General features: G+C 61.5%; 53 protein-coding genes (2 of these 53 running past the window's edge). 20 read left to right on the forward strand and 33 right to left on the reverse strand.

The features are described from left to right. From P3T24_RS19135 to kdsD, 11 genes are all read right to left on the reverse strand, one after another. Positions 1 to 563, reverse strand: the 5' portion of a protein-coding gene (locus tag P3T24_RS19135; protein WP_429407064.1) for an LON peptidase substrate-binding domain-containing protein. Its footprint begins 70 nt before the window's first position; the window shows 563 of its 633 coding nt (coding positions 1-563); its start codon is at positions 561 to 563; the stop codon falls past the left edge of the window. Between the two features lie 41 nt (positions 564 to 604). After that, positions 605 to 1498, reverse strand: a complete 894-nt coding sequence (gene rapZ, locus P3T24_RS19140) for an RNase adapter RapZ (RefSeq protein WP_074263298.1) — start codon at positions 1496 to 1498, stop codon at positions 605 to 607. A gap of 82 nt (positions 1499 to 1580) precedes the next feature. Beyond that, a complete protein-coding gene (gene hprK / locus P3T24_RS19145; protein WP_074263299.1) occupies positions 1581 to 2549 on the reverse strand; it encodes an HPr(Ser) kinase/phosphatase in 969 nt (322 codons plus the stop codon). A 143-nt stretch (positions 2550 to 2692) separates the two neighbouring features. Then, a complete protein-coding gene (locus tag P3T24_RS19150) occupies positions 2693 to 3208 on the reverse strand; it encodes a PTS sugar transporter subunit IIA (RefSeq protein ID WP_429407067.1) in 516 nt (171 codons plus the stop codon). Positions 3209 to 3442: 234 nt separating this feature from the next. Further along, on the reverse strand, positions 3443 to 3802 hold the full coding sequence (gene hpf, locus P3T24_RS19155) for a ribosome hibernation-promoting factor, HPF/YfiA family (RefSeq protein WP_074263301.1): 360 nt from the start codon (positions 3800 to 3802) through the stop codon (positions 3443 to 3445). Between the two features lie 171 nt (positions 3803 to 3973). Further along, on the reverse strand, positions 3974 to 5497 hold the full coding sequence (locus P3T24_RS19160; RefSeq protein WP_429407069.1) for an RNA polymerase factor sigma-54: 1524 nt from the start codon (positions 5495 to 5497) through the stop codon (positions 3974 to 3976). 184 nt (positions 5498 to 5681) lie between these two features. After that, positions 5682 to 6482, reverse strand: a complete 801-nt coding sequence (lptB, locus tag P3T24_RS19165) for an LPS export ABC transporter ATP-binding protein (protein ID WP_074263303.1) — start codon at positions 6480 to 6482, stop codon at positions 5682 to 5684. After that, the gene (lptA, locus tag P3T24_RS19170) at positions 6479 to 7150 is read right to left on the reverse strand and encodes a lipopolysaccharide transport periplasmic protein LptA (RefSeq protein WP_074263304.1); all 672 of its coding nucleotides are present in this window, start codon (positions 7148 to 7150) and stop codon (positions 6479 to 6481) included. The genes lptB and lptA overlap by 4 nt, the downstream gene beginning before the upstream one ends. 19 nt (positions 7151 to 7169) lie before the next feature. After that, positions 7170 to 7778: an LPS export ABC transporter periplasmic protein LptC gene (gene lptC, locus P3T24_RS19175; RefSeq protein ID WP_074263305.1), complete on the reverse strand. Its 609-nt coding sequence runs from the start codon at positions 7776 to 7778 to the stop codon at positions 7170 to 7172. Then, on the reverse strand, positions 7775 to 8338 hold the full coding sequence (locus P3T24_RS19180; protein WP_074263306.1) for a KdsC family phosphatase: 564 nt from the start codon (positions 8336 to 8338) through the stop codon (positions 7775 to 7777). The genes lptC and P3T24_RS19180 overlap by 4 nt, the downstream gene beginning before the upstream one ends. Further along, on the reverse strand, positions 8338 to 9321 hold the full coding sequence (kdsD, locus tag P3T24_RS19185) for an arabinose 5-phosphate isomerase KdsD (RefSeq protein WP_429436851.1): 984 nt from the start codon (positions 9319 to 9321) through the stop codon (positions 8338 to 8340). The genes P3T24_RS19180 and kdsD overlap by 1 nt, the downstream gene beginning before the upstream one ends. Positions 9322 to 9456: 135 nt before the next feature. Between kdsD and P3T24_RS19190 the strand changes: the two genes are divergently transcribed. The 5 genes from P3T24_RS19190 (at position 9457) to purU (ending at position 14592) form a co-directional block, all read left to right on the forward strand. After that, positions 9457 to 11448, forward strand: coding sequence for a monovalent cation:proton antiporter family protein (locus P3T24_RS19190; protein ID WP_074263308.1), 1992 nt, complete (start codon positions 9457 to 9459; stop codon positions 11446 to 11448). Positions 11449 to 11534: 86 nt separating this feature from the next. Next, positions 11535 to 12101 carry an adenine phosphoribosyltransferase gene (locus tag P3T24_RS19195; RefSeq protein WP_429436854.1) on the forward strand — a complete coding sequence of 189 codons (567 nt, stop codon included), beginning with the start codon at positions 11535 to 11537 and terminating at the stop codon, positions 12099 to 12101. A 20-nt stretch (positions 12102 to 12121) separates the two neighbouring features. Next, positions 12122 to 12736: a LysE family translocator gene (locus tag P3T24_RS19200; RefSeq protein WP_429436857.1), complete on the forward strand. Its 615-nt coding sequence runs from the start codon at positions 12122 to 12124 to the stop codon at positions 12734 to 12736. A gap of 68 nt (positions 12737 to 12804) precedes the next feature. Next, the gene (locus tag P3T24_RS19205; RefSeq protein WP_074263311.1) at positions 12805 to 13653 is read left to right on the forward strand and encodes an NUDIX hydrolase; all 849 of its coding nucleotides are present in this window, start codon (positions 12805 to 12807) and stop codon (positions 13651 to 13653) included. Between the two features lie 69 nt (positions 13654 to 13722). Further along, positions 13723 to 14592 (forward strand): formyltetrahydrofolate deformylase, encoded by an 870-nt coding sequence (gene purU, locus P3T24_RS19210; protein ID WP_429436964.1) that lies wholly within the window; start codon positions 13723 to 13725, stop codon positions 14590 to 14592. A 151-nt stretch (positions 14593 to 14743) separates the two neighbouring features. On the opposite strand, the gene P3T24_RS19215 is transcribed toward purU, so the two are convergent. Beyond that, positions 14744 to 15829 carry an AI-2E family transporter gene (locus P3T24_RS19215; protein WP_429286771.1) on the reverse strand — a complete coding sequence of 362 codons (1086 nt, stop codon included), beginning with the start codon at positions 15827 to 15829 and terminating at the stop codon, positions 14744 to 14746. Between the two features lie 35 nt (positions 15830 to 15864). After that, the gene (gene uvrA, locus P3T24_RS19220; protein ID WP_429436860.1) at positions 15865 to 18738 is read right to left on the reverse strand and encodes an excinuclease ABC subunit UvrA; all 2874 of its coding nucleotides are present in this window, start codon (positions 18736 to 18738) and stop codon (positions 15865 to 15867) included. Positions 18739 to 19044: 306 nt separating this feature from the next. Between uvrA and P3T24_RS19225 the strand changes: the two genes are divergently transcribed. Together P3T24_RS19225 and P3T24_RS19230 are read left to right on the forward strand one after the other, a co-directional pair. Continuing rightward, positions 19045 to 20238, forward strand: coding sequence for an MFS transporter (locus P3T24_RS19225; RefSeq protein ID WP_429436862.1), 1194 nt, complete (start codon positions 19045 to 19047; stop codon positions 20236 to 20238). A gap of 115 nt (positions 20239 to 20353) precedes the next feature. Further along, the gene (locus P3T24_RS19230; protein WP_074263315.1) at positions 20354 to 20887 is read left to right on the forward strand and encodes a single-stranded DNA-binding protein; all 534 of its coding nucleotides are present in this window, start codon (positions 20354 to 20356) and stop codon (positions 20885 to 20887) included. A gap of 60 nt (positions 20888 to 20947) precedes the next feature. Here P3T24_RS19230 and P3T24_RS19235 read toward each other — a convergent pair whose 3' ends face one another. Beyond that, positions 20948 to 22069: an NADH:flavin oxidoreductase gene (locus P3T24_RS19235; RefSeq protein WP_429436865.1), complete on the reverse strand. Its 1122-nt coding sequence runs from the start codon at positions 22067 to 22069 to the stop codon at positions 20948 to 20950. A gap of 97 nt (positions 22070 to 22166) precedes the next feature. Here P3T24_RS19235 and P3T24_RS19240 point away from each other — a divergent pair, with 97 nt between their 5' ends. Next, on the forward strand, positions 22167 to 22544 hold the full coding sequence (locus tag P3T24_RS19240; RefSeq protein WP_429286775.1) for a winged helix-turn-helix transcriptional regulator: 378 nt from the start codon (positions 22167 to 22169) through the stop codon (positions 22542 to 22544). 81 nt (positions 22545 to 22625) lie between these two features. On the opposite strand, the gene P3T24_RS19245 is transcribed toward P3T24_RS19240, so the two are convergent. Genes P3T24_RS19245 through P3T24_RS19260 form a run of 4 tightly spaced genes read right to left on the reverse strand, consistent with a single transcriptional unit; the run spans position 22626 to position 25740 of the window. Then, entirely contained in the window at positions 22626 to 23177 is a 552-nt protein-coding gene (locus P3T24_RS19245; RefSeq protein ID WP_429436868.1) for a hypothetical protein, read from the reverse strand. A gap of 2 nt (positions 23178 to 23179) precedes the next feature. Continuing rightward, positions 23180 to 24070 carry an SPFH domain-containing protein gene (locus tag P3T24_RS19250; protein WP_429436871.1) on the reverse strand — a complete coding sequence of 297 codons (891 nt, stop codon included), beginning with the start codon at positions 24068 to 24070 and terminating at the stop codon, positions 23180 to 23182. Positions 24071 to 24123: 53 nt separating this feature from the next. After that, complete coding sequence (locus P3T24_RS19255; protein ID WP_074263320.1) at positions 24124 to 25056, reverse strand: phosphatidate cytidylyltransferase; 933 nt, start codon at positions 25054 to 25056, stop codon at positions 24124 to 24126. 21 nt (positions 25057 to 25077) lie between these two features. Then, positions 25078 to 25740: a lysophospholipid acyltransferase family protein gene (locus tag P3T24_RS19260; protein ID WP_429436873.1), complete on the reverse strand. Its 663-nt coding sequence runs from the start codon at positions 25738 to 25740 to the stop codon at positions 25078 to 25080. A gap of 333 nt (positions 25741 to 26073) precedes the next feature. Here P3T24_RS19260 and P3T24_RS19265 point away from each other — a divergent pair, with 333 nt between their 5' ends. Next, positions 26074 to 26679 carry a CDP-alcohol phosphatidyltransferase family protein gene (locus P3T24_RS19265; RefSeq protein ID WP_429436876.1) on the forward strand — a complete coding sequence of 202 codons (606 nt, stop codon included), beginning with the start codon at positions 26074 to 26076 and terminating at the stop codon, positions 26677 to 26679. Positions 26680 to 26705: 26 nt separating this feature from the next. Here P3T24_RS19265 and P3T24_RS19270 read toward each other — a convergent pair whose 3' ends face one another. The 6 genes from P3T24_RS19270 to P3T24_RS19295 all read right to left on the reverse strand — a co-directional run bounded on the left by P3T24_RS19270 (position 26706) and on the right by P3T24_RS19295 (position 33525). Then, positions 26706 to 27791 (reverse strand): ABC transporter ATP-binding protein, encoded by a 1086-nt coding sequence (locus tag P3T24_RS19270; RefSeq protein WP_429436879.1) that lies wholly within the window; start codon positions 27789 to 27791, stop codon positions 26706 to 26708. A gap of 29 nt (positions 27792 to 27820) precedes the next feature. After that, positions 27821 to 28828 carry an ABC transporter ATP-binding protein gene (locus tag P3T24_RS19275; RefSeq protein WP_074263324.1) on the reverse strand — a complete coding sequence of 336 codons (1008 nt, stop codon included), beginning with the start codon at positions 28826 to 28828 and terminating at the stop codon, positions 27821 to 27823. A gap of 1 nt (position 28829) precedes the next feature. Continuing rightward, positions 28830 to 29729 (reverse strand): ABC transporter permease, encoded by a 900-nt coding sequence (locus tag P3T24_RS19280; RefSeq protein WP_074263325.1) that lies wholly within the window; start codon positions 29727 to 29729, stop codon positions 28830 to 28832. 59 nt (positions 29730 to 29788) lie between these two features. After that, positions 29789 to 30727, reverse strand: a complete 939-nt coding sequence (locus tag P3T24_RS19285) for an ABC transporter permease subunit (protein WP_429267655.1) — start codon at positions 30725 to 30727, stop codon at positions 29789 to 29791. Between the two features lie 44 nt (positions 30728 to 30771). Continuing rightward, positions 30772 to 32388 (reverse strand): peptide ABC transporter substrate-binding protein, encoded by a 1617-nt coding sequence (locus tag P3T24_RS19290; protein WP_074263327.1) that lies wholly within the window; start codon positions 32386 to 32388, stop codon positions 30772 to 30774. Positions 32389 to 33066: 678 nt separating this feature from the next. Then, positions 33067 to 33525: an Lrp/AsnC family transcriptional regulator gene (locus P3T24_RS19295; protein WP_074263328.1), complete on the reverse strand. Its 459-nt coding sequence runs from the start codon at positions 33523 to 33525 to the stop codon at positions 33067 to 33069. 290 nt (positions 33526 to 33815) lie between these two features. Here P3T24_RS19295 and P3T24_RS19300 point away from each other — a divergent pair, with 290 nt between their 5' ends. Beyond that, positions 33816 to 34889 carry a Leu/Phe/Val dehydrogenase gene (locus tag P3T24_RS19300; protein WP_429436882.1) on the forward strand — a complete coding sequence of 358 codons (1074 nt, stop codon included), beginning with the start codon at positions 33816 to 33818 and terminating at the stop codon, positions 34887 to 34889. 133 nt (positions 34890 to 35022) lie between these two features. Here the strand turns inward: P3T24_RS19300 and P3T24_RS19305 are convergent, their stop codons facing one another. Both P3T24_RS19305 and P3T24_RS19310 read right to left on the reverse strand, forming a co-directional pair. Further along, complete coding sequence (locus P3T24_RS19305; protein WP_074263330.1) at positions 35023 to 35763, reverse strand: LrgB family protein; 741 nt, start codon at positions 35761 to 35763, stop codon at positions 35023 to 35025. After that, the gene (locus P3T24_RS19310) at positions 35760 to 36131 is read right to left on the reverse strand and encodes a CidA/LrgA family protein (RefSeq protein ID WP_074265923.1); all 372 of its coding nucleotides are present in this window, start codon (positions 36129 to 36131) and stop codon (positions 35760 to 35762) included. The genes P3T24_RS19305 and P3T24_RS19310 overlap by 4 nt, the downstream gene beginning before the upstream one ends. 269 nt (positions 36132 to 36400) lie before the next feature. Between P3T24_RS19310 and P3T24_RS19315 the strand changes: the two genes are divergently transcribed. Next, a complete protein-coding gene (locus P3T24_RS19315; RefSeq protein WP_074263331.1) occupies positions 36401 to 38041 on the forward strand; it encodes a methyl-accepting chemotaxis protein in 1641 nt (546 codons plus the stop codon). A gap of 97 nt (positions 38042 to 38138) precedes the next feature. Here the strand turns inward: P3T24_RS19315 and P3T24_RS19320 are convergent, their stop codons facing one another. From P3T24_RS19320 to P3T24_RS19350, 7 genes are all read right to left on the reverse strand, one after another. Continuing rightward, entirely contained in the window at positions 38139 to 38951 is an 813-nt protein-coding gene (locus tag P3T24_RS19320) for a c-type cytochrome (protein ID WP_429436884.1), read from the reverse strand. Further along, entirely contained in the window at positions 38948 to 40573 is a 1626-nt protein-coding gene (locus tag P3T24_RS19325; protein WP_429436886.1) for a b(o/a)3-type cytochrome-c oxidase subunit 1, read from the reverse strand. Before P3T24_RS19325 ends, P3T24_RS19320 begins: the two co-directional genes overlap by 4 nt. Beyond that, a complete protein-coding gene (locus P3T24_RS19330) occupies positions 40560 to 41138 on the reverse strand; it encodes a cytochrome C oxidase subunit II (RefSeq protein WP_429436889.1) in 579 nt (192 codons plus the stop codon). The genes P3T24_RS19325 and P3T24_RS19330 overlap by 14 nt, the downstream gene beginning before the upstream one ends. A gap of 2 nt (positions 41139 to 41140) precedes the next feature. Continuing rightward, entirely contained in the window at positions 41141 to 41317 is a 177-nt protein-coding gene (locus P3T24_RS19335; RefSeq protein WP_429436892.1) for a hypothetical protein, read from the reverse strand. Between the two features lie 72 nt (positions 41318 to 41389). Next, positions 41390 to 42763, reverse strand: coding sequence for a c-type cytochrome (locus tag P3T24_RS19340; RefSeq protein ID WP_429436894.1), 1374 nt, complete (start codon positions 42761 to 42763; stop codon positions 41390 to 41392). Beyond that, positions 42760 to 43476: a c-type cytochrome gene (locus tag P3T24_RS19345; protein ID WP_429436896.1), complete on the reverse strand. Its 717-nt coding sequence runs from the start codon at positions 43474 to 43476 to the stop codon at positions 42760 to 42762. Before P3T24_RS19345 ends, P3T24_RS19340 begins: the two co-directional genes overlap by 4 nt. A 342-nt stretch (positions 43477 to 43818) precedes the next feature. Further along, positions 43819 to 44709 carry a LysR family transcriptional regulator gene (locus tag P3T24_RS19350; RefSeq protein ID WP_429436898.1) on the reverse strand — a complete coding sequence of 297 codons (891 nt, stop codon included), beginning with the start codon at positions 44707 to 44709 and terminating at the stop codon, positions 43819 to 43821. A 97-nt stretch (positions 44710 to 44806) separates the two neighbouring features. Between P3T24_RS19350 and P3T24_RS19355 the strand changes: the two genes are divergently transcribed. The 9 genes from P3T24_RS19355 to P3T24_RS19395 all read left to right on the forward strand — a co-directional run. Continuing rightward, positions 44807 to 46144, forward strand: a complete 1338-nt coding sequence (locus tag P3T24_RS19355; RefSeq protein WP_429436901.1) for an MFS transporter — start codon at positions 44807 to 44809, stop codon at positions 46142 to 46144. Positions 46145 to 46434: 290 nt separating this feature from the next. After that, entirely contained in the window at positions 46435 to 47085 is a 651-nt protein-coding gene (locus P3T24_RS19360; RefSeq protein ID WP_429436903.1) for a response regulator, read from the forward strand. Positions 47086 to 47248: 163 nt separating this feature from the next. Continuing rightward, a complete protein-coding gene (locus P3T24_RS19365) occupies positions 47249 to 47941 on the forward strand; it encodes a response regulator (protein WP_429436905.1) in 693 nt (230 codons plus the stop codon). 110 nt (positions 47942 to 48051) lie between these two features. Beyond that, a complete protein-coding gene (locus P3T24_RS19370) occupies positions 48052 to 48696 on the forward strand; it encodes a response regulator transcription factor (RefSeq protein ID WP_074263341.1) in 645 nt (214 codons plus the stop codon). A gap of 243 nt (positions 48697 to 48939) precedes the next feature. Continuing rightward, on the forward strand, positions 48940 to 49683 hold the full coding sequence (gene aqpZ / locus P3T24_RS19375) for an aquaporin Z (protein WP_429436908.1): 744 nt from the start codon (positions 48940 to 48942) through the stop codon (positions 49681 to 49683). A gap of 34 nt (positions 49684 to 49717) precedes the next feature. Next, positions 49718 to 52837, forward strand: coding sequence for an ATP-binding protein (locus P3T24_RS19380; protein WP_429436911.1), 3120 nt, complete (start codon positions 49718 to 49720; stop codon positions 52835 to 52837). 211 nt (positions 52838 to 53048) lie between these two features. Continuing rightward, entirely contained in the window at positions 53049 to 54401 is a 1353-nt protein-coding gene (locus P3T24_RS19385) for a site-specific integrase (RefSeq protein WP_429436914.1), read from the forward strand. Between the two features lie 265 nt (positions 54402 to 54666). Continuing rightward, positions 54667 to 56259, forward strand: coding sequence for an integrase (locus P3T24_RS19390; RefSeq protein WP_429436916.1), 1593 nt, complete (start codon positions 54667 to 54669; stop codon positions 56257 to 56259). After that, positions 56256 to 57340, forward strand: partial view of an integrase gene (locus P3T24_RS19395; protein WP_429436920.1) — the 5' portion only. Its footprint extends 1069 nt past the window's final position; 1085 of the gene's 2154 nt are visible here — the first part of the coding sequence; the start codon lies at positions 56256 to 56258; the stop codon falls past the right edge of the window. Before P3T24_RS19390 ends, P3T24_RS19395 begins: the two co-directional genes overlap by 4 nt.

The following is a 57340-nucleotide window of genomic DNA, read 5'->3' on the forward strand; positions in this document are numbered from 1 at the left end:
ATCAGCTTTTGCCGCGCCCGCAGGGCAATAGGCAACACTTCCGAGAGCCGGTTTGACACCCACGTCGGGTCTTCGAGTTTGAACGGTTCCGCGAAAGGCAGGCTATCCGGATCTCGCTCGCGGATTGTTGCGATGATCCGCTCCAGCACTTCCGCGCAAGCGCCAAATTTGGCCAGCAGCTCGTTGCCTTCGAGCGGTACGTCGTCCGGCAGCGGCTCCGCCATGCCCACCAGGAGACCGCTCGCTTCCACGCGATGCGATAGCAACCGGAAGCGCCGCGTGCCACGCGCGCGGATCAGCAGCATGCCGAAGGTTTCGACATCGCACTCCCCGATCTCCGCCAGACAGCCGACCGCTTCAGGCACGGAGGGCTCGTCCGGAAGCGCCACTTCACCACCGCTTTTTAGCAGACATACGCCGAACGGAGTCTTTTCGCGCAGACACTCGCGCGCCATGTCCAGATAGCGCGCTTCGAAAATCTTCAGGGGCAGCAGCCCATCGGGAAACAGCACCGTGTGCAGCGGAAACAGCGGCACATCGGCAAGCACAGAAGTAGAGGACATGGCGCGCAACGCTTCGGGTTAAGGCCGCGCGATGCGGCCGGTTAAGCCACTAACTTCGATGATTCGCCGACGTCGACCGGCGCATCGCGGTGCCGCACGATCACATTGGCCTGCTTGGCAAGACGCGCGGCGAGCGTCTCGGCAATGAAAACGGAGCGGTGCTGACCGCCCGTGCAGCCGATTGCCACAGTCAGATAGCTGCGGTTATCGTCGCGAAAGTGCGGCAGCCACTTCGCGAGGAACGTCTCGATATCGCCCATCATTTCGTGCACGACGGGCAGAGCACCGAGGAAATCGATGACCGGTTTGTCGAGTCCCGTAAGCGGGCGTAATTGATGATCGTAGTACGGGTTGGGCAGCGTGCGCACGTCGAATACGAAATCCGCGTCGAGGGGCACGCCACGCTTGAAACCGAACGACTCGAACATCAGCACGAGGCCACTGTGCTCCTGTTCGATAAAACGTTTGACCCATGCGCGCAACACGTTCGCGCGCAGGTTGCTGGTATCGATCTGGTGGCCGAACTCAGCCAGGTTTCCGACCAGTTCGCGCTCGCGCTCGATCGCTTCTTCGAGCGACGTGAGCAGGCCCACGTCTGCATCGTGCGAGGCCGAACCGGAGAGCGGATGGCGGCGGCGTGTTTCGGAAAAGCGTTGAATCAGCGATTGCGTGCTGGCGTTCAGAAACAGCACACGCACATCGTGTTCGCGCGACAGGTCGCGAATCATCGCGGGCATGTCGTCGAGCGAGGCGCTGGAACGCGCGTCGATTGCAACGGCGAGACGGTCGTAACCATCTGCCGCGAGGTAGGAGGCGAGTTGCGGCAGAAAGCGCGGCGGCAGATTGTCGACGCAATAGTAGCCAGCGTCTTCAAGCGCGTTCAGTGCAACGGATTTGCCGGAGCCGGAAATACCGGTGATCAGAATAATGCGCATGAGGTCGTCAAATCTGTACGTTTCATCATAGCATCTGGTCCCCGCGTGCGTGCCCCGTTGCCGCCGGACACACCGGGCGGTTTCAGATCAGCTTGCCGGGAAACTGGCTGTCCGGGTCCTGCATGGCGAGGCGCTGGCGATCCATGAAGTCGCGCAGCGTGTCGATGCCGCGCAGTTGCAGGATTGTGTTGCGCACGGCGGCTTCCACCAGCACCGCGAGGTTGCGGCCGGCCGCAACCTGAATGGTGACTTTGCTGATAGGCAGACCAAGCACGTCGACGGTCTGGCTTTCCAGTGGCAGACGCTGAAATTCGCCATCCGGACGGCGCACGAGCTGAACGATCAGCTTCAGCTTCATTTTGCGCCGTACGGCGGTTTCACCAAAAATAGTCTTGATATCGAGCAACCCGAGGCCGCGCACTTCCAGCAGGTTTTGCAGCAGCGGCGGGCAACGGCCTTCGACGAAATCTGGCCCAAGGCGCACGAAATCTACCGCATCATCGGCGACAAGGCCGTGACCGCGGCTGATCAGTTCGAGGCCGAGTTCGCTCTTGCCGAGACCTGAGTCGCCGGTGAGCAGCACGCCCATGCCGAGAATATCCAGAAAGACGCCGTGCAACGTGGCGCGCGGCGCCAGGATGCGCGACATGTACAGACGCAGGCTGTCGATTACCGCTGCGGCCGACATTGGCGTAGTGAACAGCGGCGTGGATGAACGTGTGCAGCGCAGAACCAGCTCCGGCGGCGCGGCGACCCCGCCCGCCACCACCAGAAACGGCGGCTCGAGGGCGATCAGCTCGGCCATGTGGCGCGAGCGGTCTTCTTCGGATTGGCGCTGGTAATAGTCGACTTCGGCGTCGCCGAGCACCTGGATCCGGTTCGGGTGGATCAGGTTCAAGTGGCCGACAAGGTCGGCGCTCGAGGTGGCATTGGCGACCGTTTCCGCCGAGAAGCCACGCTCCCAGCCTTCATGCCCCGTCAGCCAGCTGAGTTTCAGCATGGCGGCGTTGTCGTCGAAAATGCTTTGGGCGTTGATGCTGGACGTATCCATGAGTCCGTGACTCCAGTGTGGGCCTGTGCCCCGCATGCGCCGGCTGCGTCAGCGCAGCCGGATTAGCCGGCGCGAGCCGGATTCGACACGGGGACCCAGCCGCTCGCAGGCGGGGGACCGACGTGCGGATGGGCGCCGATGCATCAAGGTTGCCACTGAGTGAGCAGTCGATGCAATGCTTCGCGGTTTTCTTCCGTATGCAGCCGTTCGCGCGTCTCGCGATCGGACAGCAGCTGGGCGATTTCCGAGAGAATTTCGAGGTGTTGCTGGGTGGCTTGCTCGGGTACCAGCAGGAAGATCAGCAGCGATACCGGCTGACCGTCCGGCGATTCGAAGGGGATGGCCTCGGCGAGGCGCACGAAGGCGGCGAGCGGCTGCTTCAAGCCTTTGATCCGGCCGTGCGGAATCGCGACGCCTTCGCCAAGACCGGTCGACCCAAGGCGCTCGCGCGCGAACAGATTGTCAGTGACCGTGCTGCGAGCGATGCCGTTCTGGTTTTCGAAAATCAGGCCCGCTTGCTCGAAGACGCGTTTCTTGCTGGTGACCGATAGTCCGACGACGACGTTTTCGAGGGGAAGAAATTTGGCTAAACGATTCATGTTGGCAGGCGGAAACGTGGCCTGGATACTCCTCGCTGTGGCGTTTGAGTGGCGTTCCATTCTCGACTGATGCTCACGGCGATGTGCTTGGAAGCCCAAAAAACGCAGGACTCCCGCTGAATAACCCCGATGACCCCTATGGTAACCGGCCCATTATAGAACAGCGCGACCATGGATGGTGCGGCGCGCCAATGCCTGTTCGTCGTGCGATGTGTTCTAGCCAACGAAAAACCGCCCGTTGCCGGGCGGTTTAGCTAGGTCGGGAAAAATCCCTCTAATCCTTCACGGTCCTGCTTATTGCGGCGGCACGTCCAGTTGCGGCGCCAGCTCTTGATACTTGATCGCGTCGTGCTGATGACCCTGCAGGCGATCTTTGTGACGAATGACTTGCCGGTCGAGCTTGTCGATCATCAGATCGATCGCGGCGTACAGGTCGCCGTCACAGCTCTCGACAAAGATGTCCTTACCCTTCAGATGCAGGTTGATTTCAACCTTTTGCCTCTTTACCTTTTCCTTGTGGTTGTCGACCGAGAGGACCACACTGCCATCGATCACCTGATCGAAATGTCTTAGCACCCTATCCAGTTTGGTGATCACGTATTCTCGCAACGCTGGCGTTACTTCGAGATGGTGTCCACTGATCTGCAAGTTCATAGTGCTTCTCCATGCTAGTGGCCGCTTGGTCCGCACGATGGGGCAGGTACCGGTCGATCGTTCGCCTCGCCTGTGTCGTCCCCCGTGACTGACTACTGGCAGGTCGCATCGGCCGGCCTGTCCTCCAACGGGCGGAGCGGCCGGAAAATGCCCGCCACACTACGCGGCGAGCTAAAGAGACTTGCGCAGGTTGACTGCCGGGATTCTGAGGGCTTCGCGGTATTTCGCTACGGTGCGCCGTGCGACCACGAATCCTTGCTCCGCCAGCAGTTCGGCTATGCGGCTGTCTGAAAGAGGAGATTTGGTGTTTTCCGCTCCTATCAGTTGCTTGATGAGCGCGCGAATGGCCGTTGAAGAGGCAGCGCCGCCCGTGTCCGTCGAAACGTGTGATCCGAAGAAGTACTTAAATTCAAGCGTCCCGAATGGGGTCAGCATGTATTTACCGGTTGTCACACGCGAGACAGTTGACTCGTGTAGGCCCAGCGTATCAGCAATTTCCCGCAAAACCAAGGGCCGCATGGCAATTTCGCCATGCACAAAAAAGCTCTTTTGACGCTCGACAATAGCCTGCGCCACTCGCAGGATCGTCTCGAAGCGTTGCTGGATATTTTTGATCAGCCAGCGGGCTTCCTGGAGTTGCTGACGCAGCGATCCACTGCCCGGATCGCCGCGGTTGTTCCGCAGAATGTTTGCGTACAGATGATTGATACGCAGTTTCGGCACGACCTCCGGGTTCAGCTCGGCCTGCCAGCTTTGACCGATCTTGCGCACCATGATGTCGGGCACGACGTAGTCGGCCTCGGCCTTGCCGTAGGCGGCGCCGGGGAAGGGTTCGAGCGAGCGGATCAGCACGTGTGCATCGCGCAGATCGTCGTCGCTTGCCTTCAGATGTTTGCGCAGACGCGTGAAATCGCGCGCGGCAAGCAGTTCAAGATGGTGAGCCACGATCTCGAGGGCGAGCGTGCGGGTGGCCGAGCCGTCGAGGCGCAGCAATTGCAGCTTCAGGCACTCGGAAGCGGACCGTGCACCCACGCCGGCCGGATCGAAGCTATGCAGCAGCGCGAGTGCGGCGTTCAGTTCGTCCAGGTCGACTTCGAGTTCTTCAGGCAGATCGGCCTGCACTTCCTCCAGCGTCGCGGTCAGGTAGCCGTCGTCGTCCAGAGACTCGATCAGAAACGTGATCAGCGCCCGGTCACGCTGGCTTGCCTGGGTGACGCGTAGTTGCGCCATCAGGTGATCGCGCAGCGAGGTGCTCGATTCGTGAATCTGCAGCGGCGGCAGGTCGTCGTCGTCGGAGGCGGTACCGGAACGGCCGTAGTCCTCCAGATTCCACTGGGACGAATCGCCGTTGCTGTCGGACGCGAGACCGTTGTACTCGTCGACACCCTGCGGTTCGCCGCTTTCGCCACCTTCACTGCTGCTGGAGGACGAGGAGGAGGACGACGACGAGCCGTTGCCCATCTGCTCCGGCGCGGCGTTGTTGGGCGCCTGGGCGATCAGCGAGCCGTCTGCGGCGACGCGCAGGGGGCTCGCGATCCAGTCGTCCTCGTTTTCGAGCAGAGGATTCTGGGAGATCGCCATCGCGACCTCCTGCTGCAGCTCAAGCGTAGACAGCTGCAGCAGCCGGATGGACTGTTGCAGTTGAGGTGTCAGCGCAAGATGCTGCGACAGGCGGAGTTGTAGGCTGGCTTTCATGGCAAGTTGAGATTCATTGTAAAGAGTTTGCCACGACCGCGATACCTTGCGGCATTCGCGATAACGCGTGCGCCCGGACTGGGTCTGCAGGGGCGCGGGCGGCCTGCCGCGTCAAAAATACGGGGAGGCCGCCGCAGCAAGGGGCCGGCGGCGGGGGACGCCGCCGTTCATGCCCCTCGGATACTTACATGCGGAAGTGCTCGCCCAGATAGACGCGCCGCACGTTTTCGTTTTCGATGATGTCGCCAGGCGCGCCGGCGGCCAGCACGCTGCCGTCGCTGATGATGTAGGCGTGGTCGCAGATGCCGAGCGTTTCGCGCACGTTATGGTCCGTAATCAGGACGCCGATGTTGCGCTGCTTCAAGAACTTGACGATCTTCTGGATTTCCAGCACTGCGATCGGATCGACGCCGGCGAACGGTTCGTCGAGCAGAATAAAACTTGGATTAGTCGCCAGCGCGCGAGCAATTTCCACGCGACGGCGCTCGCCGCCCGACAGCGACAGCGCCGGATTGCCCCGCAGATGCGCAATCTGCAGCTCATCAAGCAGTGCTTCGGTGCGGGTGGTGATGGTGTCCTTGTTGAGCCGCTTGCCGCTTTCGTCAAGCTGCAGTTCCAGCACCGCGCGGATGTTCTCTTCGACGGTGAGCTTGCGAAATACCGACGCTTCCTGCGGCAGATACGACAGTCCGAGCGAGGCGCGCTTATGGATAGGTAGCAGGCTGATCGATTTGCCGTCCAGATCGATTTCACCGGCGTCGAGCGGCACAAGGCCCACGATCATGTAGAACGAGGTTGTCTTGCCGGCGCCGTTCGGGCCGAGCAATCCGACCACTTCACCGCTCTTGACGTCGAGCGACACGTCCTTGACGACCGTGCGCGAGCCATAGCGCTTCTTCAGATTGCGAACCACCAGCGAGCTGCTGGTCCCCGCCGGCTTGCGGTGGGGAAGGGAAGGTGAATTGACGGAGTTTACTGAGCTCACTGGGGCGGGGTTCCCTGGATCTTGTTGGACGGCACGAGCGTAGCGGAGGCGCCGGTCAGCGGCGCGGCGCCGCCGTTGCGCGGCGCCAGCATCGCGCGCACACGGCCGCTCGGGTTGCCCGGGCCGGCGACGTCCTTACCCGCCTTGGCGGTGTAGAAGTCGTTCTGGCCGTCATAGGTGATGACGCTGCCGTGGACCGTGTCCATCAGCGTCGAGAGGCCCTGCAGACGGTTCACCGTGGCGTCGGTCGTCAACGTGGTGAGGTCCTGCTTGCCGTCGTAGTCGATGCGGATGGCCGTGCCTTCGACATACTCGTCGAGGCCTTCGCGCTTCTGGCGGAAATACGACAGGTTGCCGCCGCTCGAAGTACCGGTGGCGTACTGATAACCCTGCGGATCCTGGGTCACCTCGACACGATCGGCCTTGATGACGATCGTGCCTTTGGTGGCCACCACATGACCGGTGAAGATGTTGACCTGCTTCAGGTCGTCATACGTCATGTTGTCCGCTTCAATATTGAGCGGCTTGTCCTTGTCGGCGCGTTCGGCGTGCGCCGGCGGCGCAAAGCCGATGAAGGGCAACGCGAGCAGCAGCGCGGCAAGTCCGGCCCGGCACGCAGACAAGGTGCGCGCGCGGCCGGTATCAAAACGGTGGAACGATTCGTTCATGCAGTCACGCTGGAATGGATTACCCGGGTTGCTTCAGGGAGCCGCCGGACGCGTCGGACGCGGCGATCGCGCCACGGACATTGCCGAACAGCTGCATGACCCGGGTGACGTTGTTGTAGTTCATGCCGCTGGCCGTCATGACTGACAGGCCGCGCTGAAGTTTAACCGGCTTTTCGGTCTCGATCACATCGTCGTTGACCAGTACCCGAAAATGCTGGGAATCAGCCTGCATCGCCGGGTCGCCGTCGCCGGCTGCACGCAGGATGCGGGCGTGGTCATACAGATCGACGATCGAGGCATCGCCGTTCACCGTGCCGGTGTCGCCGGTCGCCGTGACAATCGGCTTGCCCGGCTGGAAGGCGCGGATAGCCGGCTTGATCAGATCGCTCAGTTCATTGTCTTCGTAATGGACGAGGTTCGTGGCCGTCAGCCGGTACTGCGTGGCGCCCGACTGATCCAGTTCGGACACCGAGAAATTATCGGCAAAGTAATCGGGCGTATGTTCTTTCGGCTTGACCTCGCCTTCGTGCGGCGGCGGCGCGGTGGCCTGCAGCAGCCACCACGTGATACCGGCGAGCGCAGCCATCGCGATGAGCGGGATCAGCGAAGTGAAGCGGAACTGGTTCATCCGACGAGGCCCTGCTGCTCACCGCCACTGCACGCCTTGGCAAGCAGTTCGTCGTACTTGTTTTGCGCCCGCAGCAGGGTGTCGCACACTTCGCGCACGGCGCCGTGACCGCCGCGCGCCTCGCTGACCCAGTGGGCCCGCGCGATTACTTCCGGATGCGAATTGGCGGGCGCCGCAGCGAAGCCGACCTTCAGCATCACGCCGAGATCGACCCAGTCGTCGCCCATATAGCCGCATTCCTCAGGAGTGCGGCCAGTCTGCCTGAGCAGATCGGCAAACGCTTCCGGCTTGTTTTCGATGCCCTGGTACAGATGCGTGATTTTCAGTTCCTTGGCGCGTACGGCGACAATGCCCGACTTGCGGCCCGTAATGATCGCCGTCTCGATGCCGGCTTCGCGCAGCAGCTTCGCGCCGTGGCCGTCCATCGAATGGAACGACTTCATCGTGTCGCCCTCGGCGGTGAACATCAGTCCGCCGTCGGTCAGCACGCCGTCGACGTCGAAAATCATCAGCTTCACGCGGCGTGCGCGTTCGTTAGCGGAAAGGGGCGCGGCGGCCATCAGATCACCTTTTTGGAGAACAGGTCGTGCATGTTGAGCGCGCCGATGAGCTTGCCCGCTTCGTCAATGACCAGCATCTGATTGATCCGGTGGCGCTCCATCAGTTCCACTGCTTCGATGGCCAGTTGGTCCGGGCCAATGGTACGCGGGCCAGGTGTCATCACCGAGGCGATCGGCAGGTCGCGGAAGTCGCCACTGCGTTCGAGCACGCGGCGCAGGTCGCCGTCGGTGAAGATGCCTTTGACGCGCTGGTTTTCGTCGACGATCGCCGTCATGCCCATGCGCTTGGCCGTCAACTGGAACAACGCGTCGCGTACGGTAGACTCAGGCATCACCTTCGGCACCTGGTCGCCGGTGCGCATCACGTCGCGTACGTAAGTAAGCAGGCGCCGCCCTAAAGCGCCGCCGGGATGCGAGCGGGCGAAGTCGTCTGGGCCGAAGCCGCGTTCTTCCAGCACGGCAACCGCGAGCGCATCGCCGAGCGCGAGCGCGGCGGTGGTGCTGGCAGTGGGCGCGAGATTCATCGGACAAGCTTCCTTGGCGACCCCGGCATTCAGATGCACGTCGGCTAGCTTGGCGAGGCTCGAGCCCGGCTTGCCGGTGATCGCGATCAGCCGGGAGCCGAGCCGCTTGATGATCGGCAGGATCGCCATCAGCTCTTCGGACTCGCCGGAATTGGACATGGCGACGAACACGTCGTCGGCCGTGACCATCCCAAGGTCGCCATGGCTGGCCTCGGCCGGGTGTACAAAGAAGGCGGGCGTGCCGGTGCTGGCGAAGGTTGCCGCCAGCTTGCGGGCCACGTGACCAGATTTGCCGATGCCGGAGACGACCACGCGCCCACGGCAGCTAAGGATAAAGTCGATCGCCTCGACGAAGCCATCGTCGAGGCGATCGCGAAGCGCGCGCACGGCGTCCGCTTCGATGTCGAGCACGTTGCGAGCGCGAGCGAGTGCCCGGTCGCCATTGATTTTCGCTATCATTCGCGGAGTATAGCAAAGGCGTTTGTTCGCCGCGCCGGGACGGCTGTCCCCGGCCGCTGCCCTCACCGGCCCCTCAACCTTGTCGCGCGGTGCTTTGCGTGCGATGGTTATGTCGACGAACCAGGACGCTTTCAGATGATTTCCCCGCTCGAAATGACGCTGTTCCTGCTGCTGGCATCAGTGGCAGGCGTCGTCGTTTTCCGTTTCCTGAACCTGCCGCCCATGCTCGGCTATCTGACGGTGGGGATCGTCGTCGGGCCGCATGCTTTCGGTATCGTTCCGGATTCGCAAGGCGCGCAGAACCTGGCCGAGTTTGGCGTGGTGTTCCTGATGTTTTCTATTGGGCTGGAGTTTTCGCTCGCCAAGCTGCGTTCGATGCGCCGGCTGGTGTTTGGGCTCGGCCTGCTGCAGGTGATCGGCACGGTCGCGGTGGCCGTCGCGCTCGGCTTCGTGCTGGAGCGCTGGGTGCATATCACGTGGCAGGGCAGCGTGGCGCTGGGCGGGGCGCTCGCCATGTCGTCCACGGCGATCGTCAGCAAGATGCTGGCGGAACGGCTCGAGATCGAGACCGAGCACGGCCGCAATATCTTCGGTGTGCTGCTGTTCCAGGATCTGGCGGTGGTGCCGCTGCTGATTGTCATCTCGGCGCTCGGCGGCGATTCCCGAACCCTGATGACCGCGCTCGGGCTCGCAGCGGTGAAGATCGTCGTCGCGTTGTCCTTGCTGCTGATCGTCGGGCAGAAGTTCATGACGCGCTGGTTCAACGTGGTGGCGCGGCGCAGGTCGCAGGAGCTGTTCATCCTGAACCTGCTGCTCGTGACGCTTGGGGCGGCGTTTATCACGGACAAGTTCGGCCTTTCGCTCGCATTGGGCGCGTTCATCGCCGGCATGCTGATCGCCGAGACGCCTTACCGGCATCAGGTGGAAGAAGACATCAAGCCGTTTCGCGACGTGCTGCTCGGGCTTTTCTTCGTCACCACCGGCATGCTGCTCAACCCGATGGTGATCTGGAAGCATCCGTTCATCGTGCTGGCCTTTCTGCTCGGGCCGTTGCTGCTGAAGCTGATCATGATTACCGCGTTGTCGCGGTTGTTCGGTGCGACACCGGGCGTGGCGATGCGCACCGGCATCGGCCTCGCTCAGGCCGGCGAATTCGGTTTCGTGCTGCTGAATCTGATTCTCGATAAACACCTGGTCGACGCGACGTTACTGCAGGCGATTCTCGCCGCGATGCTGCTGTCGATGCTGGCAGCGCCGTTTCTGATCCAGAACGCGGACCGCATCGTGCTGCGGCTGTCTTCGACTGAATGGATGATGCAGTCCTTGCAGATGACGCGCATCGCTACGCAAAGCCTGAAACAAAGCGGCCATACGATCATCTGCGGATACGGCCGGGCGGGGCAGAACCTCGCGCGCATGCTCGAACACGAAGGCCTGTCCTACGTCGCGCTCGACCTCGACCCGGACCGGGTCGCGGCGGCTGCGGCGGCCGGCGAATCGGTGGTGTTCGGCGATGCGGGGCGGCGCGAATCGCTGCTGGCTGCGGGTATCCATCGCGCGGCTGCGGTGGCGATCACCTACGCCAATACGCCGTCTGCGCTGCGGGTGCTGCACAACATCCACGAACTCGAGCCGACGCTGCCGGTCATCGTGCGCACGGTGGATGACGCCGACCTCGAGAAGCTGCTCGCCGCCGGGGCCACCGAAGTGATTCCGGAGATTGTCGAAGGCAGCCTGATGCTGGCGTCGCACACGCTCGTGCTGATGGGCGTGCCGATGCGGCGAGTGGTGCGGCGTGTCGAGGAGATGCGCGACGAGCGCTATAGTCTGCTGCGCGGCTATTTCCACGGCGCCGACGACGTGGGCGACGACGACAGTCACGAGCAGGTGCGACTACAATCGGTGCCGGTCGACGAGAACTCGGACGCCGTGGGCCGCACACTCGCGGAAGTGGGGCTGGTCGACATGGGCGTCGAAGTGACGGCGATCCGCCGCCATGGCATTCGCGGCGTGGAGCCCGATCCGTCCACCAAGCTGCGCGCGAGCGACATCGTCGTGTTGCGCGGCTTGCCCGAAGCGCTGGCCGAAGCCGAAGAACGGCTGTCGCGGCATCGCCGGGCGGCGTGAGCGCGTGAGTGGGCGCCAGGGTCGGGTCGCCGCGCGAGATTCTTAAGCCTTTTATCCGGATCCATGGGGATCCATCTGGAGTCATCATGTCCAACGCGCTTGCGAGCGCCCCGCTCGACGCGGCTGCGTTCGTCAAAAGCCAGATTCGCACCGTGTCCGACTGGCCGCAGGCCGGCGTGCAGTTTCGCGATATCACGCCGCTGCTGCAGCATCCTAAGACCTTTCGCGTACTGATCGACCTGTTCGTCCAGCGCTATATTGACGCGAAGCTCGACTACATCGCGGGCCTCGACGCGCGCGGTTTCATCATAGGGCCGGTGCTGGCGTACGAGTTGAATGTGGGCTTCATTCCGATTCGCAAGGCCGGCAAGCTGCCGTACAAGACGGAGTCCGAGTCGTACGAGCTCGAATACGGGACGGCGACCGTCGAGATTCATGCGGACGCCTGCGGACAGGGTGACCGCGTTCTGATCGTCGACGATCTGATTGCGACTGGCGGCACCATGATGGCCGGCAAGAAGCTGCTGGAGCGGCTCGGCGCGGTGGTGATCGAAGGCGCGGCGATCGTCGATCTGCCGGACCTGGGCGGGGCCGCGCTGTTGCGCTCGGCGGGGTTGCCGCTGTTTACGGTCACTGAGTTTGGCGGTCACTGAACAATCACGAGGGAAGACGCATGCCGAATTTTTTGCTGTTCCTCGCCACCTCGATGGCGATCACCTTCGCCCCCGGCCCCGACAACCTGCAAGTACTTGCGCGCGGCATCTCGCAGGGACGTGCCGCCGGGCTGGTCGCCGCGCTCGGTTTTGCGGCCGGCATCACGTTCCACACGACGCTCGCCACGCTCGGCGTAGCCGCGTTGCTGCGTTCCTCGCCGATGGCATTTCAGGCCATCAAGTACGCGGGCGCTGCCTACCTGATCTGGATCGGCATCAAGGCGCTGCGCAGCCAGGGGCTTGCGACGGCCCATGAGCGTCCGGCGCAGCCGCTGTGGTCGGTGTTTCGCCAAAGCGTGTGCGGCAACATGATGAACCCGAAGGTGACGCTGTTTTTCCTGGTGTTCCTGCCGCAGTTCATCGAGCCGCATGGCGTGCAGAGCGTGCCGGTGCAGATGCTCGAACTGGGTCTGGTGTTCATGCTGCAGACAGTGGTCGTGTTTTCGCTGTTCGGCGTGTGCGCCGGGATGATCGGCAGCTGGTTGAAGCGTCGTCCGCGCGTCGGCGTGTGGCTCGACCGTCTCGCTGGTGCGACCTTTATCGCAATCGGCATTCGCGTGGCGCTGCGCGACTAGGCTGCCTGCTGCGACCCGCTTCTGAACTGACCCGCGTGGCGCCGTCGCGCCGTGCCGTTGGAGCACTCATGACCTTGCCCTGTATCACCAAAGCGCGCCGGTTCGATGCGCAGGCGCATCGGCCGTTCTTGATGGAAGGCCAGCAGGTCGGCTGGATCCGCGCAACGGATGTGCCGTTGCTGGCCCGCTGGCCGGATGTTTTCGATGTCGACGCGGCGGGCGTGACGTTATCGTCGCGCTACTCCAGCCTCGATATGCGTAGTGCCGCACTGGGCGCTGTAATCGGCGCGCTCGCCGCGGATGGCAGGATTCCAGGCTGGCGCGATGAAACTTACGCGATCCGCAACCACTTCGACGCGCAGCCGCTTGCGTATATCGAGCGCGCGGCGTCGCGCTTTTTCGGCACGATGACCTACGCGGTGCATCTGAACGGCGTCGTAGAATACGCGGATGGCGCGCCGCAACTGTGGATCGCGCGCCGCAGCGACACCAAGGCGACCGATCCGGGCATGCTGGATAACGTGGTCGCAGGCGGGATAGGCTGGGGCTTCGGCGTGGAGGCGACGATTGTCAAGGAGTGCTGGGAAGAAGCCGGCATCCCCGAAGCGATCGCTGCGCGCGCCACGGCAGGGCGTACAGTGCATGTACTGCAATCGCTGCCGGAGGGTACCCAGGCCGAGCAGATCTTCGTCTACGACCTCGCGTTGCCCGCGGATTTCACGCCGCGCAATCAGGACGGCGAAGTGGGCGAACACCGGCTGGCGCGCATCGATGAGGTTGCGCGCTGGATCGAGGAAGACGCGATGACCGTGGATGCCAGCCTCGCTACGCTCGACTGCCTGCTGCGCCGCCGCTGGATCGACGCTGAGGACTGCGCGGGAATCGAAGCGCTGTTCGTGCCGCCGGCCGCTGCCTAACGCGTGACGCACAGCGTCCTTGCATCACACTAAACGAATCACGGATTGAAGAAGGGAGTCACCCAGGTCATGTCGACCGATCACAGCTTTATTCTCAAACTGTCGTGCGCCGACCGGCCCGGCATCGTGCATGCGGTGTCCGGCTTTCTGTTTGAGCGCGGCAGCAACATTCTCGACTCCGCGCAGTTCGGCGACAGCCACACCGGCGAGTTCTTCATGCGGGTGCATTTCCAGCAGGTAGGCGGCGATCCGGGTCTGGAAGCGCTGCGTACCGCGTTCAGCACGCTTGCCGACGAGTTCGGCATGCACTGGGAGCTGCACGATGCGACCGTGAAGCCACGCGTCGTGATCATGGTGTCGAAGATCGGTCATTGTCTGAACGACTTGCTGTTCCGCTACCGTACCGGCCAGCTCGGCATCGAGATTGCCGCGATCATCTCAAACCACAAGGACTTCTATCAACTCGCCGCGAGCTATGACGTTCCGTTCCACCACTTTCCGCTGCAGGCTTCGACGCCCGAGGGGAAGGCGGCTCAGGAAGCACGGGTGCTCGAAGTGATCGACGAGCATCAGGCCGATCTGGTGGTGCTTGCCCGCTATATGCAGATTCTGTCGCCGAAGCTGTGCGAGCGGCTCGCGGGGCGCGCGATCAATATCCACCATTCGTTCCTGCCGAGCTTCAAGGGCGCGAAGCCGTATTACCAGGCATTCGACCGCGGCGTGAAGCTGATCGGCGCAACCGCGCACTATGTGACGACCGATCTCGACGAAGGTCCGATCATCGAACAGGAAGTGGAGCGCGTCGACCACAGCATGACGCCGGATCAGTTGACGGCGATTGGCCGCGACGTCGAATGCGTGACGCTGGCGCGGGCAGTGCGTTGGCACGTCGAACATCGTATCGTGCTGAACGGCAGCAAGACGGTGGTGTTCCGTTGAGCGGGAACTGCTGCTGCTGAATTCGCGGAGTCTGTGCCTCTTTGCAGAAAAACAAAGGCCGCCGGTCATTGCGACAGGCGGCCTTTTTCATGGGGCGCGGCGTTCGGGACGCGTACCGCTGCCGCTGTTCAGGCTCGCGGTATCAAACCCTTCAAACCATCCGCAGATAAATCAGCTCCCGCTTGATATACGCATAAAAGATAGGCGCGGCAATCACGCCCTGGAGGCCGAAAGCCGCTTCCATCACCAGCATCGCCACCAGCAGTTCCCACGTGCGCGCTTCGATCTGGCCGCCGACGATCCGCGCATTCAGGAAGTATTCGAGCTTGTGGATCAGGATCAGGAACACGAGCGACATGACCGCGGCCGGAAAGCTCACGGAGAGCGCGACTGCGACAATGATGGTGTTCGAGATCAGATTGCCGATCACCGGCAGCAAGCCGACGATAAACGTGACGAGCACCAGCGTCTTGGAGAGCGGTAGCCGGTCGTGGAAGATCGGCAGGATCACCAGCAGGAAGATGCCGGTGAACACGGAGTTGATCGCTGAAATCTTCACCTGCGCGAACACGATGCGACGGAAGGCGTCCGCAAACCGCATCACGCGAGTGACGAACGCGGTGGACAGCGGCAGCCGCTGAATCGGTTTCTGCGCCCCGACCGCGATGATCGCGCCGATGATCATGCCGATCAGGATATGCGTGAAAACCCGCGCCGCGTTCTTGCCGCCTTGCTGCAGCATGCCGGCATGGGTATGCATCAATTCGGTGGCGCGTGCTTTCATCTGATCGGCGTCGACCGGCAGATAGTTGGCGACGAACTGCGGAATCCGCCCGCGCGCCTCGTCGATCAGCTGCATGGCCTGGTTGAGCAGCATCTGCACGCTCGGCACGTCGCCTTCGAAGTGGTCGATGATGCCGATCACGATGCCCGTCAGCACGCCGACGATCACCGTGGCCAGGATCACCACCGAAAGCCAGCGCGCGCGCTGGCTCGACATATGTCTTTCGATGCGAGGAGCGATTGTCTGGATGAGCTGAAACACGAGCAGCCCGGCCAGCAACGCGCCCAGCAGCCGCAGATTCAGGACTGCGATCATGCCGACCAGCATTAGCAGGTAACTGCCGATCTCGACGGCGGACAGTCTGGGCAGGCTCATGTCGCTCGTCAGCCTGACCGGGCGTGGGCGCAGATCCTGCACCTGCCCTTCTTCGGGCGCCTCGTTACGCTTGGTCATGGCTTATTTCCGTATCCAACCTAGGGTTTGCAGCATCATTTTTTGGCGGCGTCGCGTTTGAGCAGCGGCGCCAGATATCGACCGGTAAAACTTGCCTTCGACTTCGCCACCTGCTCCGGCGTGCCTTGAGCGATGATCTGACCGCCGCCGGCACCGCCTTCCGGACCGAGATCGATGACCCAGTCCGCAGTTTTGATTACATCGAGATTATGCTCGATGATCACCACGGTATTACCCTGGTCTCGCAAACGGTGAATTACTTCGAGCAACAGAGCAATATCGTGGAAGTGCAAACCGGTCGTCGGCTCGTCGAGGATGTATAGAGTGCGACCGGTGTCGCGCTTGCTCAGTTCCAGCGAAAGTTTGACACGCTGCGCTTCACCCCCCGACAGCGTAGTGGCCGACTGCCCCAGGCGAATGTACCCAAGACCCACGTCCAGCAACGTTTTCAGCTTGCGCGCCACCACCGGAACGGCCTTGAAAAACTCGTAGGCGTTTTCAACCGTCAGTTCCAGCACTTCGCTGATGTTTTTGCCTTTGTACTGCACATCGAGCGTTTCGCGGTTGTAGCGCTTGCCGTGACACACGTCGCACGGCACGTAGACGTCGGGCAGAAAGTGCATTTCCACCTTCAGCACGCCGTCGCCCTGGCAGGACTCGCAACGGCCGCCCTTGACGTTGAACGAGAAGCGGCCCGGATCGTAGCCGCGTTCCTTCGAAGCCGGCACGCCCGCGAACAACTCGCGGATCGGCGTGAAGAGGCCCGTATAGGTGGCTGGATTCGAGCGCGGCGTGCGGCCGATCGGCGACTGATCGACGTTGATGACCTTGTCGAAGTGTTCGAGACCTTCAATCGATTCGTACGGTGCCGGTTCGGCCGATGAGCCGTACAGGTGATGCGAGACCGCGTGGTACAGCGTGTCGTTGATCAGCGTGGACTTGCCGGAGCCGGAGACGCCGGTGATGCAGGTCAGGAGACCCACCGGCAGGTCGAGCGTCACGTGCCGCAGATTGTTGCCGTAAGCCTCGACGATGCGCAGACGCCGCTCGTCCGGCTCCCTGCGCTCGTCCGGATAGTCGATGGTGCGCGCGCCGGACAGATACTGACCCGTGATCGATGCAACGTCCGCCTGCACCTCATCGGGCGTGCCTTCAGAAATGATCATGCCGCCGTGTTCGCCGGCGCCCGGTCCCATGTCGACCACGTAGTCGGCCATGCGGATCATGTCCTCGTCGTGCTCCACGACGATTACCGAGTTGCCGAGATCGCGCAGATGCTTTAGCGTCGAGATCAGACGGTCGTTGTCGCGCTGATGCAGGCCGATGGACGGCTCGTCCAGCACGTACATGACGCCAGTCAGGCCCGAGCCGATCTGCGAGGCGAGCCGGATGCGCTGCGCTTCACCGCCCGAGAGCGTTTCCGCGCTGCGCTCCAGCGACAGATAGTCGAGCCCCACGTTATTCAGGAACATTAACCGCGCGACGATTTCCTTGACCACCTTGTCGGCAATCTCGCGCTTTGAACCTTCGAGGCGCAGCGTCTGAAAATAGCCGAGCGCATCGCGCAACGGCCAGCCGCTGATTTCGAAGATGCCGCGCGCGTCGCCGTCCGCGCCGATGCGCACAAAGCGCGCTTCGCGCCGCAGGCGGGTGCCTTCGCAGGCGGGGCAGGCCTGGTTGTTCTGGTACTTCGCGAGTTCTTCGCGCACTGCGACCGAATCGGTCTCGCGGTAACGGCGTTCGAGGTTCGGGATGATCCCTTCGAATACATGCTCGCGAATCGACGCACGGCCGCGTTCGTTGATGTACGAGAACGGAATGGTCTGCTTGCCCGAGCCGAACAGCAGGATCTTGCGAACCTTTTCCGGCAGATCTTCGAAGGCTTCGTCGATATCGAACTCGTAGAACGCGGCGAGGCTTTGCAGCATCTGGAAGTAAAACTGATTGCGCCGGTCCCAGCCCTTCACCGCACCTGCCGCGAGCGACAGCGACGGATGCGCGACCACCCGCTTCGGATCGAAGAAAGTGATCTGGCCGAGGCCGTCGCACTCCGGACACGCGCCCATCGGATTGTTGAACGAGAAGAGACGCGGTTCGAGTTCCTGCAGCGAATACGAGCAGATCGGGCAGGCGAACTTGGAGCTGAACAGATGCTCCTTGTCCGTGTCCATTTCGAGCGCGATGGCGCGGCCGTCGGCGAGACGTAGCGCCGTTTCGAACGATTCTGCAAGGCGCTGCTTCATGTCGGCGCGCACTTTCAGACGGTCGACGACGACGTCGATCGTATGCTTGTCGTTCTTCTTCAGCTTGGGCAGCGAGTCCACTTCGTAGATCTTCGCGACTTCCTCATTGGCCGTGCCGCCGCCCGAACGCACGCGAAAGCGGATAAAGCCCTGCGCCTGCATTTCCTCGAACAGCTCGACGTGTTCGCCTTTACGATTCGCTACCACCGGAGCCAGGATCATCAGCTTGGTGTCTTCCGGCAGCGCGAGTGCTGCATCGACCATCTGCGAGACGCTTTGCGCCTGCAGCGGAATCTCGTGATCCGGACAATACGGCGTGCCGACTCGCGCGAACAGCAGACGCAGGTAGTCGTGAATCTCGGTGACGGTGCCGACCGTGGAGCGCGGATTGTGCGACGTAGCCTTCTGCTCGATCGAAATGGCCGGCGACAGACCTTCGATCAGGTCGACGTCGGGCTTTTCCATCAGCTGCAAAAATTGCCGTGCATAGGCGGAGAGACTTTCGACGTAGCGCCGCTGTCCTTCCGCATAGAGCGTGTCGAACGCAAGCGACGATTTTCCCGAGCCCGACAGGCCGGTAATCACGATGAGCTTGTGACGTGGCAGGTCGAGACTGACGTTCTTCAGGTTGTGGGTGCGAGCCCCACGGATACGGATTTGTTCCACGCGTTGATCCATTACCTGGCCATTGACTGGCGGAAAGAGGAAGAGGCTAAACCTGCTACTATAACGACTTTTCGAGACCGCTGTTACGGCTACCTGACAGCGCCCAACAGGCGTGCGGCAAGCTGTAAGACGGTGGTTTAGAGCCGTGCGAAAAGGTTGCAGATGGGGCCTTTTTGCGCGACTGCAAGACGCCTGCGGGTCTTTGCCGCAGTCCGCCGGTCGCTCACGGCAGGCCGCCGAGGGTATGCTGCTCCACGGTGAGTCGCCCGGCCCCGGGCCGTCCAGATTATTCAAAACACGTTCCCGATGTCCAATCCGTCCGCTACATCTTCACGCATGAGCGCGCCTGAGTTGCGCGCGACCGTGTCGCTCGCAGGCATCTTTGCGCTGCGCATGCTCGGCCTCTTCATGATCATGCCGGTGTTCTCGATCTACGCGAAAACCATCCCCGGCGGCGACAACGTCCTGCTGGTGGGGATCGCGCTGGGTGCCTACGGCGTCACGCAATCGCTGCTGTACATCTTCTACGGCTGGATTTCCGACAAGGTCGGGCGCAAGCCGGTGATCGCCACGGGGCTCGCGATTTTCGCGCTCGGCAGTTTTGTCGCGGCGGGGGCGCACGACATGACGTGGATCATCGTCGGTCGCGTCATTCAGGGCATGGGCGCGGTGTCGTCCGCGGTGCTCGCTTTTATCGCCGACCTCACGTCCGAGGAACATCGCACCAAGGCGATGGCGATGGTGGGTGGCAGCATTGGCGTTTCATTCGCGGTGGCGATTGTCGGTGCGCCGATCGTGTTCCAGTGGGTCGGCATGAGCGGGCTGTTCTCGCTGGTCGGCATTTTCTCGATCCTCGCAATCGGCGTAGTGATCTGGATCGTGCCGAATGCGCCGATGCCTGTGCACGTGCGCGCGCCGTTCTCTGAAGTGCTGCATAACGTCGAACTGCTGCGTTTGAATTTCGGCGTGCTGGTGCTGCATGCGACGCAAACGGCGCTGTTTCTGGTGGTGCCGCGGATTCTCGAAGCGGGCGGTTTGCCCGTGGCGTCGCATTGGAAGGTTTATTTGCCGGTGATGGGGCTGTCGTTTGTCATGATGGTTCCGGCCATCATCGCAGCGGAAACGCGCGGCAAAATGAAGACCGTGCTGGTGGGCGCGATTGGTCTTATCCTGATCGGACAGTTGTTACTAGGCGTCGCACCCCATACCATTCTGAGTGTGGCCGGGATACTGTTTATCTACTTTCTCGGCTTCAACATTCTTGAGGCGTCGCAGCCTTCGCTGGTGTCGAAACTGGCGCCGGGATCGCGCAAGGGCGCGGCTACCGGGGTGTACAACACCACGCAGTCTATCGGCTTGGCGATCGGCGGCGTGATCGGCGGCGTGCTGCTGAAGGCGGATGGGCAGAGCGCAGTGTTCTTCGCCTGCTCTGGGCTGGTATTTTGCTGGCTTATAATCGCGGCAAATATGAAGCCGCCAGCGCCGCGCAAGAAGGCTTGATGGTAAGTACTCACCGGTAGCCGGCGAGGCGCAGTTTGGGTCTCGGGCCGGCCGGTTCAGAGATGGTAAATGTGCGTTGCCGCGCCACCTGCAACGGAATCAACAGGAGAAACTCATGGCATCCGTGAACAAGGTAATTCTCGTCGGCAACCTCGGAGCCGATCCGGAAGTCCGCTATCTTCCGAGCGGCGACGCAGTGGCGAACATCCGCCTTGCGACGACGGACCGGTACAAGGACAAGACGTCGGGCGAAATGAAGGAAGCCACCGAGTGGCACCGGGTTTCGTTTTTCGGGCGTCTGGCCGAGATCGTGAACGAGTATCTGAAGAAGGGCTCGTCGGTTTATATCGAAGGGCGCATTCGCACACGTAAGTGGCAGGCGCAGGATGGGACGGACCGGTACTCCACCGAGATCGTGGCTGAGCAGATGCAGATGCTGGGTGGCCGCGGCGGGGCGATGGGCGGCGGTGGCGATGAGGGTGGATATAGTCGCGAGCCGTCGGAGCGTAGTGGCGGCGGCGGTGGTGGTGGTCGCGCGGCTTCGGGTGGCGGCGGTGGGGCGCGTGGTGGTAGCGGTGGCGGTGCTAGCCGTCCGAGCGCGCCGGCCGGTGGTGGGTTTGATGAGATGGACGACGATATTCCGTTCTAACCACCCGTAATCAGAAAGTGTAAAGATCAACCCCGCCTTTGAGCGGGGTTTTTCTTGAACTCAGTAAAGCTCCCCCAACGCCGCCGGACTAAAGTCCTTCAACTGACCGGTCTCACCCGAACGAATCTTCGTCACCCATTCCGGATCGCTGAGTATTGCGCGGCCAATGGCGACCAGATCGAACTCGTCGCGCTCCATGCGGTCGAGCAGATTGTCCAGACCCGCCGGGCTCGAACTCTCGCCGCCGAAGGTGCCGAGGAAATCACCTGAAAGACCAACCGACCCCACGCTGATCGTCGCCGCGCCCGTCACTTTCTTCGCCCATCCCGCAAAATTCAGGCCGTTTTCCCCGTCGATTTCCGGAAACTCCGCTTCCCAGAAGCGCCGCTGCGAACAGTGCAGGATATCGGCGCCAGCTTCCACGAGGGGCACAAGCCAGTCGGCCATTTCATCCGGCGTATGCGCGAGTCGAGCGGCGTAGTCCTGCTGCTTCCATTGACTCAAACGAAGGATGATCGGGTGGTCCGCTCCGACGGCAGCCCGCACGCTCTTGATCACCTCGACCGCGAAGCGCGACCGTTCACGAATCGAGTTCCCGCCAAAAGCGTCCGAGCGCCGATTGGTACCGTCCCAGAAGAACTGGTCGAGCAGATAACCATGAGCGCCGTGAATCTCGACGGTGTCGAACCCGAGCCGCTTCGATTCCGCTGCGGCACGTCCAAAGGCAGCAACCGTATCCGCGATATCTTCATCGGTCATCGTCTTGCCACGCTGCTTTTCAGGTGCCACAAGACCCGAAGGACTCTCGACCGGCGAGGAAGGCCGCCATTCAGTGAACGGATTAGCAACGGACCCCACGTGCCAGATCTGCGGCGCCATCTTGCCGCCCGCTTCGTGGACGGCGTCGATCACCTTCTTCCAGCCAGCAAGCGATGCTTCTCCGTGGAAGAACGGAATATTCGGATCGTTGCGCGACGACGGGCGATCGATTACCGTTCCCTCGGAGATGATAAGACCGACCTCACCCAATGCGCGCCGCCGGTAGTAATCCGCCACGTTAGCGCCGGGCACACCCTCTGGCGAGAAGGAGCGCGTCATGGGCGCCATCACAATGCGGTTTTTCAGGTTGAGCGTTTTCAGTTGAAACGGTCTGAACAACACGTCGAGTTGCGAACTAGTCATCGATGCACCTCATGAACGAAAAAACCGATGGTATATGTTTTATACTAGGTGTCAATGAGTCACCACATTGCTACCAGGTAGCATTCAGGAAACCGCCATGTCGGAATGTCAACCAGAGGTGTTGTCTCTTGCCAGTTGCCCAAGTCGTTTGCTACTCGATCAGATCGCTGACAAGTGGTCGGTTCTGATCCTTGCGTCGCTACGCCCCGGGCCGATGCGATTCAACGCGATCAAGCGCCGCATTGAAGGGATCACGCAGAAAGCCTTGGCGCAGTGTTTGCGTCGGCTCGAGCGAAACGGAATTGTCGAAAGAAGAGTGATTGCGACTTCGCCAATCTCCGTCGAATACGAAATCACGGCGCTGGGGCGGTCGCTCGATGGCCCATTCCAGGCGCTTTACATATGGACGTACGAGCATCTCCCTGAGGTCGAGAGTGCGAGAGCTCGCTACGATCAACGTGAGACCGCGGGCTAATGTCTGCTGCGTGAGCTTGGGCGGGGCCGACCCGCCAGAATAGCCTGCAGCGTCGGCCCTGGGTTGGGAGAGCGGAGAGAATCAGACCGTGCGATCAAGCAAAGCTGCCTCTCGACTCCGCAACGTCAACTGAAGGGCCGCCAACCCTTCTTCAACTTCGTCAAGATGCTCCAGTATCCATAGACCATTGCGTCCATCGAGCATCGCATGGAGCAGCGAACACTGCCCTACGAGCCGCTCGTCACAGCCAATCAACACTTTCAATGTTTCGGCTTCCTGACGATAGCGCTGCGTCATGCGATCGTTCTCCGGAACCGGCTGGGATTGCAGCCTGCCACTGACCGTGCCGATGTCTCCCGCCAGCCGTTCGAGCTTCTGCGCAGCCGCCATATTCGACGGATTCGGGAACGGCTTCTCGCGGGTGGGTGTGCCGATAAACTCACGTCGATAATCGGACTCAGCGCGTTCGACATTGGAACGCGCCATCCCTAGCAGCCATCCTGCCTTGCTACGCACGAGTTGATCGTCAGCGCGAAGCTGATTTTCGGTGCGGTAGAAGTTGTAGCCCCAGCCGTGAAACAGGTTGATCGCCGCCTGGCGGAGCGCCCCTTCGTCGTAGAATTTTGAGTCCATGACTAGCTCTTTCCAGAGAACCCGGCTTCATGTCCGAGCGGATAAATTCCGGTGGCGGGCGCGCCGATCTGGAAGGGCAATCCCGCCGCCGCATTCGGCGCAGACACCAGGCCCTTTTCCGCCATGCGCAGCGCAAGGTAGTAACGAACCGCTTCGATCGGCGAGAGGCCAATAGCCTGCAGCGAGATGAGTTCGCGCATCCGCTCGTCCTTGGGCACGATCAGGACCTTGAGGTCATTCAGCATGATGCCAAACGTTCTCAGGAAATCGGAGAGATGCGTCTTGACCGACTCACGGATCTCGTTGATATGCTCGTTGATGTTTTCCATCTTCGTCACCTGGACGATCTGGTTGATCGCCTGCTCGATTGCGGGACCGGCATAATCGGCGACCTCTTGCGTATCGATAAGGTTGCCGTTAAACGGCAGGTGCGTAATAAGATCGAGCGCTGCCTCCTTGGTATCGATGTGAATATAGTAATCAACCTGATACGCCATCTCAGCCATCTCGGCGCTGGTCGCGATGCCCTGGCTGCGAATCAGCAGTTTGGCGCGGTTGATGTAGATGACTTCGAACACCCATGGCGAGGAACCACCAAAAAACCCTTGGGCGATGGAGCCCAGCAGCGGCTTGTCAGGCGTAGTGAGAGCGTACTGTCCCGTCTCATACACGTTGAGCACTGCGCCGCGTGATTTCAGCACGCAGAAGTGGTTGCTTTCGACGGTTAGCAGTGAGCCAGAAACAATGCTTTCGTCCACAATCTTGACCGCTACGCCCTTGGTGCCGAGCAGGTCGGTGCCGTCGCGCTGAAGGGATGTGATGACCTGCCGTGTTATCGCCATGTCTTGCTCCTCATCTTGATCTCGTTCGTTGAACTGCGAGAGTGTTCGCAACGGTTCGAATAATGGAGCCGGCCGGCCGTCAGGAACGGTCGGTTCATATCCGTCTACTGCACGTAAAGATACCGCACCAGGTGGAAAAACACCGGCGCAGCAAAACAGATCGAATCGACACGATCCAGCGCACCGCCATGCCCGGCAATCATCGAACCCCAGTCTTTCGCACCCAGCGAGCGTTTAACCGCGGACAGGACGAGTCCGCCGACAAATCCCGCCAACACGATTGCCAGCGACATCAGGAACGCCGCGCCGAAGCTGAACGGCGTGATCCGGTAAAGCGCCGCGCCAGCCAACGTAGCCAGCAGCCCTCCGCCGACGAATCCCTCCACAGTCTTCGACGGACTCAGCAACGGCGCGATTTTGCGCTTCCCGAACAGCTTGCCGACAACATACTGGAACACATCGCTGATCTGCACCACCAGCAGGAAGAAGAACAGCAGCAGCGCGTTCTCGCCCTCATAGTGCGGGATATCCAGAATCAGAAGAGCGGGCGCATGACTCAACCCATAGACGCACACCATCAGTGCCCAATGGATCTTCGAGTTGCGGCTCAGAAACTCGTGCGTATCCTGCGTCAGCGCGGACACTAGCGACAACGTGATGAACAGATGCACCGGTACGAAGATGGAAAACATCCCGTACCACCGGACCCACAGCAGCAGATACTGCACCGGAATCGCGATGAAGAATGCGATGAAGAGCGTGGTGTGATCGCTCGGCGTCGTCGGCGTTAGCGTGATGAACTCACGCAGTGCGAGATACGACACCACTGCGAAGACGATGTAAGTGGCCGTCGGCCCGAGGCCGATCGCAATTGCCATGATCGCGATCATGCCCCACCAGGCGCGAATACGCTGGTTCAGATTGGCGATGGTCGCGCTTTTACCGCCGTCGCGCCACGCGAGAATCGCACCGATAATCGATGCAATGGCCAGAAAGCCGGTGAGGCCGCCCACAAGTTCCCAGAACGCTGTTCTCATAGTGTTTAATGTTTTGGAATGCTATTGATCTGAAGTGGCTGTTCTCGCCGCAGTCTCGAGCGCTTCCCGAGCAGGAGAAAGTTCGACGATCGCGTCGCGGGCGCGGCGCAGAAAATCCGCTTTCGCCTCTTCGGGCTTTAATTGCAGCGTGCCGCCGAAATGCACCTTGCAGATTAGCGGCACTGGCCAGATTGCGCCTTTGGGCATGATGCGCTGCAGATTCTCCAGGTAGACTGGGCATAGGTCGATATCAGGAAACTCGCTGGCAAGTCTGAAGATGCCACTCTTGAATGCCTGCGGCAATGCTTCGGCGCTGCGTGTGCCCTCGGGAAAAATGATCACGGACTCGCCAAGCCGCAATGCCTCGCGGACCGGATCGAGCGGGTCGCCTTCACCTTCATGCTTGCGGTCGATCAGCACGACGTTGAGCAGATCGCGCGCAATATGCACTTTGGCTTTGCCGCGCTGCCAATAGTCGCGCGCAGCCACGGGGCGAACCTGATGACGCAACTCACTCGGCAACGCGGCGAGGATCGCTAGCGTATCGATGTGGCTCGTATGATTCGAAAAGTAGATGGTCTGCGCGGCGCTCGGCGCGCCGTGATGCCATACAGGATAGGCACCCGCCACGAGGCGTACGACGCCCAGCAGAAAGTCACGTTCCCACGCGTGCCAGGTACTCATTGGATGCTCCTCTCGAAGCGATGCGCTGCAAGCGGTCGCTTGCCCTCGCGCTTATCTTCGTTATCCAAACTTCTGCCGACGGCCAGAATCCTTCTGACACCGACGCATTCTTATGCGATGCGAATCATCGTATGCCAGAGCAGAAGATTTCAGTCGCGGCATTATGACGAGTTTCCATGACAAGCACCACATCGCTTTGCTCGGGCTCGTCTTGACGTTCGTTGCCGTTTAAATGACGATGTCGCTGTTTGTGACAGCACAAACAGAGCGGGCGCGGGACATGTCGCCCGACTTCCCGAAAGACCATTCAAGACGCCAATCAACGAGCGCGCTATGAGCGTATACGCACTAAAACCGAAGTTCCAGAATCTGCTGCGTCCGTTGGTGCGGCAACTCGCACGCGCAGGCGTCACTGCCAATCAGGTCACCGTATCGGCTGCGCTTGGATCGATACTCGTCGGGATCGTGGCGGGTTTCGGATTTCCGCTTTACCGGCTGTTTTTGCTGATCCCTGTCTGGCTGTTTTTGCGCATGGCGCTCAATGCGATAGACGGAATGCTGGCGCGCGAATTCGGTCAAAAGAGCGCGCTCGGCGCCTATTTGAATGAACTGGGAGATGTGGTCTCGGACATAGCCCTGACATTGCCGTTTCTAGTGATACCCGAGTTTAATCCGGCCGATATCTGGGTGTTTGTGCTGTCCGCGGTGGTGGTCGAATGCGCGGGTCTGGTCGGACCGCTGGCTGGTGCCACGCGTCGTTATGATGGACCGCTTGGCAAGAGCGATCGCGCCGTCGCGGTCGGCGCGTTTGGTTTGTGGATTGGTTTGGGTTTGCCGCTGGCGCACTGGGCAGACTGGCTGTGGTGCGCGTTGACCGCGCTGTCGGTGATTACGGTCTGGCAGCGGATTGGAAAGGGAGTGACGGAGGCGCGAGGTTAAGCCGCCCAGCGCGCTCCTGCTAACCTTCAAATAACCGGCGGCGCTTCACGGAGATCCGTTCCCACGCGAATGCACGCCACCCTGCGATCCGCCGTCCCACGCGAGATCGACTGCGGCACCTCTTCGGCGCAAGCTGCGATCGCCTCGGGACAGCGCGTGCGGAACGCACATCCAGAGGGCAGGTTGAGCGGCGATGGCATCTCTCCAGTCAGCACCGCATGTTTGCGCGTGCGCTCGATCGCAGGATCAGGCCGCGGCACCGCCGACAACAACGCCCGCGTATAAGGATGCTGCGGCGACCCATACACCTCCTGCCGCGTGCCCAGCTCCATCACGCGCCCGAGGTACATGACCAGCACGCGCTGGCTGATCGCCTTCACGACCGCCAGATCATGCGCGACAAACAGCAGCGACAGCGACAACTCCCGCTGCAAATCGCGCAACAGATTGACGATCTGCGCCTGAATCGAAACATCCAGCGCGGACACAGGTTCATCGCAAATCACCAGTTGCGGCTCACCCACCAGCGCCCGCGCAATCCCAATCCGCTGACACTGTCCGCCCGAAAACTCGTGCGCATAGCGCGACAGATGATGCGCGCCAAGACCCACGCGCTCCAGCATCGTTACCACGCGCGCATGAGTCTCATCACGTCCCAGGCCGGGCCGTTGTACCTTCAACGGCTCGGTGACGATCTGCTCGATGGTCATCCGCGGATCCAGCGAGGCCAGCGGGTCCTGAAACACCATCTGCACGTCCTTGCGCAGCCGCTCCATCGCGGCGGCCGGACGGCGTCCCTCGGTCACCGTCTCCGTATCGCGCCAGCGCACGCTGCCTTCCGTCACGGGCGTGAGACCGATAATCGCTCGCGCCAGTGTCGACTTGCCGCAGCCCGACTCGCCTACGAGTCCCAGCGTCTCACCGCGTCGCACGTCGAACGACACGCCATCCACTGCGCGCAAGATCGCTTTCGACGACCAAGGATACGCGCCGCGCGGCACCCGGAAGTGCACCTTGAGATCGCGCACCGTCAGCACTGGCTCGCCCGCCACGTTGACGCGTGCTTCACCCGCCGCGCTGCCCAGCGGCTTTCCCGAAGTCCCGTCACCCATACCCACCGTCCTTTGCGTCACCGTGTTACTCACCGCACCACCTCCATCATCTCGCCGACCGGGCGCAGGCAAGCACGCCAGCCGTCCGTCCGGTCGACGATGGCCTCCAGTTCGGGCCGCGTCGTATGGCAGCGGTCCTTTGCCAGCGCACAGCGTGGCGCAAACGCGCAGCCTTCGATGGCCTCGCCCGGCGCTGGGGGATTACCTGCAATCGTGCGCAACGGGGCATCGATGTCGTGTGTGCCGTCGGTGTCGTCGAGTCGCGGCAGCGCATCGAGCAGCCCGCGCGTGTACGGATGAGTCGGGTTCTCGAACAACGCTTGCGCACTCGCGCGCTCCACGGTGCGGCCTGCGTACATCACCATCACGTCGTCCGCGAGTCCTGCCACCACGCCCATGTCGTGCGTGATCAGAATAATCGCCGTACCCAGGTCGCGATTCAGCTCGCGCAGCAGTTCGATGATCTGCGCCTGCACCGTCACGTCGAGCGCGGTGGTTGGTTCGTCGGCAATCAGGATTTCGGGTTCGGTCAGCAGCGCGGTTGCGATGGTCACGCGCTGGCGCATGCCACCTGAAAACTCATGCGGATATCGATCGATACGTCGCGCCGCGTCCGGAATCCACACGCGCTGCAGTGCCTCGATGGCCTGGCGGCGCGCATCGCGCCGCGACACGCCGCGGTGCAATTGCAGCGCTTCGGTCATCTGACGCTCGACCGTGAGAAACGGATTGAGCGACGTCATCGGATCCTGAAACACCATGCCAATGCGATCGCCGCGAATCTGGTTCAGTTCGCGCTGGCTCAGCGCCAGCAGATTGCGGCCCGCGTACAGCGCTTCGCCGGAGGTCTGGCCATTGCCGGGGAGCAGCCCGAGCAGCGCCATCACCGTCTGACTTTTACCCGAGCCCGATTCGCCGACAATCCCCAGCGTCTTGCCCTTTTCGAGCGTGAACGATACGCGTTGCACCGCGTCCACGGGCGAGGCATCGCGCCGTGTAAAGCGCACCCCCAGGTCTTTTACTTCGAGCAACGCCATCTCAACGCTCCTTGGTATCGAGCGCGTCGCGCAGCCCGTCGCCTACAAAGTTCACGCAATACAGCGTGACGCACAGCATCACCGCCGGGCACAGCAGCAGCCACGGCATCGACTCCAGTTTCTGCGCGCCGTCGTTGATCAGCACTCCCCAGCTTGTCATCGGTTCCTGCACGCCCAGGCCGAGAAACGACAGTACGGATTCGGTCAGCACGATGCCAGGCACCGTGACCGTCGCGTACACCACCACCACGCCGAGCAGGTTCGGCACGATGTGCCGCAGGATGATCCCCGGTGTGCTCACGCCGGTCGCGCGCGCTGCGTCGATGAACTCACGGGTCCGCAGCGATAGCGTCTGACCGCGCACCACGCGCGCCATGTCGAGCCACGAGAACGCGCTGATCGTCAGCACCACCAGGTAGAACGCGCGGCCCAGCAGCGTCATCATCAGGATCGCGATCAGCATGTAGGGGATTGCGTACATCATGTCGACGATACGCATCATCACCGCGTCGGTCCGTCCGCCGATATAGCCGGCCGTCGCACCCCACGCGACGCCGATCAGTCCCGACACCAGCGTGCCAAGCAGCCCGACTTCGAGCGACACACGTCCGCCGGCAAGCGTGCGTACCAGCAGGTCGCGGCCGAGTTCGTCGGTGCCGAACCAGTGCTGGCCCAGCAGCGTGGGCGGCATGCTGATAGCGCCCCAGTCGTTGGCGGCGGGATCGTTGGAGAGAAGCAGCGGACCCACAAAGCAGGCAATGATGATGATCCCAAGGATCACCAGGCTGGCGAGCGCCGCGCGGTTGCGCAGAAACTGCCTGAAGGCAAGCTCAAGCGGACTGCGCGAGCGTCGCGGGGCGGCGGTAGCTGTAGTCGCAGCGGTGGAAGGGGAGGTGTTCATGGTGTCTCTATCGTAGATCGTAGTTCGATGATCAAGGCGTGGGATCCGTTGCCGGGATCTCAGTAGCGGATGCGCGGGTCGAGCCACGCGTACGCCAGATCGACGAGCAGGTTGAACACGACGGCCGCCACGGTCGTGAGCACCACGAGTCCGAGCACGAGCGTGTAATCGCGGTTGATGGCGCCGTCCACCACCAGTTGTCCGAGGCCAGGCAGCGCGAACACCGACTCCGTGACCACGGCGGCAGTAATCGAAGAGATGCAGATCGAGCCCAGCAGCGACACCACCGGCATCAAGGCGGGCTTGAGTGCGTGCCGCAGCACGATCACATGACCAGGCATGCCCTTCGCGCGCGCGGTGCGAATGAAATTCCCCGACAGAACTTCGATCATGCTGCCGCGCATCACCCGCGCAATCGATGAAACGTTGATGATCACCAGCAGGGCCATCGGCAGCACGCGGTAGCGCCAGCCACCGTCGCCCCAGCCGCCGGCGGGCAGCCAGCCGTGGCCATCCGAGCGCTTAAGCAGAATTGCAAACACCCACACCAGCACGGGGCCGAGCACGAACGGCGGAATCACGTTGCCGACGTTGCCGAGCAGCATCACGATGCGATCGGTGATGCCGTCGCGGCGCACCGCAGCGGCTGTGCCAAGCAACACGCCGATCACCAACGCGATCGGCACCGAGAGACCGCCCACGCCGAGGCTGACCGGCAGCGCCTTGCTGACGAGGTCGTTGACCGACCAGTCGACGTAGCGCACCGACGGCCCGAGATCGCCATGCAGCAGCGCGTTCAGATACAGCAGGTACTGCTTCCAGAGCGGCTGGTCGAGGTGATATTTCGCGTTCAGATTCGCGAGGGTGGCCGCGGACAGGTGCTTTTCAGTGTCGAACGGACCGCCCGGCGTCGCGTGCAACATCAAATAGCACACCGTAATCACGGCAAGAACGGTTGGAATGACCCATAGGGTGCGGCGCAGCGCGTAGGCGAGCATGGCGGATTCCGTTACTTCAATATTCGGTGGTCAGTGAGCGGGGCTTAGTGCGCCAGCAGGTACATGTCCTGCGAGGCACGCTGATCCACATAGTTGGTCGGCAGATAGCCGCCCACATACGGTTTCACGAGCCGGTCAGCCGAGTACTGGAACAGCGGGATCAGCGGCGTTTGGCTCATGGCCAGATTGTGCGCCTGAGTGAGCAGGGCGGTGCGTTTCTGGTCGTCGAGTTGCAGGTTGCCCTGATCGATGAGTGCGTCGACCTTCGGGTCGCAGAACTGCTGGTCGTTCTGCACGTCGTTGCAGCGCAACTGATCGAAGTACGACATCGCGTCGTTATAGTCGACGAACCAGCCATCGCGCGAGGCCTGTACCTTGCCGGCATGGCGTTCGCTCAGCAGTACCTTGTATTCGACGTTTTCCAGCTTCGCGTTCACGCCGAGCTTGGTGCGCCATTCGGAGGTTGAGAAGAGTGCCACCTTCTTATGGAGATCGCTGGTGTTGTACGTCAGGGTGAAGGTCAGGGGCTTCGCATCCGAATAGCCCGCTGCCTTCAGCAGACCGCGCGCGTAGTCGACACGCTTGGCCATCGGCCAGCTCGCCCAGTCTGGTGTGTAGACAGCAGCGCCCTTGGTGCCTTTGGCGATGAGGCCGTACATCGGCACTTCGCCTGCCTGAGTGAGTTTCGACGTCAGCAGGTCGCGGTCGATCACCATCGAAAGCGCCTGGCGCACGCGCGGGTCGCGGAATGCCGGGTCGGTGTTGTTCAGGCTGTAGAAGTAGGTTGCAAGCTGCAGCCCGGTCTGCAGTTCCTTGCCGAACTGTTTGCTGACCTGGGCATAGACACCCGAAGGGATCGAATACGTGTAATCGATCTGGCCGGACTGATACATGCGCATCGCCGTCTCGTCGCTTTCCACCGGCACGTAGGTGACCTTCGAGATCACCACTTGCGGCGCGTTCCAGTACTTGGCGTTCTTGACGATCACGATGCGGTTGTTCGGCTCCCAGTCGCTCAGCGTGTACGGACCGTTGCTCACCATGTTGCCAGGGCGCGTCCAGCTATCGCCGAATTTATCCACCGTTGCTTTGTTCACTGGTGCCATGGCCGGCATGGCGGTGAGTTCGGTGAAGAAAGCGACCGGCACTTCGGTCTTGACCTCAAGCGTATACGGATCGACAACTCGTGCGGCCAGCGATGTTAGCGGCGCCTTGCCAGCGAGGATCGCTTTTGCGTTCTTGATGAACTCCGGCAGGATCGTATATTTCGAGCCGGTCTTCGGATCGAGCACACGCTGCCACGCGTAGACGAAATCTGTCGCGGTGACCGGATCGCCATTGCTCCATTTCGCGTCGTGACGCAGCTTGAAGACCCAGGTGTCGGGAGCAGTACGCGTCCATGACAGGGCGACGCCCGGCACGACTGCGCCGGAAGCGCCGATACGGGTGAGGCCTTCGAACAGATCGAGCCCAATAGTGTCGCCTGTCCACGATTCGATATGCGCTGGGTCAAGCGACTCGACTTCGGCCGGCACCTGACGCGTGAGTTCCTGCTTGGCGGCAAGCGTGGTGCCCGGTGGCACTGTGACCGCCGACGCTGCGCCGGCAAAAGTGAGCGTGATCGCTGAGAGCACCGCAGTAAGGGATTGCGACAGTTTCATAGGCTGGTTCGAAGAAGGAGGTTCAAGAGAAGTCCCCGCCCCGCGCAACAAGGCGGCAGGGGGCGCAGAGCAATGCGTGATGTCGCGGCACGACGAGGCTTAGCCGAAGAGGCCGCGCGACAGGACGTCCCGGCCCATGTGCTGGTGGGGACATCGGATGAGGAATGGGGTGTCGGAAGACAGGCGGTGCCACCGTCCGGCGGCTAATGTCACTTGCATACGTTTCACTTACGATTCTTCCTGTCGTTGTAGCCACAACCATGGACGACTTGCACATCGGCGCACGAGCCGTGCGCCAGCAGTCATGCGCGTTGTCCGGCAAGCGTTTTGCCGTTGACGCGCAACATTCGTTATCGAAAGTCCCATCAGCGTGCGATGCCGATTGTGTCGGCGGCACGCTGGTTTGAGGCGACGGCAGCCTAAGCAGAAGGCATGCCAAAAACATGGCTCGATTCCGTCCATCCGTCCGGTGTCTGGCCTGGCATGATGTAACTGGCTGATTGGATTACAAAATGCCAGCCGTGCATGGTTTTCATGATTACCGGCACGGTCGAAACGGTATCGCGCTTATATCACGCCGAAAGAAAACGTGATTTTGGATACGCCCAAAGTAGAGGAAACCACCTACCGCCTCCTGGTGCAGCACGCACCAGTTCGGAATCGATTTTGGGCGGGCCTCTATGGCTCCACGGAGACCGAGCGTTTGAGACAGCGCAAGGCAAAGATCGAGCGGCTGTTCTGAAAGCCAGGCAGCCGGTAGAGCTTGCGTCGCAGGAACGACTCGTACCCTTCGGTGCCTGCCACCGCCACCTTGATCAGATAGTCGTATTCGCCCGACACCAGAAACGCTTCGACCACCTCAGGCAGGTCAGCGAGCGCCTCGCCGAAGCGCTCCAGCGTGCGTTCGTCGTGCTTCTCGAGGGTGACTTCGATGATGACCGTATCGGGCAGCCCAAGCGCCTTCTGGTTGAGCAGCGCGGCATAACCTTCGATCACGCCCGACTCTTCCAGCGCCCGCACCCGGTTCCAGCACGGCGTGGCCGACAGGCCGACGCGTTCGGCCAGTTTGGCATTGGACAGACGTCCGTCGCTGCGCAGTTCGCGCAGGATTCGCTGATCGATTGCGTCGAGCTTCATGTTGTCCTCTGATGCACTCTCCACATCGCGTCGCGTGAGGAGACGATTCGTCTTTAGTAAAAAGGAAATATAGGTATTACTTCTGCCATAGGCCGCATCATGCCAGATAAACAGAAGAAATCCCCGGATTTGGACGCATACACTCTTGCCGTCGAGGCGCGCTCAAATCACGAATACCAGCGCCTCGCCCGTACTCCGCACGCCACCGCGATCCGGACCGCATGCGGCCAGGCGCGAAGCCATCGCTTCGCGCGGATGCTGAACTCTCCGCCCACAAGGAAGGAATACTGATGGACCGACTGACGACCACTGCCGCCGGCAACCTTTTTGGACTGCACGGTGAACCCGCTCACGAACGCATCGTGCTCGCCACCGACGCCGCCTCCGGACTGCAAGCTATCGTTGCTGTCTACAGCACGGCGCGCGGCCCTGCGTTCGGCGGCTGCCGCTTCTGGCAGTACGCGTCGGAGCACGAGGCGTACAACGACGCACTGCGTCTGTCGCAAGGTATGGCGTTCAAGAACGCGCTGGCCGATCTGCCGTTCGGCGGCGGCAAGGCCGTGATCCTGCGCCGTCCGGAAGTGCTCGACCGCGCGGCATTGTTCAAGGCGTTCGGACGGCTGGTGCAATCGCTGGAAGGCATCTATATCACCGCCGAAGACGTCGGCACGACCGCCGACGATATGCGTGCCGTGCAGAGTGAGACCGGCTTCGTGAGCGGTATCCCGCGCGATAACGACGTCTACGGTGGCAACCCGTCGCCGCGCACTGCCTATGGCGTGTTCACAGGCTTGCAGGCGGCCGTGCAAGCGGCGCTTGGGCACAAGACGCTCGACGGCGTTTCGGTTGCGGTACAGGGCCTCGGCTCGGTAGGTTGGGGTCTGTGCGAACGTCTGCATCAAGCGGGCGCGCTGCTGATCGTGTCGGATATCGACGCCGCTAAAACGGCCCGCGCCCAGCAACTCTTCAATGCGCGCGTGGTGGATACGGCAGAAATCGTCAACGTGGAAGCCGATGTGTTCGCACCGTGTGCGCTGGGCGGCTCGATTTCGGAATCGGTCGCGAAGCACTGCCGTTTCAAGGTGGTGGCGGGCGGCGCAAACAACCAGTTGATCTCGCTCGCCGAAGGCGATGTGCTGCATCAGCGCGGCATCTTCTACGCGCCGGACTTCCTCGTGAACGCAGGCGGCATCATTAGTTGCGTGCGGGAATATCAGGGCTCGGGTGAAGAGCAGGCCGTGCTTGCCGAAGTTGCGCAGATCGGTCCGCGGGTCTTCGAACTGGCGGAGCGCGTGCGCGCGACTGGTGTTGCTCCGGCACGCGCCGCAGTGGCGTGGGCGCGTGAAAAGATGGTGGCCTGCTAAGGCGGCGGCGCAAACACTCGCCACCGCATTGATGCAATGACGTGCTGGAGTGGGTCCGCTAGCGGTTCAGATACTCCTCCAGCACGTCGTGCGCGAAGCAACTTCACGCACGACGACGAAACGCCGCCTTGGCTCAACGCATGAGCCAGGGCGCAATCGCCGGCAGCAACACCGGCACCACAAATGCCGTGAATACCCCGTTCAGGCCCATGCCTAGTCCCGCGAACGCCCCCATCTCTTCGCTCACCTGAAAGGCGCGCGCAGTGCCGATCCCATGCGAGGCCACGCCGAGCGCAAAGCCGCGCACTTCGGGTTCTGTCACGCGCAGCAGGTTCAGGATCGAGCGAGCGAAGACCGCGCCGAACACACCGGTCGTAATCACCAGCACGGCAGTCAGCGACGGAATACCGCCGATCTCTGCCGCCACGGCCATCGCGATTGGCGTCGTCACCGATTTAGGCGCGAGCGACGCGATGGTCTGATGCGAGGCGCCGAACAACGCCGCTACGCCCACTGCCGACGCAATCGCCGTCAACGAACCCGCCACCAGACCGCCGATCAAGGGCCACGCCGCGCGCCTCAGCTTCGGCCATTGCCGGTAAAGCGGCAGCGCCAGCGCGACCGTTGCCGGCCCGAGCAGGAAATGGACGAACTGCGCTCCTTCGAAGTAGGTCGCGTAGGGTGTGCCGGTGATTTCGAGCAGCATCACGAGCAATGCCACCGCGATCAGCACCGGATTGACGAGCGGGTTGAAGCGCGACTTCGCATACAGGGCCTGGGCAATCAGATAGGCGAGCAGCGTGATGGTCAGCCCGAGCAGCGGACTCGCGGCGAGATAGACCCAGATGGCGCCGAGTTTGGGAATCGCGCTCATTGCGCACGCTCCTGCGCAGCCGGTTCGTTGCGCTGCCGCCGCAGCAACGCGCGAGTGACGAGCGCAGTGACGGCAATCGCCAGGGTCGTGCTGACGACGAGCGAGACCACCACGGCCAGCGCATCGCCGCGGACCTTGCCGGCCGACACCATGATGCCGACACCTGCCGGGATGAACAGCAGCGAAAGATGACGCAGCAGTTCCAGCGCGGTCGGCTCGATCGCGTCTGCGATTTGCGGGCGCAGCATGAGAAAGCCGAATAGCAACAGCATGCCGATCACCGGCCCCGGCACCGGCAGCTTGAACAGATACGAGACGCCTTCACCGAGGCATTGGAACACCAGCAAGGTCGCAAGGGCGCGGAGCATGAGCACAGTCCGGTAGGGCGTCGGCATCCAGCCGGCGCGAGGTTTGCAAGGCTACCAGTATCCAGGATTGCGTGTCGTGAAGAGAAACGGTAAGGGTAATTGTCTGACGAACCATAAAGTTTTCGGCAAAACGGCCGTAGTCCATCCTGTGGGGCGTTCGCTTAAATTTTAATCAAGTTGCGGACCTGGCCGAGGGGGCTTGGGCGCAGCACGCCTGACCGGAGCTTCTCGCTAACCGCCGGCAGGTCGCCCAATGGAGATTTGCCCAAATGCTTAACAAGCTGTCAATCCGCACCTGCCTGACCTTGATGGTCGCCTTCTTCGGCGTCGTACTGCTAATCGGGGCGGCGGCGGGTCTGCTGTCGTTGCGTGCCAGTAACGACTCGCTGCAGCAGATGTACACGGTCGATACGCCAGCCGTTGCCGATCTCGAGGGAAGCGCCGGCCAGTTGCTGCGGCTGCGCCTTGCGCTGGCTACCTACGCCTCGCTCTCCGACCTGAACGATCAGGATGGCGCGTCGGCGGTCCTGCAGCGCTTCGACCAGTATCTGAAGATCTCAAACGACCGCCTTGCTCACTATGTCAGCCGCGCCGGTTCGGGTGACGAAGAGCAACGTCTCATCAAGGACATGCAGGACAAGCGCGACATCTTCCTGCACGAGGGCGTCGAACCGGCGATGGCCGCGCTCAAGTCGGGCGACAAGACGTCTTTCCAGCAACTGCAGGCGCACAAACTGCCCTCGCTCTACAACGCCTATGAAAAGGCGATGCTCACGCTGGAGCAACTGCAACTGAACCACGGCGCGCAGCGCTATCAGGATGCGCAGGACCGCTTCTTTGCTATCAGCGTTGCGGTTGCGGTGGGCATGGTGCTGGCGCTGGTGTTTTCGTGGCTTGCGCGAGTCGTGCTGGTGCGGGCGATCGTGCACCCGGTGGATGCGACCATCGGGCAGTTTCAGCGGATTGCCGAGGGCGACCTGACGGGCCGCATCGAAGTCATCAGCGACAACGAAATGGGCAAGCTCGCAGCAGCCCTGCGCAAGATGCAGGATTCGCTGATCTCGACGGTCAATATCGTTCGTCAGGGTACCGAATCGATCGATACCGGTGTCAGCGAAATCGCTGCCGGCAACACCGACCTGTCGCAGCGTACGGAAGAGCAGGCGGCGTCGCTCGAAGAGACCGCGGCGAGCATCGAGGAGCTGACCTCCACCGTCAAACAGACCGCCGAGAATGCCAAGCAGGCGAGCTCGCTGGCGCAGGGCGCTTCGACGCTGGCGGCGCAGGGCGGCGAGTTGACCCAGCAGGTGGTGGGCACCATGAATCACATGGTGGACGATTCGCGCCGGATCGCCGATATCGTCGGAGTGATCGAAGGCATTGCATTCCAGACCAATATCCTCGCGCTCAATGCAGCGGTCGAAGCGGCGCGCGCGGGCGAGCAAGGCCGCGGCTTCGCGGTGGTGGCGAGCGAAGTGCGCTCGCTCGCGCAGCGCAGCGCCGGTGCTGCCAAAGAGATCAAGACGATGATCGACGACTCGACCGCGCGCGTGCAGACGGGGGCGCAACTGGTCGAGCGTTCGGGTACGACGATGACGGAAATCGTCGGCGCGATTGCTCGCGTGAGCGCGATCATGGGCGAGATTGCCGCTGCGGCGACGGAGCAGAGCACCGGCATCGATCAGGTCAATCTCGCCGTCGCACAGATGGATGAAGTCACGCAGCAGAACGCGGCGCTGGTGGAGCAGGCTGCGGCGGCTGCCAGTTCGCTGGAAGATCAGGCGCGCCGTTTGACGTCTGCGGTCGCGGTGTTCCGTACTGGATCGGGCTCCGGCGCTGCGTCCGTGCGGTCACCGGCAACGGGCCGCGCGCACACGGGCGTCGGCCGCACCGAGCCGGTCGCGGCGTAGAGCGGTCGCTGCTGCCCGTCGACTGAAAGACCGGTAGCGGCGTAGCGTGTGATGAGCGGCGCAACTGTGCCGCTGACTGCGCGCGGCCGCCGGGATGTCAAGGCTGCGCTGCATAGTACTTCGCCAGCCCGTCGATTTCCTCCGGCGTCAGATGCCGCGCGACGTTGCGCATCTGTTCGTTGATGTCGTTATGCCGTTCTCCGCTCGCAAAGCGCTGCATTTGCGCGGCCAGATAGATCGACGATTGTCCACCTAGCCATGGCGCAGCGCCTTTGCGGTCGAGTTGCCCGTGGCACGCTGCGCACGGTGCGATATTGCGGATCGGGTCGCCTTGCATGGCGAGCCTGACCGCGCTGGCATCCTGAGCAGTGTCGGTAGCGCCGGGTTCTGCCGGTGCGGCACGCTGCAGCGAGGCGTAATAGGCCGCCAGATCGTGCAGATCCTGATCGCTGCGATTGTGGATGATCGGCTGCATGATCGCGTTGGCGCGCAGTCCGTTCTGATAGTCGCGCAACTCCTTGTAGATCACATCGGCGTATTGGCCGGCCAACGCAGGAGCCGTCACCTGTACGGTGCCGAGCACGCCGTGGCACATCGAGCAGTTCTGCGTGGCGAGCGTCGCACCGCGTCCAATCGAAACCGCATCTGGATTGGCATAGCGCACCGGCGGCAACACCACCACGTCGCTTGGCGCGGGCCCCGCGATGTTCGCTCCGCCACCGTACCAGCTCGACGGTGCGCCTGCCGCGCTGCAGATGGTCGCCCACAAGCCGTGTCCGGTGAAATCGCTGTTGGCTGACGGCAGCCAGATAAAGCCGATCAGGATCGAAATCACTGCAAGCACGAGCGTTCCGCCTACGCTCGTCACGAACCATGGATTGCGCAAGCTGAAGACGCGTTCGTGATTCATCGCTGCGCTCCGACGACGACCGCCGGCACGGAAGTCTGTTGCAGCCGCAGTAACTGGAAGACCGGCACGCTGTAGTTGACGATTGTCAGCGCGATCATCAACGAAACCCATAGGCCGAAGCTGTTCAGTGCGGCGGGCACGTGATCGACCGGATGAATGGCGAGGCTAAAGCGAAATTCCTTGGGCTGTGTGAGGGGTCCGAACTGCGATTTCGCAAGGATGTAGATGAACAGCACGCCGGAGATCACCAGTACGAAACCGCCGATCGCCGACATCGCCACCCACACCGCCTGCTGCTCGAGACCTGGCGCGTTGTAGTCGTAGTAGGCCATGCGTCGCGGCGCGCCGAGCAGGCCGACGTAGTGCCACGGCAGCGTCACGACCATCATGCCGATGAACCACAGCCATAGTTGGGCACGCACGAGACTCAATGAGCACAGTGCGCGTCCGGTGAGCTGCGGCCACAACTCGTAAGCAATCGCGAAGTACATGATGACGATGGCGCCGCCGAAGATCAGATGGAAGTGACCGGTGACCCATTGCGTGTTGTGGATCGTCGAATTCAACTGGTAGCTCATGTTGATGAGGCCACCCGCACCGCCTAGCCCCAGCATGACGAACGAGAACGCGAGCACCAGCATCATTGGATTGCGCCACGGCAGCGCGGTCAGCCAGCCGAACGCGCCCTTGCCGCCGCGCAGGCGGCCGGCGATCTCAACCGACGCGCAGATCGTGAACACGGTGAGCAAGGTCGGTACAGACACCATCCCGGTGAACACCGCGTGCAGGAATTTGAAGCCTGCACCGACCTGCGGATCGGCGAACAGATGGTGAATGCCGATCGGCATCGCGAAGATCAGGAACAGGATGAACGAGACGCGCGCCATCGAATCGCTGTAGAGCCGTCCGCCGATCGCGCCAGGCACCATCGTGTAGTACGCGATATAGGCGGGGATCAGCCAGAAGTAGACGATCGCATGCAGCGTCCACGAGAACAGGACGCGGGAGAGACCGGCGTCGATGGTGGTCTTCCAGCCGAATGCGACCGGCAGAATCTGCAGCAGGATTTCAAGCGCGGCGCCGATCGCTGTCCATGCCCACAGATACGCGCCTGCCACGTTCGCGAACATCGCCAGCGGCACCGGCTTGACGGGATTGGCGCGCTTCCAGACGCGCAGGTTCACATGCATCAGCGCGACCCAGATCCATGAGCCCACCACCACCAGCACCACGCCGATGTAATAGAGCGGACTGCCTATCATGGGTGGGTAGAAGGTGAACAGCACCGACGCCTGCCCCAGCGACACCGGCACCATGGCGACCACTGCTCCCACCGCCAGCACAAAGAACGCGGCCCACGCCCATTTGAGTCCTACCAGCGGCTGGCGCAATGCGAGCTCGACGATCGCATAACCGAAACCCATCGCTACGAGAGTCGGCAATACATACGCCATCACCGTGCCGTGCGCGGTGACCGAGCGGTAGTACAACTCAGGGTTGCCGACCCACGGCAGCAGCGGACTCCTGACCAGCATCTGCCACGAGCCGAGAAAGAGCGCGATCAGAAACGCGATGAAGGCGAGCCAGAAGTGCGCGAGAACGAGTCGCTTAGCGAGAAACACAGCTCAGCCTCCTTGATTGCTTTGCCCGTGCGAAGAAGGTGTCCTTGTCGATCACCTTCACGTGCGCCCACATCGTTTGATGGCCGAAGCCGCAGAATTCGTGGCACGGCATCAGATGATCGCCTGGGTGTGCGAAGCTGGTTTCCAGCGTCGAGATGTAGCCCGGCACGACCATCGTGTTGATGTTCGTGTCCGTGACGAGCAGGCCGTGCACGACATCCGCGCTGGTGGTGCGGAAGGTGACCGGTGTACCGGCCGGCACCAGCAGGCACTGCGGCGTAAATGAGTACTGCTGGGCAATGAAGCGCACCACGACCGAGCCGTCGGCTTCGACTGCGGAGCCGAGATTGTCGTCGACGAATTCGCCGCTTAACTGCAGGCGCGTCGGGTCCACGGTCTCGACGCGCGAGGGCGGCATCATGGCCCAATGCAGGCCGGAAAACACGATGATCACCAGCATCAACAGGATCAGCGCCGACGCGAAAATCGCCCAGCGCCGCTCGGCGCGCAGGGCGACGGCATGGGCGCCACCTGGATGGTCAGGAGAAGGAGTGGGCGTCGCCATGATCAGTGAACGACTCCACGCGGCAGGAAGACGAAGAGATAGAAGCCGACCCAGATCGCCATCACGATCAGCGTGGCGACCCCGGCCACGGCGATCGCGCCGTGCGGTCCGGCCGCCACCACGCGTTCGATTTCTTCATCGGAGGGTGGCGCTGCGCTCGGATTCTCGTTGACGTCCATCTGAAGGATCTCCTTCGGGCAACGTTTGTTTAGATCAGTTCATGCGCTCGCGCGGCGGGTGTGCCTCGCGGCTCAATGCAGTGGTGCCTTGCGCAGTTCGTTGACCTCGCGCTCCGTCACGGGCGAGCCATGATTGCCCCACGCAGTGCGAATGTAGGTGACGACAGCGGCGGCGTCCGTATCGCTCAACTCCTGGCCGAACGGCGGCATGCCGTACGGCTCGGGATTGCGTTGCGTGCCTGGCGGAAAGCCGCCGTTCAGCACGATGCGAATCGGGTTGACGGCCGAATTCATTTCAATCGACTGGTTGCTCGCGAGCGGCGGGTAATGTTGCAGCTGGCCCTCGCCGTTGTGGCCGTGACAGAGCGCGCACTTATCCATGTAGATCTGGCCGCCGAGTTCGAACGTTTTGGTGTTGGTGTGCGCCGGTGGCCCGGATTTGCGACCACGGTCGTTATCGGGCAACGTCTTCAGATACGCCGCCATCGCCCTGATGTCGTCGTCGGTCATGTACTGCAGGCTGTGATAGGTCACCTCGGCCATCGGACCATAGACCGCGCCGCGATCGGAGATGCCGGCCTGCAGCAGATCGACGATGTCCTTCACGCTCCAGTCGCCGAGACCGCCGTCCTTGTCGGACGTGAGCGACGGTGCGTACCAGTTCTGCACGGGAATCAGGCCACCGGCAAACTGGTCGCGCTGAGACGAACCGCCGAGCAGGTTGATCTTCGTGTGGCACAGCGTGCAATGGCCGAGTCCTTCGACCAGATACGCGCCGCGGTTCCATTCCACCGAGTGGGTCGGATCCGGCTTGTACTCGCCTTCGCGAAAATACAGCGTGCGCCAGCCGAGCAGCAGCTTGCGCTGGTTGAAGGGGAATTTCAGCGACTGCGGATGGCTTGGCTCACGCACCGGCGGAACCGATTGCAGATAGGCGAAGATCGCATCGGAGTCCTCACGCGTGACCTTGGTGTATTGCGCGATCGGCATGGCGGGGTAGAGCAGCTTGCCGTCCGGTGTGATGCCCGTGCGCATCATGTGGAAGAACGCGTCCGGACTCCATGCGCCGATGCCGTACTGCGCGTCGGGGCTGATGTTCGGTGAGTAGAGCGTGCCGAACGGCGTTTCCATCGCGAGTCCGCCGCCGAACATCTTGCCGCGCGGCGCGGTATGGCAGGCGATGCAATCGCCGGCGCGCGCGAGGTACTCGCCACGTTTGACGATGTCGGGGCGGGTATCGGCGCCTGTGTTGGCGGCGATTGCTGCGGTTGCTGGCGTGGCGCTCGTTGCGGTAGTACTTGTGGCAGCGGACGCGTTGCGCATCAACGACGAATGCGGGGCGCTCAGTGCGAAGACAACGGCGATGGCGCCGACGACGGCGAGACGCGCAGACGCTCGGCGACTCGTCCCTGGAACCCGTGCGATATGTGCGGAGATCGGCTTCATTGCGGCTGACTCCCGCAGGCCAACGGCAGCGTGCCGTCGCTCGATGAGGCCGGCCGTGGATCGTCTGGCCTCGGCTGACGGGCAAGCCAACTCGACACCGCGGTGATGTCCTTGTCGGTCAGCTTGACGGCGATCGCGTGCATGCAATCGGGCGCGACCGCATGGCGCGTACCGGAGCGCCAGGTCCCCATCTGTCCGGCGATATAGCTCGCGTGCAGACCGAGCAGTCCCGGGATGCCGGGTTGCGCGCCAGTCAGCCTCGCGCCGTGGCAGGCCGCGCATGCTGGCAGTTTGCGGGCCGGGTCGCCGTGCGTGACTAGCCGCTCGCCGTACTGCAGTACCGCAGGCGAGATGTTGCCGGTGTCGGCATTCGGGTAGGGCGGCTGCAGGTTGGCGAAGTACTCGCTGATCTTGTGCAGGTAGTCGTCGGGCAGGAAGGCGATCAGATAACCCATTGGCGGATAGGTCCGCCCGCCGTCGCGAAACGCGATCAACTGATTGAACAGATAGTCGGCAGGCTTGCCTGCGATGCGCGGGAAGTAGTCGTTGTCGCGCCCCTGTCCCTGCACACCGTGGCAGGAGGTGCAGGCGCGCACCCGCTGGTCCATTGCCGATGGCATGGGGGCGTCCGCGTCAGTGGCGGCGAGCGTCGTACAGGCCCACGTGGTGAAAGCCACAAACAGAATCGACGATTCGATAGTTCTTCGATGCACGCCAAGCCTCGGGGGACGTGTTGTTGACGTCTGGTTTTCATGCATGCAACAAGCCGATGCATGACAGCCCTTCAAACCTGCTCTAGACCGCGACAGCGAAACTGTGAATCGGAACGAATTGAGGTGAGTTTATGCGGAGTGCGAAACAACGGGGCTGCGCATTTACTTTTTCGAAATCCCGTTTGATTACCTGTTGGATCGTCTGCAGCTACCGTCAGCGCTTGCGGACAGGTAACTCATATAAAAGCTGATTAATCATAGGCGGCATCCTTGGCGCTTTCAACGTCGCTTTTTCTGTTGCTGCGAGGCGACCCCAATGAGGCAGTGCGTGGGTCTGGTGCCTCAACTAAACAGCCGCACCAAAGCGGCGCGCGCGCTGCTGACGCGTTCGCTTTCTCCCGTACGTCCCGGCAGGAGGTGAAATTCGACCGCGGGGAGCGCCGGCAGGCCCACGCTCGGCGCACACGCGACAACCCCAGGGCCGATCGACGATTCGTTCAGACATCCAATCCCGAGTCCGGCTTTCAATGCCAGTTGCAGACCCGCGACGCCCGACGCCGAATGGGAGATCAGGTAGGCGACGTTGAGATCGTCGAGCAGTTTGACGACAAAGCGTTGCAACTGACACGTGGACGGTAGCAGTACCAGCGGGAACGGTTGGCTCACGCGCGGATCCGCATCGGCTGCGACGGCCCACAGCAGTTTCTCGCGCCGCACGACGACACCTTGCGGGCGGCCGCCGCCTGCCGCGCCGCGCCGGTTAGCCGGTGTCACGAGACGCAACGACAGGCCGATGTCGAATGTCGCGTCGTCTCCGGCGCGCTCGTCGATCACCGCGCTTGGCAATACGGTGACGTGCAGTTTCAACCGCGGATATTGCTCCGAGAACGTTTTCAGAATACGGGCGATGTCGTGCGGGCGGTAGTAGTCGGTGATGGCGATGCGCAGCTCGCCGTCGAGCGAGTGACCTTGCAGGTCGTCGAACGCAGCTTCGCTCATGGCGAGAATGCGGCGCGCATGATCGAGCAGCCGCGCGCCGGCCTGGGTCGCGGCGACGCCCTGCTTGCTGCGCACGAACAGCGGTTGGCCCACGCGCTCCTCCAGTTTCTTCAACTGCTCGCTCACCGACGACTGCGACAGGAACACCCGCTCTGAACCCGCCGACACGCTGCCGGCCTCAGCCACGGCGACGAAAGTTCGCAGTTGGCCCAAATCGAAACCACGCCAGTTCATGATTCGGATTCTCCGATGGAAGTGATCCGATTTTCCGGCTTTTCCGATGGTTCGTCCAGTCGTACGATGGCCGCAATTCTTCTTTGCGGGAGGCATCATGGGAAGCGGCTCCTTGGTTGCGGCACAGGCGTCCCGCGCACGCGGCGCAAATCACAGGTGGAAGGTGCTGGGGGTGGGCTTTGCCGCCAATGCGAGCTTTTCGGCCGCGTTTTCCGGGATCCCGACGACTGCGGTGTTTCTGCGCTCGGGCTACCACATCGGCAATAGCGGTTTGGGACTGGTACTCGGCATGCTTGGGCTTGGCATTGCGCTCAGCGAGCTGCCGTGGGGGCTCCTGACCGACCGTTGGGGTGACCGGAAGGTTCTGTTGCTCGGCCTGGGAGCGACGGCGGTCGCGCTGGCAGGCATGGCGTTGTTCGTCGTGCCAGGCGGCGCACACGTGCCGGGTCTCACGATGCTGGCGCCCAGCCTGCTGCTGGTCGGGTTGTTGGGCGGGAGTGTCAATGGTTCGAGTGGCCGTGCGGTGATGGCATGGTTCCGTGACGGCGAGCGCGGACTGGCCATGAGCATCCGGCAGACCGCCGTGCCCGCAGGCGGCGGTGTGGGCGCGTTGATGTTGCCGGCGCTCGCGGCGCACTTCGGTTTCGCCAGCGTGTACGGAGTGTTGGCGCTGTTGTGTGCGGTGACGGCAGCGTTCGCGTGGTACTGGCTGCATGAGCCATCGGTACATGAACATTCCGACAGTCGGCCTGGCGTTGCCGGGGCGGTGGTGTCGGACGCAGTGAGTACTTCGAGCGCAACTATGATCAGCCCGTTGCGCGATGCCCGTGTTTGGCGGGTCGCACTGGGCATTGGCACGCTGTGCATGCCGCAGATCGCGGTGGTCACGTTCGGCACAGTGTTTCTGCACGACTTCACGCACGTCGGCGTGTTGCTGATCAGCGCGACGATGGCGGCCCTGCAAGCCGGCGCCGCGATCGCGCGTGTCTGGAGCGGTGGCTGGACCGACCGGCGCGGCAACCGCCGAGCCTATATGCGCGCGTGCTGCCTGATAACGGCTGGGTTATTCGCGGTGCTGGCGCTCGCGACCGTGGTGGCCGGCGCGCATTTCGCGGCGTCGGCGGCGGTTCTCACCGTACTGATCCTGCTGGGTGGCGTGAGCGCTTCGGCCTGGCATGGCGTTGCCTTCACCGAACTCGCGACACTGGCCGGCACGCGTCGCGCCGGCACTGCGCTCGCAATGGGCAATACGTTTGCGTTTTCGACCTTGTTCCTGACACCGTTGGTCATTCCACTGCTGCTCTCTGTTGGTTCCTGGCCGCTGGTGTGGGCACTCGCCAGTGCGTGTGCGTTGATCGCGTTGCCAGTGTTCCCGCGTGCGGTGGTTGCCGGCGCTCGCGCCGCGACGTCTGCGCAGGTGCGGTGCGAGCCGTAAGCGGTTCAGGTTTGGGTTCAGATTCGGGTTTAACGCAAGAGGTTTCTTTACTCCTGTAGATAAAGTTTTGCATTCCTCGCTTTAGGAACTGCGGTCGAAATGTGAATTGATTCGGAAAGCTCCGATTCAAATCGTGTTCATCAGATGGTTTTATGGAGGCGCATTCCACACCGCTTCGACGCCGTGTGCCGAGTCGGACCGAGCCGACTCGAGCCAGGTCAGGGTCGCGCCTGACAGCGTTTTGTCGAAGCGAACGATGCGCATACACATACAACAATCGAGAGAACATCATGGTGAACATTCGTGTCATCCTGGCGGACGATCATCCGTTCGTTTTGCTTGGGGTCCGGTCCACAGTTTCTGCGCATCGCGACATCACGATCGTCGGGGAGGCGACGAGCCCGGCCAGCTTGATCGACCTGCTGCGCAACGTCCCTTGTGATGTGCTCGTCACCGATCTGAACATGCCCGAGTCCAGCGGCGCGATGGCGGACGGCTTGAGTCTCATCCAGCGCATTCGCCATGACTGGCCAGCGCTTGGCGTGGTGGTGCTGACCAACCTGACGAACGCGGCCATTCTTCGTTCGGCCGCATCCGATCATGCGGTGAGCATACTCAACAAAACCGAGCCGATGGATGAACTGGTGACGGCGATGCGCTCCGCCAGCACGGGTCGCCCGTACATCGGCCGGTCTATCCTCGAAGCGTTCAGCGAAGTTCGAATTGAATCGAACGCCGCGCCACGGACGCGTCATTTGTCGACGCGAGAGTCGGAAGTGATCGGAATGTTCGTACAAGGCAAGTCGGTATCTGAAATCGCTCTCGCGCTTGGACGCGATATTCGCTCCGTCCGCCGACAGAAACGCTTTGCCATGACGAAGCTCGGTGTCACCACTGATCCTGGTCTGTATGCGCTTGTCAAAGCCAAGGGTGGCGTCTGACGATTAAATCGGATTGCGAATTAAAACGGTTGTAGAAGCAACCATCGGTGAGCATTTCGGAGCAATCCGATGTTTGTGTCCTGGCAAATGTTTGATGCTCGCCTCTAGTCCAGTTGTTCCGTTAGAGAGCACTGGTAAACGAGAACTGGGGGAGCCAGACACCATGAACGCAAGCGTCGACATAAGCACACCCATTAGAGCCATCATCGCGGACGATCATCCGCTTGTCCTGCTGGCCGTCGAGAACCTGATGTCTGGCTTTCCCAACGTAGCGGTTGTCGGCAGGGCATCCGACACAGCTGAGCTGTTTAGCGAGGCCGATCGCCTGGAATGCGATCTCGCCGTGATGGACCTGTACATGCCGGGCAGCGTCGGAGGAGATGGCTTCGGCACCATCAGGCGGTTTCGCAAGCTCCACCCCAAGGTGGCGCTGGTGGTCCTGACCATGGAGACGGATGCGGATGCGCTGGAGCATGTGCTGTCGCTGGGTGTCGATGCAGTGATGAGCAAGCGCGACCGGGTCGATCTGATCCATGTGGCGATTGTCAGTGCGCTTGCTCACGAGCGTTATGTGGGGCCAGCGGTGCGCGCGCTGATCGCCGAAGCGACCGTGGAGCGGCGTCTGAACTTCGTGCGCGAACTCCTGTCGCCGCGGGAACTGGAGGTGCTCAAGCAATACGCATCGGGCATAGGCGTGACGGAAATCGCCACGCGTCTTGGCCGCAGCGTCAAGACGATCAGCGCGCAGAAATGTACCGCCATGCGCAAACTCGCGCTACGCACCGACTCCGAGTTATTCAAGTTCTCCGTCGAGTATGGTGTGCTGACAGACGATTTCCCGAAAAGCCGGCGCTGATCCGATACGGCGTCGCGCGCGCTGAGTCTGCGCGGCGGTAAGAAAAATACCTGGCCACTCCGGGGGATGCACTGCGTGCACGGAGCGTCAGATAACAACACAACAAAACGATGAATCCGACTACTCGAGTCATTGTGGCCGACGACCATTGCTGCGTGCGCGCCGGCGTGCGACATCTGCTGGAAAGTGTGCCCCACCTGTCGATCGTCGGCGAGGCTTCCGACGCGCAAACGCTGGCTGAACTGGTCGACACGTGCCCCTGTGATGTCGTGGTGTCCGACATCGGCATGCCGGATATCGACGGTCTCAACAACGCCACGCCGATTCTGCGGCGCATCTTGCGGTACGCGCCGCATCCGCGCGTCGTGGTGCTGACCATGATCTGCAATCCTCCCACGTTGGCCGGTCTGTTGAATCTGGGTGTATCGGCCATCGTCGACAAGCGCGATATCGTCGATGCGCTGACGGAAGCGATCGACGCCGCAGTCGCAGGACGTAACTTTCTATCAGCTAGCGTGAAAGCCGTCTTCAGCCAGGCGGGAGCTTTCCCACACCCGCGTGCCGGTATTCTGAGTGCGCGGGAATGGGAGGTCTTGCGACTCTATATAGAAGGCATGCCTATCAGCGAGATCGCGCTGCGGTTCGAGCGCAGCGGCAAGACCATTAGCACGCAAAAGCGCAGTGCGATGCGCAAGCTTGGGCTCGAGTCCGATACGGCCCTGATCCAATACGCACACCAGATTGGATTGACCTGAGGGCCTGTGAGAGAACTCCCCAGGCATTGTCGGGTAGTTCCGCTGATTTAGGAGTCGTCCGATTAGTAGATCTGCGTCGCTCTTCCATACTTTCGAGTGGCATGCGTCTCATGAGTGATTGCAATGACCTCTCACAAAAAGATGATTCGGCATGCAAATTTGATTAGAGAATCTGCATGGCCGCGGGCCGGCGCCAAGTGCGCTCTTTCGCACCGTGTAACTCGGAGAGCGGGAGGAGAAGTAATGACCCTGGTTAAACGGTTAATGGTCGAAGGTGCGGGCACAGCATGGCTGGTGTTCGTGGGATGCGGCAGCATCGTTCTGAATACAGCAGCGCCGCAACCGGGCTACGGTGTACTCCAGGTGGCACTCGCTTTCGGGCTCGCGCTCACTACCGCGACTTACGCACTCGAGCGCTTGTCCGGTGCCCACTTCAATCCTGTCGTCACGGTCGGCCTGGCTGTTGCCAATCGCTTCCCGATTCGCGATCTGGTGCCGTACATCGCCGCCCAGATCCTCGGCGCGATCGCTGGCGCCGCGCTGCTGGCGTACGTGGCGAGCGGGCGCCCGGGGTTCGAGCTGGCAGCAAGCGAGTTCGGCGCCAATGGCTTCGGTGATCATTCCCCGGCGGACTATCAGTTTCATTCGGCTCTGGTGATCGAGTCGGTGATGTCTTTCGCTCTGGTGATGACGAACCTGCTGATGTCGCGCAGAAACGTCTCGCGCTCCGTTTCGCCACTCGTCAAAGGCGCCTGCCTCGCGCTGATCTATCTGATTGCATTGCCTGTCACGAATGCGTCGGTCAATCCGGCTCGCTCCACGGGGCCGGCATTGTTCGTCGGCGACTGGGCGCTAGATCAACTCTGGCTGTTCTGGGCGGCGCCGCTGGCCGGGGGCATCGCCGCCGGCGTTCTGTACGCGCGCCTGTGGGGCAAGCCACGCGCAAGCCGGGGCGGCCAGAGCGGAGAGCAAGGTGAGGTCGCTTGATTCCCGCTCCCCTGCGGAGCGATCCCTACCTGTCGTGAACGCGTCAGAGCGCTGGACTGTACGCGCACTATTGCGGCATCTGCTGCAGGCCGCTGTGGTGTGCGTCATGCTCTTCGTCGCGCCGTTCACGCTTGCGGCCAGTTTGCCGACGGACACTCCCGCGCCGGCGAGTGGCGCGTTTCCCGCCAGGCTCGTCGTCGGCATGCTCGCAAACGGATGGGCGCCTTTCGAAGCAGTCGACGATGGGCGCCTTACCGGCTTGAGCGGCGATTATTTGCGGGCGCTCGTCGGACCGGACGTCGTCATCGAGACGCAGACCTATCCCGATATGCCGCAACTGCTCGCGGCCCTCTCGTCCGGCAAGGTCGACCTGGTGATGAGCATGGCGCGCACTGCGGAGCGCGAGCACAGCCTCAGCTTTACCGCACCTTATTTCCGGGCCTCAACGTCGGTCGTCGTCAAGGTTGACGACAAGGCCGTGCAAGATGCCACGCAACTCGCCAACGCACGGATCGCGGTCGAGAAGGGCTTTGCGATGGACCGGCTGCTGCGCGAGCGTTTTCCGCACGCCCAGATCACGGCTTTCGCAGACACCGCGTCGGCGTTGCGGGCCGTCGCAAAGGGCGATGCGGACGCTTATTTCGGCTTCACCCCGTCGGTTCAGTACACGCTCGCGAATGACGAGTTCCGCGGCTTGCGCATCGGTTTCGAGGACAGCAGCAGGCCCAGCGAACTGCGCTTTGCCGTGGCGCGAAATCGTCCCGTCTTGCGCGACGCGTTGGACCGCGCATTGGCCGCCATGTATCCGGCCGACGAGGCCGCCATCCGCGCTCGCTGGTTGGGAACGAGTTTCGATCCGCCATCTGACTACGCCGCGCGGCGTGTCGTGCTGACACCCTCCGAGCAGGCATGGCTGCGTCTGCTGCCTTTGCTGATAGGCATCGGCGTAGCGCTGGCGGTGACCCTGCGCGCCTACCTGCTGCTGCAGCGTGAGGTGCGGTTGCGCAAGCGGACCGAGCGCGAGCTGGCGGCACAGCTCAACTTCCAGCAGACGATGATGGAGATGGTGCCTTATCCGCTCGTCGCAAAAGATCTCGACGGACGCTACATGGCGATCAATCGCGCTTACGAGGTGAGTTCAGGCTTGCGGCGCGAGGCGGTGCTGGGACGGACGAGCCGGGATGTGCAGGCGTGGGGACTAGACAATAGCCGCAAGCTGGAAAGCGCGACGCGCGAAATGCTGAAAAATGGCGAGCGTTTCCAGCTCGAGCTTGAGTTTGCGGACCGCAATGGCGAGATGCGGATCGGTCTGTTCTGGACCAACCTATGCCGGGATGTGGATGGCGAGCCTTCCTGCGTGCTCGGCACGGTCGTCGACATCACCGATATCCGGCGCGCCGAGATGCTAGCCCGCGAAAACGAGCGGCGCCTGTTTGACGTGACGCGCTCGCTGCCGGCGGTGGTTTTTCAACTGCGGCGCGACGAGCGCGGCCGCTACTCGTTTCCTTACATCGGCGGCAATGCGCGGCACTTGCTGGGCGGTGACAGCGACACGCTCGCGAAGCCCGGTGACATCGATTTCGAGCGCGTGTGGGCGGCAGACCGGCCGCGCGTGCTGGCTGAACTCGAGCGCTCGGCGCGCTCCGAGACCCCGATTCACATGGAGTTTCGCTCTGAAGGCTCCGACGGTCTGCGGTGGGTGCGCGCCGAACTGGTGCCGCGTCGTGAAGCATCGGGCAGCGTGGTGTGGAGCGGATACTGGGTCGATGCGAGCGCGGAGCACGCGCGTTCGGAGGAACTTGCACGGGCCCGCGATCTCGCCGAGGCCGCCTCGCGTGCCAAGGACGATTTTCTGGCGATGATGAGCCACGAAATCCGTACGCCGATGAACGGCGTGCTAGGCCTCGTCGAAGTGCTCGAACGTACGCAACTGAATGCCGACCAGGGCGAAATGCTGGGCATGATCCATGAGTCCGCCGGCGCGTTGCTGCAGATCCTGGACGACCTGCTCGACTATTCGAAGATCGAAGCCGGCCGTTTGACCCTCGAGGCGGAACCGATCGACATGCGCGATCTGGTCGACAACGCTGTGGGGTTGCTCGCTGGACGCGCGCACGAAAAGGGCCTCAAGGTGCGCGTCGATATAGCGCCCGAAGTTGCTGCCAGTTTGCGCGGCGACAGCGTGCGTTTGCGTCAGATCCTGTTCAACCTGCTTGGCAATGCGATCAAATTCACACTGACCGGTGAGGTTGACGTGCGCGTCGCCGTCGCGGAGCAGACACAACAGACCCAGACGCTCGAGATGAGCGTGGAAGATACAGGAATCGGTATCGAGCCAGAGGTTCAGGCGGCCTTGTTCGAACCGTTCGTGCAGGCTGAATCGTCGACAACACGGCGCTTCGGCGGCACAGGACTTGGTCTGACCATCTGCCGCAAGCTCATTGCGCTGATGGGCGGCGCGCTCTACCTGCAGAGCACGCCCGGGGTAGGCACCCGCATGACCGTGCGCGTGGTGATGCCCATCGAGGCGCAGCACTATAAGGTCAGTGGTTTGCGCGGCAAGCGAGGAATCGTCGCCGTCTCCGACGCACGTGTCGCACAGGCGCTGGTGCACTTTGGCCGGGCGCTCGGTATCGAGTTGCGGCGGGTCAGTCAGGGTGCCGCAGAGTTGAGCGACCCGGCAGCGCTCACCGACGTCGAACTGGTGTTCCTCGGCGAGGACCTGGAAGTGCCCGCCGCCGTGCGCTCACGTGCGCGCGTCGTCTATCTGACAGAAAAGCCCAAGCCTACCGGATACCGCGTTCTGGACGACGCGGTGCGCGTGAGTATCAATCCCATCTCCTGGCGCGGGCTCGGTGCAGCATGCGCCGCTTCACTCACGGGATTGTCGACTCCCGCACCGCGCGCGCGGGAGTCTGCGGAAACGGCGATGGTGCCTCCCGACAGGGAACGCGCCATCGCGAGCGGCCGGCTGATTCTTGTGGCGGAAGACCATCCGGTGAATCAGGAACTGATCCGTCATCAACTGGCCTTGCTCGGATTTGCCTGCGACGTGGTGAACGATGGCGTGGAAGCACTCGCCGCGCTGCAACAGACCCGCTACGGATGTCTGATCACCGACTGTCTATGTGCAAGTTCGAAAGATACACATTAGATATGCAAGTTATATCAAAATGGACACAATGTACTCACCGAACAACTACACGCACTCGCGTAGCCACAAAGGGCAGATGACAAGCGTAGCAAACAAGATAACGTTGCCGGAGCTATCTCTCACTGAAGTTGCTGACGGTCCCGGGAAAAACGTAACTCGGGTAGACATTCCGACGGAAGGTGGCGGGACCTTCACGTATTTCACGAGGCCAGTGGGCGACATCAACGCGATCTCAGGCAGACGCCGTGACAACAAGCCGAGCTGGTCGCCGCACACTTTCCCTCTTTTTCCTGTAGTCCGGAACGCCGACGGCTCGCCGTGGCTAGAGGCAAATCTATGGTTAGTCGACATGCTAGTGGGCAAACTCGCGCCCGAGATGCTGAGCTACGCGACTATTGCGCAGGACTTGGCCGCTTTTCGCCGGTTTGTTGACGAGAAGACAATTGACTGGCTGAACTTTCCATCTTTTAAGCTTCAACGCCCGACCTATCGATTTAACGGATATCTGACTCATTCCGTTGAGGCCGGCGAGATCACCCGCAACACCGCGCGTCGCCGCATGGGGACGGTGATTCGGTTTTATCGTTGGCTGAAGTCCGCAGCGCATTTTGTCCCGAGTCATCCCACTTGGGTCGAAGAAGATCGCTTCGTTCAAGTGCTAAACGCTCAAGGATTCACCGGTTTGCTCAAAGTTGCGACGACCGATGTGTCTATCAAAGGACGAACTGCTGCCGACCCTTACAGCGAGAATATTGATGACGGCGGGAAGCTCAGACCGCTGCCACAGGTCGAGCAAAAAGCTCTGGTGGAAGCGCTCCTCGACCGCGGCAACACTGAGATGACTCTTATCTTCCTTGTCGCGCTGTTTAGCGGAGCCCGAATCCAAACGGTTCTGACTATCAAATGTCGGCACGTCATGCAGGCTCCCTTGGAGATACAGGGCAACGTGTTCCGACTGCCTTGCGGTCCAGGCACAGGCATCGATACAAAAGGTGGCGTCAAGGGTGTTCTCCACCTACCGAAGTGGCTCTATGAAGATCTTCATGTCTACGTGCTCAGCCAACGCGCCCTGTCTCGTCGCAGAAAAGCTGTCGGCGGCGACGACCCCGGTCAACCACTTTTCTTGAGCAATCGTGGCGCCCCAATGTACGCGTCAAGGCGAAAACCTTCTGAGTTGAGCCGAGAGCCATACGTTTCGCGGCACTCCAAGAACGGCCAACTTGTTCGGCAATACATCGCGGACTATTTGCTTCCCGCGATGCGGATGCGAATGAGCAACCCGCATTACGAATTTCGCTTTCACGATCTTCGAGCGACGTTCGGGTTGAACAAAGTAGATGGTTGGAAGGAAAATATTAACAATAGATCAATGTCCTACACCGAGGCGCTGACCCAGCTTAGTCAACTCATGTGGCATTCCAGTCCAACTATTACTGAACGGTATCTCAAGTACAGAGAAAAGCTCACCCTCTTCGACGCGGTCCAAGATGGATGGAACGAACACCTGACGCATCTTGTTCAACGCATGCGCAATGCGGAGGTGCGTGTTGGTGCGCAGGACTGAAGAGATATCTTTACCTTTGGCTGAGGGCGTCGTCGTTATGCGTCCCGAGGCGGCGCTGCTTTCTTGGCCGAATCATGGCGGTCGACTCGACGTCGGACGATTCTGCTTCCTTAAGCGCAATACTGCGCCGAGGAGGATTGAAGACCAAAGCTTCGACTGTCTCGACGATAGGCGTATTAAGGCGGTTCGACGCCTTATTGAACATTTCTCGGAGGCCACTGATCTAGGTTTAAGCCCTTGGACGTTGCGAGGTCGATACGTCGACTTGAACCGATTCGTGGCTTGGGCAGATGAACGTTGTCGTCATGGTGTTCTGTGTAACAGAGATGAAACGGAGGCGGCTCTCAAAGTCTACGGTGACGAGCTGCGAGAACTCGCCTCACAGAGCCAATTGAACCGAAATTCCGTTGCCACAACGCACAGAAACCTCAGATCATTGCTAAGCGGCTTTTTCGGCGCTGACGACTTTGGCGCAGACGTCAAATGGGTGCGTTCCAGTACCAAGCATACCGTACCGACTGAGGTGCCGGACGCGGAGCCACTGGCGACGCTGTTTGCTTGGGCTGACGCAGCGTTTAGCAGCATCAGTTCACATGTCTTGGAATCGAAGCCGTATCCGTTTTCCATCGCGACTTCGCTCGGCCAAACAGTCCTTGTTGTTCCTCACGGCTTGACTGTGGGTCGACGGCCTGAGAAGCGTCCACGTGGGCTCCTCGGATGGAATCTCGAAACGGGTGAGATACGCTCGTACGAGGAACTGTGTGATCAGTTCAAGGCGCAAGGACGGAAGAAATTTCGACAAAACGCCTATAACACGCGAAAGGCAGCGGTCGTGCACTTGGAAGCCGCAAACCAAACGGGCTCGGCGCTCCGACGCGTGCACGCGCTGACGGCTGCGCTTGCTTTCGCGGTATTGTTCCTGGCTGAAACAGGAATCAACGTCGCTCAGTTGGTGGAGATGAAGTGGAGCACTGAGCTCTCGGATAGCTTGGCGTCGGCGTCCGTGGTCAGACAGAGATTCCGACAAGTCAAATACCGCGCTGGTGGTAAGGAAATCGGCTTTAATGTGTCCATCGCATTCATGCCGAAGCTGAAGACCTATTTCGAACTGCGCGAATATTTGGTTCAGAACTCGCCGATCGATGCGCTCTTTGTCGGCCGAGGAACAGGACGCGGTGACAAGATCGTTGCTCTCGTAGAGGAATTTCTCACCCAGTTCTATGAGCGCCTAGAAGCGTTCGGAGTTTCACTTCCCCGACTCACAGCGCGGCAATTGCGCACAGCCAAACAAGACTGGGCTATGAGCAACCACGATCCGGCCGTTGCGGCGGAGTTGATGGGGACGACTTTGGCGACAGCCATACGCGCGTACTCGAATGGCACTGCCAGTGCGCAGAGAGCCGAATTTGGCGCGCTCTTCGCGTCTATCGAGAAAGTTATCCTTGGCGCGGGAGAGCAACTGCCGCCCGGAAGTATTGAAGGTGCTCTCGGTGCTTGCGTGGAGTTCCAGCATCCGGAGGCGATATCAGCTGAGGCGACGGTAATTCCGGATTGCAAATCGTCTGAAGGCTGTTTGTTTTGCGATAAATATAAGGTTCATGCAGACGAGACCGACGCTCGTAAGCTGCTCAGCTGTCGGCACTGCCTGCGGCTCACCGCGCACCATGCCCAAGACGTTGACCGGTACGAGAGAACCTTTGGCCCCGTATTGCGCCGCATAGACTTTATTCTTGACGAGATGCGTAGGCGCGACAGTGCGCTTGTGGCGCGAATCGAAGAAGAGGTTGACGTGAAAGGTAACTTCGACCTCTTCTGGGCGAGCAAATTGGAAATGCTGATTGAATTGGGAATAGCATGAGTGAGATCAAGACTGTCGAGCTAGAGGTCGCAAGCCCGCATGGTGGCTTTCAGGTGGAAGTCTGGCATCGAATCGCCGACGATACGGTCGTTACCCGCGACAGCGCAGGACAGCCTGCATCTCTTTTTGGTCACAACGTCTGGGACGTCTCGGCATATGACAACGTATGCCTTGAGCGGCGCTTGCACTTTCGTCGGCATATGCCTGCAGCGGCACTTCATCACATAAACATCGCAACCTCCCGTCAGTGGAAGCAAGTGATGTATCTGCTGATGCATGTAGCCTCGGATGATATGCCTGCCTTCCCAACAATGAGCAACTGGCTGACTGACCTGCGGACGTTTAGTTACTACGCTGCCGAGCAGGAACTTACCCTCTATGAAGCTTTGGGCGACACCAATGCTGTTCTCGGCTATATGCAAGTGCCCGGTAAAACGAAGAGGAGGTTGAATCTTCGGGGCATTTTGGCGCACCTCCACCGACTAGGGCCGACGGTTTCAGGGGTTCAAGTTCCGTTTCACGAACTTATCGAACCACTAGCCGAGCTGGCGGCTGAGTGCGGCGACTATTCCCAGCATGCAGTAATTCCAACACGAATTTATCAACGCTTTCTGGCAAATTGCGAATACGAGCTTGGTTTGGTCGAGGCCATCGCATCTGAATTGGAGACGCAACTGGACTTGGCCTGCTCGGGGAAGCGAATTAACCCATCCGACGCCTTAATTGGCGTAGCGGAACATTTCGGTGCCAGTTTGATTGCTAACAGTGAGGTAACTTCCGACTACTTCGCTGCGCTTGATCGGTTGAAAAGCAGAGGGGGTGCCAAGATTACCAAGGCCGCTGTTGCCAGAGAAGCCGGCCGGAACAGAAACAGCATCAACAAACAGTTGCGCGACTTTGATGCGCTTGTCGCCGCTATTGCCGCGGCCAACGAAGAAATTCGTTCACATCAGCAGGACGCGAGCGTTTCTCGCCAACAGGCCAGAAGCGACAGGCAAGATACTAGAGGCTTGTCGGCATTCACGACGGAGATCTGTGCACTATGCCAGGTTCTTATCTTGGCGTTCACGGGGATGCGCGC

Origin of the sequence: Paraburkholderia sp. GAS33 (assembly GCF_050436645.1) — a bacterium.
Lineage (GTDB): Bacteria > Pseudomonadota > Gammaproteobacteria > Burkholderiales > Burkholderiaceae > Paraburkholderia > Paraburkholderia phenazinium_B.

Excerpts from the sequence above, each read along its gene's own strand:
- P3T24_RS19205 (WP_074263311.1), top strand. The coding sequence starts at position 12,805 with ATGACCTTGCCCTGTATCACCAAAGCGCGCCGGTTCGATGCGCAGGCG.
- P3T24_RS19355 (WP_429436901.1), top strand. The coding sequence starts at position 44,807 with ATGGGAAGCGGCTCCTTGGTTGCGGCACAGGCGTCCCGCGCACGCGGC.
- P3T24_RS19300 (WP_429436882.1), top strand. The coding sequence starts at position 33,816 with ATGGACCGACTGACGACCACTGCCGCCGGCAACCTTTTTGGACTGCAC.
- rapZ (WP_074263298.1), bottom strand. The coding sequence starts at position 1,498 with ATGCGCATTATTCTGATCACCGGTATTTCCGGCTCCGGCAAATCCGTT.
- P3T24_RS19275 (WP_074263324.1), bottom strand. The coding sequence starts at position 28,828 with ATGGCGTTGCTCGAAGTAAAAGACCTGGGGGTGCGCTTTACACGGCGC.
- P3T24_RS19265 (WP_429436876.1), top strand. The coding sequence starts at position 26,074 with ATGAGCGTATACGCACTAAAACCGAAGTTCCAGAATCTGCTGCGTCCG.
- P3T24_RS19190 (WP_074263308.1), top strand. The coding sequence starts at position 9,457 with ATGATTTCCCCGCTCGAAATGACGCTGTTCCTGCTGCTGGCATCAGTG.
- P3T24_RS19285 (WP_429267655.1), bottom strand. The coding sequence starts at position 30,727 with ATGCTCGCCTACGCGCTGCGCCGCACCCTATGGGTCATTCCAACCGTT.
- lptC (WP_074263305.1), bottom strand. The coding sequence starts at position 7,778 with ATGAACCAGTTCCGCTTCACTTCGCTGATCCCGCTCATCGCGATGGCT.
- P3T24_RS19200 (WP_429436857.1), top strand. The coding sequence starts at position 12,122 with ATGCCGAATTTTTTGCTGTTCCTCGCCACCTCGATGGCGATCACCTTC.
- P3T24_RS19295 (WP_074263328.1), bottom strand. The coding sequence starts at position 33,525 with ATGAAGCTCGACGCAATCGATCAGCGAATCCTGCGCGAACTGCGCAGC.
- P3T24_RS19320 (WP_429436884.1), bottom strand. The coding sequence starts at position 38,951 with ATGAATCACGAACGCGTCTTCAGCTTGCGCAATCCATGGTTCGTGACG.
- P3T24_RS19195 (WP_429436854.1), top strand. The coding sequence starts at position 11,535 with ATGTCCAACGCGCTTGCGAGCGCCCCGCTCGACGCGGCTGCGTTCGTC.
- P3T24_RS19305 (WP_074263330.1), bottom strand. The coding sequence starts at position 35,763 with ATGAGCGCGATTCCCAAACTCGGCGCCATCTGGGTCTATCTCGCCGCG.
- P3T24_RS19290 (WP_074263327.1), bottom strand. The coding sequence starts at position 32,388 with ATGAAACTGTCGCAATCCCTTACTGCGGTGCTCTCAGCGATCACGCTC.
- hprK (WP_074263299.1), bottom strand. The coding sequence starts at position 2,549 with ATGGATACGTCCAGCATCAACGCCCAAAGCATTTTCGACGACAACGCC.
- P3T24_RS19225 (WP_429436862.1), top strand. The coding sequence starts at position 19,045 with ATGTCCAATCCGTCCGCTACATCTTCACGCATGAGCGCGCCTGAGTTG.
- P3T24_RS19230 (WP_074263315.1), top strand. The coding sequence starts at position 20,354 with ATGGCATCCGTGAACAAGGTAATTCTCGTCGGCAACCTCGGAGCCGAT.
- P3T24_RS19240 (WP_429286775.1), top strand. The coding sequence starts at position 22,167 with ATGTCGGAATGTCAACCAGAGGTGTTGTCTCTTGCCAGTTGCCCAAGT.
- P3T24_RS19215 (WP_429286771.1), bottom strand. The coding sequence starts at position 15,829 with ATGACCAAGCGTAACGAGGCGCCCGAAGAAGGGCAGGTGCAGGATCTG.
- P3T24_RS19235 (WP_429436865.1), bottom strand. The coding sequence starts at position 22,069 with ATGACTAGTTCGCAACTCGACGTGTTGTTCAGACCGTTTCAACTGAAA.
- P3T24_RS19280 (WP_074263325.1), bottom strand. The coding sequence starts at position 29,729 with ATGAACACCTCCCCTTCCACCGCTGCGACTACAGCTACCGCCGCCCCG.
- P3T24_RS19260 (WP_429436873.1), bottom strand. The coding sequence starts at position 25,740 with ATGAGTACCTGGCACGCGTGGGAACGTGACTTTCTGCTGGGCGTCGTA.
- aqpZ (WP_429436908.1), top strand. The coding sequence starts at position 48,940 with ATGACCCTGGTTAAACGGTTAATGGTCGAAGGTGCGGGCACAGCATGG.
- P3T24_RS19255 (WP_074263320.1), bottom strand. The coding sequence starts at position 25,056 with ATGAGAACAGCGTTCTGGGAACTTGTGGGCGGCCTCACCGGCTTTCTG.
- P3T24_RS19340 (WP_429436894.1), bottom strand. The coding sequence starts at position 42,763 with ATGAAGCCGATCTCCGCACATATCGCACGGGTTCCAGGGACGAGTCGC.
- P3T24_RS19245 (WP_429436868.1), bottom strand. The coding sequence starts at position 23,177 with ATGGACTCAAAATTCTACGACGAAGGGGCGCTCCGCCAGGCGGCGATC.
- P3T24_RS19150 (WP_429407067.1), bottom strand. The coding sequence starts at position 3,208 with ATGGAACGCCACTCAAACGCCACAGCGAGGAGTATCCAGGCCACGTTT.
- P3T24_RS19160 (WP_429407069.1), bottom strand. The coding sequence starts at position 5,497 with ATGAAAGCCAGCCTACAACTCCGCCTGTCGCAGCATCTTGCGCTGACA.
- hpf (WP_074263301.1), bottom strand. The coding sequence starts at position 3,802 with ATGAACTTGCAGATCAGTGGACACCATCTCGAAGTAACGCCAGCGTTG.
- purU (WP_429436964.1), top strand. The coding sequence starts at position 13,723 with ATGTCGACCGATCACAGCTTTATTCTCAAACTGTCGTGCGCCGACCGG.
- P3T24_RS19370 (WP_074263341.1), top strand. The coding sequence starts at position 48,052 with ATGAATCCGACTACTCGAGTCATTGTGGCCGACGACCATTGCTGCGTG.
- P3T24_RS19330 (WP_429436889.1), bottom strand. The coding sequence starts at position 41,138 with ATGGCGACGCCCACTCCTTCTCCTGACCATCCAGGTGGCGCCCATGCC.
- P3T24_RS19315 (WP_074263331.1), top strand. The coding sequence starts at position 36,401 with ATGCTTAACAAGCTGTCAATCCGCACCTGCCTGACCTTGATGGTCGCC.
- P3T24_RS19360 (WP_429436903.1), top strand. The coding sequence starts at position 46,435 with ATGGTGAACATTCGTGTCATCCTGGCGGACGATCATCCGTTCGTTTTG.
- P3T24_RS19310 (WP_074265923.1), bottom strand. The coding sequence starts at position 36,131 with ATGCTCCGCGCCCTTGCGACCTTGCTGGTGTTCCAATGCCTCGGTGAA.
- P3T24_RS19270 (WP_429436879.1), bottom strand. The coding sequence starts at position 27,791 with ATGGGTGACGGGACTTCGGGAAAGCCGCTGGGCAGCGCGGCGGGTGAA.
- P3T24_RS19335 (WP_429436892.1), bottom strand. The coding sequence starts at position 41,317 with ATGGACGTCAACGAGAATCCGAGCGCAGCGCCACCCTCCGATGAAGAA.
- lptA (WP_074263304.1), bottom strand. The coding sequence starts at position 7,150 with ATGAACGAATCGTTCCACCGTTTTGATACCGGCCGCGCGCGCACCTTG.
- kdsD (WP_429436851.1), bottom strand. The coding sequence starts at position 9,321 with ATGATAGCGAAAATCAATGGCGACCGGGCACTCGCTCGCGCTCGCAAC.
- P3T24_RS19180 (WP_074263306.1), bottom strand. The coding sequence starts at position 8,338 with ATGGCCGCCGCGCCCCTTTCCGCTAACGAACGCGCACGCCGCGTGAAG.
- P3T24_RS19365 (WP_429436905.1), top strand. The coding sequence starts at position 47,249 with ATGAACGCAAGCGTCGACATAAGCACACCCATTAGAGCCATCATCGCG.
- P3T24_RS19350 (WP_429436898.1), bottom strand. The coding sequence starts at position 44,709 with ATGAACTGGCGTGGTTTCGATTTGGGCCAACTGCGAACTTTCGTCGCC.